We start from the raw sequence: 57,671 nt of genomic DNA on the forward strand, positions 1-57,671 counted from the left end.
GGCGCCCGGCGAGGGGCAGGCCTTCAGGCAGCCCGGGTCCTCGCAGTGCATGCAGCCGTCCTTGCGGATCAGCCACTCCAGGTTGCCGGTCGCTTCGTTCTCGTACTCGGTAAAGCGCATGACGGTCCACGACTGATCCGTCAGATCGGTCGGGTTGTCATAGACGCCGGCCGCACAGGTTCCGATTTCGTCGCGCAGGTCGTTCCACTCCATGCAGGCGGTCTGGCAGGCCTTGCACCCGATGCACTTGGAGACATCGATGAGCTTGGCCACCTCGCCGCTGTGCGTTTCGCGCGCACTGGGAGCAGGCGTCGTCGTCGCCGAGCGACGCTTGATATCGAGAGACATGGTTGATGACATCAGCTGCTCCTTAAACCTTTTCCACCTTCACGAGGAAGGTCTTGGATTCCGGGGTAAGGCTGTTGCCATCGCCCACCGATGCCGTCAGGTTGTTGGCCATGTAGCCCTTGCGGCCCGTCGACGAGAAGCCCCAGTGAATGGGCACGCCCACGTGGTGGATGGTCTTGCCATCGATCTTCATGGGCTTGATGCGCTTGGTCACCACGGCGGCCGCCTTGACGAAGCCGCGCTTGGAGCTGACCTTCACATGCTGGCCCGTCTCGATGCCCAGTTCCTTGGCCAGCGCCTCGCCGATTTCCACGAACTGCTCGGGCTGAACGATGTTGTTCAACTGAACGTGCTTGGTCCAATAGTGGAAGTGCTCGGTCAGGCGGTACGTCGTGCCCACATGCGGGAACTCGCTGGGCGAGCCTGCCGAATCCTTGGCGGAGTCGAAGATGCGGGCGGCCGGGTTGATGACAGCCAGCTTGTTGTCGGGATACATGGGGTTGTATCCCAGCGGGTTGTCGAAGGCCTCGTAGTGGGTGGGGAACGGTCCCTCGTTCATGCCCTTGCGGGCGAAGAAGCGCGCCACGCCCTCGGGGTTCATGATGAACGGATCGGTGGTCTCCGGCGGCATGGTCGGACCCATGTCGGGCACGTCGGCGCCGCCCCAGGCCTTGCCGTTCCAGCGGATCAGCGTGCGCTGGGGATTGAACGGCTGGCCGTTGCGGTCGCACGAGGCACGGTTGTAGAGCACGCGGCGGTTGGCCGGCCAGGCCCAGGCCCAGTTCAGCGTATTGCCTATGCCCGTAGGGTCGCTGTTGTCGCGTCGGGCCATCTGGTTGCCGGACGAGGTCCAGCAGCCAGCCCAGATCCAGCAGCCGCCCATCGTCGTGCCGTCGTCGCGCATCTCGCCGAAGCCGGCGAGCTGCTCGCCGGCCTTGCGGATGAGCTTGGTCGGGTCCTTGGGGTCGAACAGGTCCACCAGCGCGCGGCCGTTGTACTCCTTGGCGATCTCTTCCGAAGTCGGATGATCGGCATGGGCATACGGCCACCACAGCTTGGTGATCGGCTCGGGGAACTTGCCGCCGTCCTTCTCATAGGCCTGCTTCAGGCGCAGGTGCAGGGCCGACATGATGGCGATGTCGGTCTTGGCTTCGCCCGGGGGCTCGGCCGCCTTCCAGTGCCACTGCAGCACGCGCGAGGAACTGACGACGGCGCCGTCTTCCTCGGCAAAGCAGGTCGTGGGCAGGCGGAACACCTCGGTCTGGATGGATGCCGAATCCACGTCGTTGAACTCGCCGTGGTTCTTCCAGAACTCCGACGTTTCGGTGACCAGCGGGTCCATGATCACCAGGAACTTCAGCTTCTTGAGGCCTTCGCGCACATTGTTGCTGTTCGCAAGAGCCGCCAGCGGGTTGAAGCCCTGGGCGATGTAGCCGTTGATCTTGCCCTGCGCCATCATGTCGAACACCTGCAGCATGTCGTACTGCTTGTCCAGCTTGGGCAGGTAGTTGAAGGCCCAGTTGTTCTCGGCCGTGGCCGCCGGTCCCCACCAGGCCTTCATCAGGCTCACGTGGAACTTGGGCGTGTTCGACCAGTAGTTCATCTGGCCCGGGCGCATGGCCTTGGGCGTGCGCGCGTCGATGTACTTCTGGTAGTCCTGCTCGCCTTCGTTGGGCAGCGTCAGATAGCCTGGCAGCGAGGCAGACAGAATCCCCAGGTCCGTCAGGCCCTGGATGTTGGAGTGCCCGCGCAGCGCATTCATGCCGCCGCCGGCCACGCCGATGTTGCCCAGCAGAAGCTGCACCATGGCGCCCGTGCGCAGGATCTGCGCACCCGTGGTGTGCTGTGTCCAGCCCAGTGCGTACAGGATGGTTGCGGCGCGGCCCGGCACTGCCGTCGAGGCCAGCTTCTCGCACACATGCAGGAATTTTTCCTTGGGCGTGCCGCAGGCGCTCTCCACCTTCTCGGGCGTATAGCTGGCGTAGTGGCGCTTGAGCCATTGGTACACGCAGCGCGGATGCTGCAGGCTGGCGTCCACCTTCACGTAGCCGTCGGCGTCGAGTTCATAGTCCCAGCTGGACTTGTCGTACTTGCGGGTCTGCGGGTCGTAGCCCGAGAAGATGCCCTCGTCGAACGCAAACTCCTCCTTCACGATGTACGAGAAGTCGGTGTAGTTCCTCACGTATTCGTGATGGATCTTGTCGTTCGTCAGCAGATAGTTGATCACGCCACCCAGGAACACGATGTCCGAGCCCGACCGGATGGGGGCGTAGAAATCGGCCACGGAGGCGGAGCGGTTGAAGCGCGGATCGACCACCATGAAGTGCGCACCGTTGTGCTCCTTCGCTTCGGTCACCCACTTGAAACCGCAGGGATGTGCTTCAGCGGCATTGCCGCCCATGATCAGGATAACGTCCGCGTTCTTGATGTCGACCCAATGGTTCGTCATCGCTCCACGGCCAAACGTCGGGGCAAGACCTGCCACCGTCGGGCCGTGTCAGACACGTGCTTGGTTATCGAGTGCGAGCAGGCCCCAGGAGCGGGCCACCTTGTGTGTGACGTAGCCGGCTTCGTTGCTGGAGGCCGAGGCGGCCAGCATGCCGGTGGTCAGCCAGCGGTTCACCGTCTGGCCCTTGTCGTTTTGCTCGACGAAGTTCGCGTCGCGGTCGTCCTTGAGCAGCTTGGTGATGCGGGTCAGCGCCTCATCCCAGGACATGCGCTTCCACTCGGTGGAGCCGGGCGCGCGGTACTCGGGATACTTCAGGCGGTGCGGGCTGTGGACGAAGTCCAGCAGCGATGCGCCCTTGGGGCACAGCGTTCCGCGGTTGACGGGGTGGTCGGGATCTCCCTCGACGTGGATCACCGACAGCTTGGCGTTCTTGACGCCATCGCTCAGCGAATACATCAGGATGCCGCAGCCTACCGAACAGTAGGTGCAGGTCTGGCGGGTGACCGTGGTGGCGGCCAGCTTGAACTGGCGCACTTCAGCCAGGGCGGCCGTGGGCGAGAAGCCCATCAACGCCAGGCTGGATCCGGCCAGAGTCGAACCAGTCACTTTCATGAACTGGCGTCTGGAGAATTGGACCATGTGGGGTACCTTCTAATAGAAATTGACGCTTGTAAGCAAATTCTACGAGTGCACCCCGAAAACAATCCGGGAAATAACCCTTAATCCCGAGTCGGCCTGTGCGGCATTCATGCGCGGCCTCCCCGCTGCACCTTGCTGCGCGGGGCTTGCCGGCCCGGTGTCCGGCTGATTCATCAGTTGAATTGATTATCTGGTTTGAAGGCTTCGGATATTTTGTTTTATATCAATCCGGTATTCATTGGCTGGCTGAATGGCATCGATCAATACAGTCTATTGGGTGAATGCGAACCATTTGCGTCGATTGAATTGCCGAATGGGGTTTTTGGCCTCCCCCGGGAGCGGAGGCCGGGGTGGATCAGCGTGCCGGCGGGCCTGGATCGCGCGGGGCATGCTTGAGGCCCAGATCATCCGACGTCTGATATTCAGCATGCGCCAAACCCGTCTTGTTCACCGATGGGTTCACCGATTGGGCCATTTGGCGGCGCCTTTCCTCATCCTGCAGCTGCATGCGCGTGAACATGTCCCAGATTGCCATGAACAGCGCCGCGATCACGGGTCCTATCACAAAACCCGTCAGTCCGAAGAGAGCCATGCCGCCCAGTGTCGAGATCAGCACGATGTAGTCGGGCATCTTGGTGTCCTTGCCCACCAGCAGCGGGCGCAGCACGTTGTCCACCAGTCCGATCACCAGCACGCCGTAGGCGATCAGGATCAGGCCCTTGCCCATGTCACCGGTGGCCAGGAAGTAGATGGCCACCGGTGCCCAGATCAGGCCGGCGCCCACGGCGGGCAGCAGCGACAGGAACGCCATCACCACGCCCCACAGCACGGGTCCCTGGATGCCCAGAATCCAGAAGATCAGCCCGCCCAGCGCGCCCTGGGCGGCCGCCACGGCCAGGTTGCCCTTGACGGTGGCGCGGATCACGGTGGTGAACTTGCTCGACAGCTCGGCCTTGTGATCGGACTGCAGCGGGATGGCCATGCGGATGCGCTGTGTCAGGTCGCGGCCGTCACGCAGCAGGAAGAACAGCAGGTACAGCATCACGCAGAAGCCGACCAGAAACCCGAAGGTGTTCTGGCCTATGCCCAGCGCCTTGGTGGCGGCCAGCTTGGAGGCCTGCATGGCGATGCTGGACAGCTTGTCCTGCAGCTCGGCCAGCGAACCCAGGTGCAACCGCTCCAGCCAGGGTGTGACCCAGGAGGGCAGGGCGTCCATGATCTGTTGCACATAGGTGCCTGCATCCAGGTTGCCGCTGTTGACGCGCTCATAGATCAACGAGGCCTCGCGCACCAGCGAGGCGCCGATCAGCGCCAGCGGCAGGATGGCCACCACCAGGCACAGCAGCAGGGTGGACAGGGCGGCAAGGTTGGTGCGCCGTGGCATGCGCGCCAGCAGGCGCCGGTGCAGCGGCGAAAACAGGATGGCCAGGGCGACGCCCCAGAAGATGGCCCCCATGAACTCCCAGAGCACGGCACCGAAGCCTATGGTTGCCGCAATCAGCAGCAGCATGAAAGTGCGTTTGTGTAGGGGCAGCAGGTTCATCTGGCGGTCCGTTCGGAAGATGCGCCAATGTACGCGACTGCGGGAACTCCCGGAGAGTTCAGGTAATCACTTGGTAACTGCCCTGCTGCGATGTTTGAACGGTGGCACAATGGCGGTCGCAACCAGGCCCTTCCCCAGCCACAGTCGCATCCGCCAATCGGTACAGCCGTGTCGCGGAAGGTTCCACAAACCAGCTAATGCCTCCCTCAGGGAGGCTGAGGTCAGCGCAATATGAGCGATCAGACGTCGGTCTACCAAGCCTACCAAGGCAATACCTACCTCTTCGGCGGCAATGCCCCCTACGTCGAAGAAATGTACGAAAACTACCTGGCCAATCCCGGTAGCGTGCCGGATTCCTGGCGCGAGTACTTTGATGCACTGCAACATGTGCCCGCAGTCGATGGCACCGACGCCAAGGACGTTCCGCACCAGCCCGTCATCAACGCTTTCGCCGAGCGCGCCAAGCAAGGCGGCACCAAGGTGGTCGTGGCCTCCGGCGCCGACTCCGAGCTGGGCCGCAAGCGCACCGCCGTCCAGCAACTGATCGCCGCCTACCGCAATGTCGGCGCACGCTGGGCCGATCTGGACCCCCTCAAGCGCACCGAGCGCCCCGAAATTCCCGAGCTGGAGCCGTCGTTCTACGGCTTCACCGATGCCGACCAGGAAACGGTGTTCAACACGAGCAACACCTTCTTCGGCAAGGAAAGCATGTCCCTGCGCGAGCTGATGAACGCTCTGCGCGAAACCTACTGCGGCACCATCGGCTCCGAGTACATGTATGCCACGGACCAGACGCAAAAGCGCTGGTGGCAGCAAAAGCTGGAAACCAGCCGTACCAAGCCCAGCTTTGATGCCAGCCGGAAAAAGCGCATCCTCGACCGCCTGACGGCTGCCGAAGGCCTGGAACGCTACCTGCACACCAAGTACGTCGGCCAAAAGCGCTTCTCGCTGGAAGGTGGCGAGAGCTTCATCGTCGCCATGGACGAGCTGATCAACGCTGCCGGCCAGAAGGGCGTGCAGGAAGTCGTGATCGGCATGGCCCACCGCGGCCGCCTGAACGTGCTGGTCAACACCCTGGGCAAGATGCCCAAGGACCTGTTCGCCGAGTTCGACCACACTGCCCCCGAGGACCTGCCCGCCGGTGACGTGAAGTACCACCAGGGCTTCAGCTCCGACGTGTCCACCGCAGGCGGCCCCGTCCACCTGTCGCTGGCCTTCAACCCCTCGCACCTGGAAATCGTCAACCCCGTGGTCGAAGGCTCGGTGCGCTCGCGCATGGACCGCCGCGACGACCCGCACGGCAAGCAGGTGCTGCCCGTGCTGGTGCACGGCGATGCAGCCTTCGCCGGCCAGGGCGTGAACCAGGAAACCCTGGCGCTGGCCCAGACCCGTGGCTACACCACGGGCGGCACGGTGCACATCATCATCAACAACCAGATCGGCTTCACCACCTCCGATCCGCGCGACACCCGCTCCACGCTGTACTGCACCGACATCGTCAAGATGATCGAGTCGCCCGTGCTGCACGTCAACGGCGATGATCCGGAAGCCGTGGCGCTGGCCGTGCAGCTGGCCCTGGAGTTCCGCATGGAATTCTCCAAGGACGTGGTCGTGGACATCGTCTGCTTCCGCAAGCTGGGCCACAACGAGCAGGACACCCCCGCGCTGACCCAGCCGCTGATGTACAAGAAGATCGGCGCCCACCCCGGCACCCGCAAGCTGTACGCCGACAAGCTGGCCGCACAGGGCCTGGGCGAATCGCTGGGCGACGACATGGCCAAGGCCTACCGCGCCGCCATGGACGAAGGCCGCCACACCGTGGACCCGGTGCTGACCAACTTCAAGAGCAAGTACGCCGTGGACTGGAGCCCGTTCCTGGGCAAGACCTGGACGGACGCCGGCGACACCGCCATCCCGCTGACGGAATGGAAGCGCCTGGCCGAACGCATCACCACCATCCCCGAGACCGTGACGCCGCACGCGCTGGTCAAGAAGGTCTATGACGACCGCGCAGCCATGGGCCGCGGCGAAGTCAACGTGGACTGGGGCATGGGCGAGCACATGGCCTTCGCATCGCTGGTCGCATCGGGCTACCCCGTGCGCCTGTCGGGCGAGGACTGCGGCCGCGGCACCTTCACGCATCGCCACTCGGTCATCCATGACCAAAAGCGCGAGAAGTGGAGCGAAGGCACCTACATCCCGCTGCAGAACGTGGCCGACAGCCAGGCTCCGTTCACCGTCATCGACTCCATCCTGTCCGAAGAAGCCGTGCTGGGCTTCGAGTACGGCTATGCGTCGAACGACCCCAACACCCTGGTGATCTGGGAAGCCCAGTTCGGCGACTTCGCCAACGGCGCCCAGGTCGTGATCGACCAGTTCATCGCCTCCGGTGAAGTCAAGTGGGGCCGCATCAACGGCCTGACGCTGATGCTGCCGCACGGCTACGAAGGCCAGGGCCCCGAGCACAGCTCGGCCCGCCTGGAGCGCTTCATGCAGCTGGCCGCCGACGCCAACATGCAGATCGTGCAGCCGACCACGGCCAGCCAGATCTTCCACGTGCTGCGCCGCCAGATGGTGCGCCCGCTGCGCAAGCCGCTGGTCATCATGACCCCCAAGTCGCTGCTGCGCAACAAGGACGCCACCTCGCCGCTGTCCGAGTTCACCAGCGGCGGTTTCCAGACCGTGATCCCCGAGCAGGACGAAGCCGTCGTGAAGAACGCGGCCAAGGTCAAGCGCGTGATCGCATGCTCCGGCAAGGTCTACTACGACCTGGTCAAGAAGCGCACCGAGAAGGAAAGCAAGGACGTCGCCATCATCCGCGTCGAGCAGCTGTACCCCTTCCCGCACAAGGCTTTCGCTGCTGAACTGAAGAAGTTCGGCAACGCCACCGACATCGTCTGGTGCCAGGACGAGCCGCAGAACCAGGGCGCCTGGTTCTTCGTGCAGCACTACATCCACGAGAACATGCTCGATGGCCAGAAGCTGGGCTACTCCGGCCGCGCTGCCTCGGCATCGCCCGCCGTGGGTTACGCCCACCTGCACCAGGAGCAGCAAAAGGCCCTGGTGGAAGGCGCGTTCTCCAAGCTCAAGGGTTTTGTCCTGAACAAGTAAGGCAGCCCCCACCCGTTACGTATCAGTACAGAACACTTTTGGAAAGAATCACAAATGGCTATCGTTGAAGTCAAAGTTCCCCAGCTGTCCGAGTCCATCGCTGAGGCCACCATGCTGACCTGGAAGAAGAAGGCCGGCGAAGCGGTTGCAGTCGATGAGATCCTCATCGAGATCGAAACCGACAAGGTCGTGCTCGAAGTGCCCGCGCCCGCCGCTGGCGTGCTGGCCGAGATCGTGCAAGGTGACGGCGCCACCGTGGTGGCCGAGCAACTGATCGCCAAGATCGACACCGAAGGCGTGGCCGGTGTGGCCGCTGCCGCTCCTGCCGCAGCCGCCGCTCCCGCTGCCGCAGCGCCTGCTGCTGCTCCCGCCGCTGCTGCTGCCACTGGCGGCAGCAAGGGCGATGTCGCCATGCCCGCCGCTGCCAAGCTGCTGGCCGAAAACAACCTGTCGGCCGCCGGCGTGGCTGGCTCCGGCAAGGATGGCCGCGTGACCAAGGGTGACGCGCTGGCCGCCATCAAGGGCGGCGTGCAGTCCACCGCTGCCGTCATTCCCACCGGCGTGCCCACCAAGGCGCTGCCCCAGGTGTCGGCTCCGTCCGCCAAGGAAGACCTCAGCGGCCGTCCCGAGCAGCGCGTGCCCATGAGCCGCCTGCGTGCCCGCGTGGCCGAGCGTCTGCTGCAGTCGCAGTCCACCAACGCCATCCTGACCACGTTCAACGAAGTGAACATGGCCCCGGTGATGGATCTGCGCAAGAAGTTCCAGGACGCCTTCACCAAGGAACACGGCACCAAGCTGGGCTTCATGTCCTTCTTCGTCAAGGCGGCCGTGCACGCCCTGAAGAAGTACCCGGTGCTCAACGCATCCGTGGACGGCAACGACATCGTCTACCACGGCTACTTCGACATCGGTATCGCCGTGGGTTCGCCCCGTGGCCTGGTGGTGCCCATCCTGCGCAATGCAGACCAGATGAGCTTCGCCGACATCGAAAAGAAGATTGCCGAATTCGGCAAGAAGGCTGCCGAAGGCAAGCTGGGCATTGAAGAAATGACCGGCGGCACCTTCTCCATCTCCAATGGCGGCACCTTCGGCTCGATGATGTCCACCCCCATCATCAACCCGCCCCAGTCGGCCATCCTGGGCGTGCACGCCACCAAGGACCGTGCCATGGTCGAGAACGGCCAGGTCGTGGTGCGCCCGATGAACTATCTGGCCATGTCCTATGACCACCGCATCATCGACGGCCGCGAAGCCGTGCTGGGCCTGGTGGCCATGAAGGACGCGCTGGAAGATCCTTCGCGCCTGCTGTTCGACCTGTAATTCCACAGGGTTCGACACGACGAAAACCCACCCTTGGCCGCGCGCCCTGCGGTGGGTTTTTTCATGCATCACAGACAAGAGATTCCTGAAATGAGCAAGCAATTCGACGTCATCGTCATCGGCGCGGGCCCTGGCGGCTACATCGCCGCCATCCGTGCCGCGCAACTGGGCTTCAACGTGGCCTGTATCGACGAGTGGAAGAACGCCGCCGGCGGCGCCGCTCCGGGCGGCACCTGCACCAACGTGGGCTGCATTCCCTCCAAGGCCCTGCTGCAGTCGTCCGAGCACTTCGAGCACGCCAACCTGCACTTTGCCGACCATGGCATCTCCACCGGCAAGGTCGAGATGGACGTGGCCAAGATGATCGCCCGCAAGGATGCGGTCGTGAAGCAGAACAACGACGGCATCCTGTACCTGTTCAAGAAGAACAAGGTCACGTTCTTCCACGGCCGTGGCTCCTTCGTCAAGGCCGTCGAAGGCGGCTACGAGATCAAGGTCGCCGGCAAGGAAGAGGAAGTGCTGACGGGCAAGCAGATCGTGGTGGCCACCGGCTCCAACGCCCGCGCTCTGCCCGGCGTGCCCTTTGACGAGGAAAACATCCTCTCCAACGACGGCGCCCTGCGCCTGGGCAAGGCCCCCAAGAAGCTGGCGCTGATCGGCGCCGGCGTGATCGGCCTGGAAATGGGCTCGGTCTGGCGCCGTCTTGGCACCGAAGTCATCGTGCTCGAAGGCATGGACAAGTTCCTGCCCGCCGTGGATGAGCAAATCGCCAAGGAAGCCAAGAAGGCATTCGACAAGCAGGGCCTGAAGATCGAGCTGGGCGTGAAGATCGGCGAAGTCAAGTCCGGCAAGAAGGGCGTGTCCATCGCCTACACCAACGCCAAGGGTGAAGCCCAGGCGCTGGAGGCTGACAAGCTCATCATCTCCATTGGCCGCACGGCCAACACCGCCGGCCTCAATGCCGAGGCGGTGGGCCTGGCCCTGGACGAGCGCGGCTGCATCGTGGTCGATGACGACTGCAAGACCAGCCTGCCCGGCGTCTGGGCCGTGGGCGACGTGGTGCGCGGCCCGATGCTGGCGCACAAGGCCGAGGAAGAGGCCGTGGCCGTGGCCGAGCGCATCGCCGGCCAGCATGGCCATGTGAACTTCGGCACCATTCCCTGGGTGATCTACACCAGCCCCGAAATCGCCTGGGTGGGCCGCACCGAGCAGCAGCTGAAGGAGCAGGGCGTCAAGTACAAGGCCGGCACCTTCCCCTTCCTGGCCAACGGCCGTGCGCGCGCCCTGGGCGACACCACCGGCATGGTCAAGTTCCTGGCCGATGCCGAAACCGACGAGATCCTGGGCGTGCACATGGTCGGCCCCATGGTCTCGGAGCTGATCTCCGAAGCCGTGGTTGCCATGGAGTTCAAGGCATCGAGCGAAGACATCGCCCGCATCTGCCATGCCCACCCCTCGCTGTCCGAAGCCACCAAGGAGGCTGCCCTGGCAGTCGACAAGCGTACGCTGAACTTCTGAGTGCCAGGCTAGCCATCTAGCCAATCCGAGACCTGAAAGCGCTTGCTCTGCAAGCGCTTTCAGCTTCTGAATACATAGCAAATGGTTGATGCTGCATGAGCGTTTCAGTGCGAGAGGCCTACGAGGCCGAACTGGTAGCCAAGGGCTTTCACAGTGATCCTGCGCAACTGCGCGCCGTCGAGGCGCTGCAGCGCTGTGCCGACGACTGGACGGTCTACCGCCAGCGCCGCTCCAACGCCTTCAAGAAGCTCATCAACCATCCCGAGATCCCCCGTGGCGTCTACATGTACGGCGGGGTGGGGCGCGGCAAGAGCTTTCTCATGGACTGCTTCTTCAACGCCGTGCCGCTCAGGCGCAAGGTGCGCCTGCATTTCCATGAATTCATGCGCGAGGTCCACCGTGAACTCGCCGTGCTGCAGGGCACCCAGAACCCGCTGGACGTGCTGGGTGCGCGCATCTCCAAGAAGTACAAGCTGATCTGCTTCGATGAATTCCACGTGGCCGACATCACGGACGCGATGATCCTGCACCGGCTGCTGGTGTCGCTGTTCGCCAACGGCGTGGGCTTTGTCACCACCTCCAACTTCAAGCCCGACGAGCTGTACCCGGGCGGCCTGCACCGCGACCGCATCCTGCCGGCCATCGACCTGCTCAACGAGCGCATGGAAGTCGTCAACGTGGACAACGGCACGGACTACCGCCGCCGCACGCTGGAAAACGCCAGGCTCTACCACACGCCGCTGGGTGCCGAGGCCGATGCGGCCATGACCGAGACCTTCGACAAGCTGGCCGAGGTCAAGGACGAGGACCCGGTGCTGCACATCGAGGCGCGCGAGATCCGTGCGCGCCGCCGCGCCGGTGGCGTGGTCTGGTTCGACTTCCGCGAGCTGTGCGGCGGCCCGCGCTCGCAGAACGACTACCTGGAGATCGCAAGCCAGTTCCACACCGTGCTGCTGTCCGACGTGCCCTATATGCCGGTCAACATGGCGTCGCCCGCGCGGCGCTTCACCTGGCTGGTGGACGTGCTGTACGACCGCAGGGTCAAGCTGGTCATCTCGGCCGCCGTGCCGCCCGAGCAGCTTTACACTGAGGGCCCGCTGGCCCATGAGTTCCCCCGCACCGTCTCGCGCCTGAACGAGATGCAGTCCAAGGAATTCCTGGCGCTGGAGCGCCGCGTGGTGGATACCAGCCTGACCTGAGGCAGGTGGCCGCGCCTGGCGTCGTTTGCCGGACCTGTACATGCTGAAACTGCCCACCTCTGCTTTTGCCCTTGTGAAGAAACTGCCCGTTCCTTTGGGCGCCGCGCTGGCCTGCCTGGCCTTGGCGGGCCCGGCCGTGGCGGCCGATGCCGCGCGGGAGCCTGGCCAGGCGGCCAGGCAGGCCCAGGCCGAACGCAAGGCCGCGCGTGCCGACATCGCAGCCCAGCGCGCCGTCATCGAGCGCCGGCGCACGGCCCTGGAGTCCGAGTGCTACCAGCGCTTTGCCGTGGAAGACTGCCTCAAGCAGGCGCGCGAAGAGGCCCGTGAGCAGGATCGTCCGCTGCGCGAACGCGAGCTTCAGATCAACGACGAGGAGCGCAAGGAGCGCGCCGTCCAGCGCCTGGAAGACATCGAGGCCAAGAAGGCGCAGAAGGCAGCCTCCACCATGGAGGCCAAGGAACGGCCGCCGGCCGTGCAGCGCGATACCCAGGCCCTGCGCGCGCAGCGCGCCCAGGAGGCGCAGCAGCGCGCCGCCCAGCAGGCCAGCCACCAGCGCGAACGGCAGGCCCAGATGGAGCAGCGCCAGTCCGCCCAGGAGCAGGAGCGGCGCGCGGCATCGCGTGCGCAGTTCGAAGCCAAGCAGAAGGAAGCGGCCGAGCGCAAGGCCCGTGCCGCCGAAGCGGCCCGCGAGCGCGGTCCCCAGGCTGCGCCGCTGCCGGCGCCGCCTGCTCCCTGATCCTTTTTTTCTCTGCCACGCGCCAACAGGCCAACCGGGTGGGGGGCTGGCGTGAGGGCCTGGATGCTCCAACCCCGGTTCAAGCCGTCTGGGCCGACTCCAGCGCCTCGAGCTTGAGCACCACCAAGGACAGGTTGTCGCCCCCGCCCTGGGCGCGCACGCGGGCCTTGTCGATGAGGAACTCCGTGGCCTCGCGCGGAGTGAGCGCGTTGAGCACGGTGCCCAGTTCCTCGGCCGTGTAGTAGTGCCAGACGCCATCGCTGCAGGCCATGAGGGTGGTGCCCGGATACACGCGCTCGATCACATGGTGGCTCATGGGCGGTTCGGCCTCGGTGCCCAGGCAGCCCAGCAGGATGTTGGACTTGGGGTGCACGTGGGCCTCGAATTCGGTGAGCTCTCCCCGGTCCACCAGCGACTGCACATAGGAATGGTCCTTGGTGCGGTGGACCATGGTCGCGTCCTGGTAGTGGTAGATGCGCGAATCGCCCGAATGCACCCAGTGGCAGCGGCCCTGGGGCAGCAGGACGAAGGCGGCGATGGTGCTGTGCGGCTCCTGCTCGGCCGAAATGGCGGTCAGACGGATCACCGTGTGCGACTCGCGCACGATGCTCTCCAGCAGCGCTGTGCAGTCCTCCTTGCCCGGCTCGAAGCGCTCGAACAGCTGGCGCGCCGTGAGCATGACCTGGTCGGAGGCCTTGCGCCCGCCGCTGCGCCCGCCCATGCCGTCGGCCAGAACGCCCAGCAGGCAGCCGTGGACATACGGGTGGGCCATGAGCATCACCTGGTCTTGCTGGTATTGCCTGTCACCGCGATGGATGCCTGTGGCGGCTTGGAGTCGGTACGCTGGCTGCATGGTCTCTGGTTTGGTGGGCTCTTGGGGCGGCGGATGGGCACACCAGTGGCATGGCGCATATTATCGGAGCGCTGCCCCCGGTGCCGGCTCGCCCGGCTCCCGTGGCGCTGTCTTTTTCAACAACCGGACCTGTCCTGTGCATTCCCTGACCGCCGCCGTGCAGGCGGCCTTCGCCCCGCAAGGCCTGCTGTCGCGCGCCGAGGCGCAGTTCCTGCCGCGTGAAGGCCAGACCCGCATGGCCCTGGCCGTGGCCCAGGCCATCGAAGAGCGCCAGACCCTGGTCGTGGAGGCCGGCACGGGCGTGGGCAAGACCTATGCCTATCTGGTGCCGGCCCTGCTCAGCGGCCAGCGCGTGCTGGTGTCCACGGCCACGCGTGCGCTGCAGGACCAATTGTTCGCACGGGATCTGCCGCGTCTGGTGGCCGCCCTGGGCATGCCGCTGCGCATGGCGCGCCTCAAGGGGCGCAGCGCCTACCTGTGCCTGGAGCGGCTGGAGCGCGTGCGCCAGGGCCGCACGGCGCCGCAGGACCCGCAGGTGCTGCGCAGCGTGGCCCTGGTCGAGCGCTGGGCGCGCACCACGCGCACAGGTGACCTGGGCGAGCTGCCCGCGCTGGACGAGCGCTCGCCCGCGCTGCCCCTGGTCACCTCCACGCGCGACAACTGCCTGGGCTCGGACTGCCCGCATTGGCAGGACTGCCATGTCAACGTGGCCCGCCGCACCGCGCTGGACGCCGACGTGGTGGTCATCAACCACCATCTGATGTTTGCCGACCTCGACGTGCGCGATTCGGGTGTGGCCCAACTGCTGCCCAGCGCGGGCGTGGTGGTGGTGGACGAGGCCCACCAGCTCAACGACACCGGCGTGCAGTTCGCTGGCCTGAGCCTGTCGGGCCAGCAATTGACGGGCTATGCCCGCGATGTGCTGCGTGCCGGCCAGGAACTGGCACGCGGCATGGCCGACTGGATGATGCTCTCGGCCCGTGTGGAGCAGGCACTGCGCGAGCTGCGCCTGGCCGCAGGCAAGCCCCCTGTGGGCGGACGTCTGTCCTGGCAGGGCGTGACGCCGCAGGGACTGGACGCCCAGAGCTGGCGCACGGCCCTGGTCACGCTGGGGCGCAGCCTGCGGGCGCTGGTGGAGCCGCTGGTGCAATTGCAGGTCAGCGATCCCGAACTGCGCAGGCTGCTCGAGCGCGGCAGCGAACTGCTGCGGCGCCTGGCCACCTTCGCGGCGGCGGCCGTGCAAGACACGGTGCGCTGGCTGGAATTGGGCAGCCAGCAGATGCGCATGCTGGAGTCTCCGCTGACCATTGCACACATCATGCGCACGCGGCTGCTGGGTCCGACGCAAGCGCAAGAGCAAGAGCATCAGGAAGGAAGCGGGCAAGACGCCGAGCCGCAGGAAAACGCACCCACCGCCCCGTACGAGCCGCCAGCGGGCACCGCCTGGATCTTCACCTCTGCCACGCTGGGCGACGACGAGCGGCTGAGTTGGTTCACCGAGCCCTGCGGACTGCGAGAGGCCCAGGTGCTGCGCGTGGACAGCCCCTTCGACTATGCGCGGCAGGCGGCGCTTTATGTGCCGTGGCCTTTTGCCGAGGCAGGAAGCCCGGCCCACAGCGCCGAGGTGGCACGCCTGGCGCTGGATGCGGCCCAGCGCCTGGGCGGCCGCACCCTGGTGCTGACCACCACGCTGCGTGCCCTGCACGCCATAGGCGACACGCTGCAGCAGTCGCTGGGGCTGTTCGGTGAACTCGATGTGCTGGTCCAGGGGCAGGCGCCCAAGCTGACCTTGATCGAGCGCTTTGTTGCAGCGGGCGAAGGCAAGGGCGCCAGCGCGGGGCGCGGCTGCATTCTCGTGGCATCGGCCACTTTCTGGGAAGGGGTGGACCTGCCTGGCGATGCGCTGCAGCTGGTGGTCATCGACAAGCTGCCGTTTCCGCCGCCCGACGATCCGCTGGTCGAGGCGCGTTCGCGCAGTCTGGAATCCGTGGGCCGGCAGGCCTTTGCCGACTACATGCTGCCCGAGGCCGCGATGGCGCTCAAGCAGGGCGCCGGGCGCCTGATCCGGCGCGAGACGGATCGCGGCGTGCTTGTGGTCTGCGATCCCAGATTGACCGCCAAGGGTTATGGGCGGCGGCTGCGCGCTGCGCTGCCGCCCATGCGGACTCTGGAGGACGAGGCGGCCTTTGTTCAGGCCCTGCAGGCGCTGGCGCAGCCTGCGCCGCAGGTCACCACAGTTTCCACCACGACTTCTGCTTTGCCGTGACGTCCTTGTCGGAGTCCTGGCCGTACGAGGCGGTCAGCACGCGCTGCGCATCGTCACGCAGCTGGGTCATGCCCAGTGCATCGTATGAGTTCACCAGGATCTGCATGGCCTCGCGCACGGCGGGCACGCCCTGGTAGTCCTTGACGGCGGTCTGCGCACGTGCGATGGCGGCCACGTAGGCGCCGCGTCCGTAGTAGTAGCGGGCCACGTGGACTTCGTACTGCGCCAGCGAGTTGACGATGTACTGCATGCGCAGCCGCGAGTCTTCGGCGTAGCGCGACTCGGGGAAGCGCGTCACCAGCTCGCGGAATGACTCGAAGGAGTCCTTGGCGGCCTTCTGGTCGCGCTCGGACAGATCCTGGCGCGACAGCCAGGAGAACATGCCCAGGTTGTCATTGAAGTTGACCAGGCCCTTGAGGTACAGGGCGTAGTCGGTGGCGGGGCTGGCCGGGTGCAGCTTCAGGAAACGGTCCAGCGTGGCCGTGGCCTGGACCTTGTCGCCGCTCTTGTACTGGGCATAGGCCTTGTCGAGCTGGGCCTGCTGGGCCAGGGGCGTGCCGGCGGCACGGCCTTCGAGCTTCTCGAACAGCGGAACGGCCTTGTCGAACGCACCGGACGCGGCTTCGTCGCGCGCCTCGGTATAGATGCGGTCCGGGGTCCACTTGGCAGTAGGGTCTTGTTGCGTACTGGAGCAGGCTGTCAGGACGCCTGCGACCAGCACGGCGGGAACGATGGACAGGGGAATACGCTGCATGGTGGACGTTTCTCGGGCAATCGAAGGGCGGTGAGAGGGTTGGCGGGCAGGGACGCGGGCCGCGCTGAGGGGCCGCATGAAGCCTGATTTTCCCGCAACCGGGCCGAGGCATTGTAACGGCCTGCGATGCCCGCCCCGCAGGCGGGGGCGGCGGCAAAGCATGGCCGCGAACGGGTCCCGGCCTTGCGGAGCTTTCTACAATGGCGCCCATATGTTTGTCCATTTGCGCCTGCACACCGAATTTTCCGTCGTGGACGGAACCAACCGCATCAACGCCATCGTCAAGGCCGCCGCCGAGGATGGGCAGGTCGCACTGGCCGTCACAGACTTCAACAACCTGTTTGGCGGCGTCAAGTTCTATCGCGAAGGCCGGGCCAAGGGCGTCAAGCCCGTGCTGGGCGCGGAAATCCAGATCGAGGGCGAAAACGGCGCCGCGATCTCGCGCATCATCGTGCTGGTGCAAAGCCCGCTGGGCTACCACAACCTGTCCGAGCTGCTGGCCCGGGGCTGGACCCGCAATGTGGTCAAGGGCCAGGCCGTGCACACATGGGCCTGGCTGCAGGAGCTGGGCGAAGGCCTGATCGTGCTGGCCGGCGCCCAGGCCGGCCCGGTGGGCCAGGCACTGATGCGCGGTGACGAGGCCGGCGCAGCAGCCGTCGCCCAGCGGCTGGCGAGCATGTTCCCGCACCGCTTCTTCATCGAGCTGCAGCGCGCAGGCCGGCCTGACGACGAAGCCCATGTGCTGGCCGCCGTGCAACTGGCCGATCGCCTGAACCTGCCCGTGGTCGCCACGCACCCCATACAGTTCTTCGGTCCCGACGACTACGAAGCGCACGAGGCGCGCGTGTGCATCGCCGAGGGCGAGATCCTGGCCAACCCCAAGCGTGTGCGCCGCTTCACGCGCGACCAGCATTTCAAGACCGTCGCGCAGATGCAGGCGCTGTTCGCCGACATTCCCAGCGCCATCGCCAACACCGTGGAAATCGCGCGTCGCTGCAGCCTGACGCTGGTGCTGGGCAAGCCGCAGCTGCCCAACTTCCCCGTGCCCGAAGGCATGACCATGGACGAGTTCTTCCGCCAGGAGTCCTTTGCGGGACTGGAGGAACGCCTGGTCCATCTCTATCCCGACCCCGCCAAGCGCGAGGCCCAGCGCGAGCGCTATGTCGAGCGACTGGAGTTCGAGATCGGCACCATCCTCAAGATGGGCTTTCCGGGCTACTTCCTCATCGTGGGTGACTTCATCAAGTGGGCCAAGCTCAACGGCTGTCCCGTGGGTCCGGGCCGCGGATCGGGCGCCGGCTCGCTGGTGGCCTACGTGCTCAAGATCACGGACCTGGACCCGCTGGAATACAACCTGCTGTTCGAGCGTTTCCTCAATCCCGAGCGTGTGTCCATGCCCGACTTCGACGTGGACTTCTGCCAGGCCAACCGCGACCGCGTCATCGACTATGTGAAGCAGCTGTACGGCCGCGACGCCGTCAGCCAGATCGCCACCTTCGGCACCATGGCCGCGCGCGCGGCCATCCGCGACGTGGGCCGCGTGCTGGACATGAGCTACACCTTCTGCGACGGCATCTCCAAGCTCATTCCCAACAAGCCTGGCCTGCACGTCACGCTCAAGTACCCGCCCAATCCGAAGAAGGAGGGCGACAAGTACACCTACGCCATCGAGGCCGAGCCCATGCTGGCCGAGCGCATCGACAAAGAAGAAGACGTCAAGACACTGATTGAAATGGCCCAGAAGCTCGAAGGCATGACACGCAACATTGGCATGCACGCGGGCGGCGTGGTGATTGCCCCGGGCAAGCTGGCCGATTTCTGCCCGCTGTACCAGCAGCCGGGCAGCGACTCGGCCGTGGCCATGTACGACAAGGACGATGTGGAGGCCGTGGGCCTGGTGAAGTTCGACTTTCTGGGCCTGGCCACGCTGACCATCCTGGAGATCGCGCGCGAGTTCATCATCAAGCGCCACAAGGGCCAGGAGAACTTCGCATTCGAGAACATCCCGCTGGACGATGCGCGCACCTACCAGCTGTTTTCCGAGGGCAAGACCGAGGCCGTGTTCCAGTTTGAATCGCGCGGCATGCAGGGCATGCTGCGCGACGCCAAGCCCAGCCGGCTGGAAGACCTGATCGCACTGAACGCCCTGTACCGCCCGGGACCCATGGACCTGATTCCCAGCTTCGTGGCGCGCAAGCACGGCAAGGAAGTGGTGGAGTATCCGCATCCGCTGGTCGAAAAGGTGCTGGCCGAAACCTACGGGATCATGGTCTACCAGGAGCAGGTGATGCAGACCGCCCAGGTGCTGGGCGGCTACTCGCTGGGCGGCGCCGACCTCTTGCGCCGTGCCATGGGCAAGAAGAAGGTCGAGGAAATGGTCATGCACCGCGGGATCTTCCGCGAGGGCGCGGCCAAGCAGGGCATCAGCGAGGAAAAGGCCGACGAGGTCTTCGACCTGATGGAGAAGTTCGCGGGCTACGGCTTCAACAAGTCGCACGCCGCCGCCTACTCGCTGCTGGCCTATCACACGGCCTGGCTGAAGGTGCACTACACGGCCGAGTTCTACTGCGGGAACATGACCGTGGAAATGGACAACACCGACAAGCTCAAGGTGCTGTACGAAGACGCGCTCAAGATGGGCATCAGCTTCGAGCCGCCGGATGTCAACCGCGGCATGTACCGCTTCGAGCCCGTCACCGACAAGGTCATACGCTATGGCCTGGGTGCCATCAAGGGCACGGGCCAGCAGGCCATCGAGGCCATCATCGCGGCCCGTGAAGGCCGCGGCGTGGGCCCGCGCGGCGCCGACAAGGGGCCGTTCAAGAGCCTGGCCGACTTCTGCGTGCGCGTGGACCGCACGCGCCTGAACAAGCGCACGCTGGAAGCCCTGATCAAGGGAGGTGCCTTCGATGCCATCGAACTGAACCGCGCGGCCCTGGTGGCCTCCATCGACCATGCCTTCGAGTTCGCCAACAAGACGCTGGCCAATGCCAACCAGGGCGGGCTGTTCGACATGATGGGCGAGGACGCCGTGGGCTCCAGCACCCAGGAGCCGCCCCTGGCCGATGCCTTGCCCTGGGGCGTGAAGGAGAGGCTGACCCAGGAAAAGACCGCCGTGGGCTTTTACCTGTCGGGCCATCTGTTCGACGAGGTCGAAAAGGAGGTGCGCCGCTTCGTGCGCACGCCGCTGGCCGAGCTGCGCGACAGCCGCGAGCCCCAGACCCTGGCCGGCATCATCAGCGACTTCCGCGCCATCAACGGCCAGCGCGGGCGGCTGGGCCTGTTCAAGATCGATGACGGCTCGGGCGTGATCGAGGCCTCGGTGGACGAGAACACGCTCAATACCTATCGCGATCTGCTCAAGGACGACGAATTCGTCGTCATCACCGGGCGCCTGCAGCTGGACCACTTCAGCGGTGGCCTGCGCATGAAGGCACAGCGGCTGTTCAACCTGGCCGATGCGCGCTGCCGTTTCGCACGCTACCTGCAGGTCAGCGTGGGCGAGAAGATGCCCGACGTGGTCGGCCTGCTGCGCCAGTTCCCCGCCGTGGTGGAGCAGGGCGAGCATGGCGAGCTGCAGCGCGGCATGAAGGTGCGCCTGGGACTGGTCTGCGAGGACGAGCGCGGCTCGGCCAGCTGCGAGCTGGCCCTGGGCGACGGCAGCCGCTTCTATCCCAGCGACGCGGCCCTGGCCGCCTGGTATGCCCAGGCGGGCAGCGCCCAGGTCAAGGTGGTCTACGAATGACGCGCAAGGTGGCGCAGCGCCCGGTGGCGGCAAGCAGGCACTGCTTTGGTGCGTGCTGGCCAGCCCGGGCAGGCGCCGCGCTTGAATTCTTCAGGCACGCCTCGCATATCCCTTCCGGAAAACAGTGGCTCCGATGGCTAGAATGATTTTCATGGCAACCCAACCCCCTTCGACCCCTCCTGCCATTCCCACAGTGCGGCCCGTGTCCGATGACGACGGCGCCGTGGTGCTGGAGCGGCGGCGCCAGCGCGTGCAGCCGCCGCAGATGTACCAGGTCGTGATGCTCAACGATGACTTCACGCCCATGGAATTCGTCATCATCGTCCTGCAGGAACTCTTCGGTAAGGACCGCGAAACGGCCACCCAGATCATGCTCAAGATCCATCTCGACGGCCGCGGCGTCTGCGGCGTGTACTCGCGCGATGTGGCGGCCACCAAGGTCGAGCAGGTGCTGCAGGCCGCCCAGAAAGCGGGCCATCCGTTGCAGGCCATGTTCGAGCCTGTTGAATAAACCCGGGCCGCCCTGATTTATGGTTGCAGTCAATAATCCCCAGCAAGCGAAAAGGAGTCATCAATGATCGCCCAGGAACTGGAAGTCAGCTTGCACATGGCCTTTGTCGAAGCACGCCAGCAGCGCCACGAGTTCATCACCGTGGAACACCTGCTGCTGGCCCTGCTGGACAACCCCAGTGCAGCGGAAGTGCTGCGCGCCTGCTCAGCCAACATCGATGACCTGCGCTCGGCCCTGTCCAACTTCATCAAGGACAACACGCCCCAGGTCGCGGGCACCGACGAAGTGGACACGCAGCCCACGCTGGGTTTCCAGCGTGTGATTCAGCGCGCCATCATGCATGTGCAATCGACCGGCAACGGCAAGAAGGAAGTCACGGGCGCCAACGTGCTCGTGGCCATCTTCGGCGAGAAGGATTCGCACGCCGTCTACTACCTGCACCAGCAGGGCGTGACGCGCCTCGACGTGGTCAATTTCATTGCCCACGGCATCAAGAAGGGCGAACCGCCCGAGCCCGCCAAGGCCGAAAACCCTGCGGAGTCCGAAGAGGGCGCCGGTGGCGAGCGCAACGAAAAGGCCTCGCCCCTGGAGCAGTTCACGCTGAACCTCAACCAGGCGGCCAAGGACGGCAAGATCGATCCGCTGATCGGGCGCGACTACGAGGTCGAGCGCACCATCCAGATCCTGTGCCGCCGCCGCAAGAACAACCCGCTGCTGGTCGGCGAGGCCGGCGTGGGCAAGACCGCGATCGCCGAGGGCCTGGCCTGGCGCATCACCGAAGGCAAGGTGCCCGAGGTGCTGACCGAGGCCGTGGTCTATTCGCTGGACATGGGCGCGCTGCTGGCAGGCACCAAGTACCGTGGCGATTTCGAGCAGCGCCTCAAGGGCGTGCTCAAGTCGCTGAAGGACAAGCCCAACGCCATCCTGTTCATCGACGAGATTCACACGCTGATCGGCGCGGGCGCCGCTTCGGGCGGCACGCTGGACGCGTCCAACCTGCTCAAGCCGGCGCTGTCCAGCGGCCAGCTCAAGTGCATCGGCGCCACCACGTTCACCGAGTACCGCGGCATCTTCGAGAAGGACGCGGCCCTGTCGCGGCGCTTCCAGAAGGTGGATGTGGTCGAGCCCACGGTGGCCGAGACCGTTGACATCCTCAAGGGCCTGAAGTCGCGCTTCGAGGAGCACCACAGCGTGCAGTACGCCGCCGCCGCCCTGCAGGCTGCGGCCGAGTTGTCGGCCAAGTACATCAATGACCGCCACCTGCCCGACAAGGCCATCGACGTGATCGACGAGGCCGGCGCCGCGCAGCGCATCATTCCGGTGGAGCAGCGCAAGCAGACCATCGACAAGGCCGAGATCGAGGCCATCGTGGCCAAGATCGCGCGCATTCCGCCTGCCAACGTGTCCAACGACGACCGCAGCAAGCTGCAGACGCTGGAGCGCGACCTCAAGAGCGTGGTCTTCGGCCAGGACAAGGCGCTGGAAGCGCTGGCCTCCTCGGTCAAGATGGCGCGCTCGGGCCTGGGCAAGCCGGACAAGCCGATCGGCTCCTTCCTGTTCTCGGGCCCCACCGGCGTGGGCAAGACGGAAGCTGCCAAGCAGCTGGCCTACATCCTCGGCGTGGACCTGATCCGCTTCGACATGTCGGAGTACATGGAGCGCCATGCCGTCAGCCGCCTGATCGGCGCGCCTCCGGGCTATGTGGGCTTTGACCAGGGCGGCCTGCTGACCGAGGCCGTGACCAAGAAGCCGCATTCGGTGCTGCTGCTCGACGAAATCGAGAAGGCACATCCGGACATCTTCAACGTGCTGCTGCAGGTCATGGACCACGGCACGCTGACGGACAACAACGGGCGCAAGGCCGACTTCCGCAACGTGATCCTCATCATGACCACGAACGCGGGTGCAGAGACCATCAACAAGGCCTCGATCGGCTTCACCAACCCGCGCCAGGCCGGCGACGAAATGGGCGACATCAAGCGCCTGTTCACGCCGGAGTTCCGCAACCGTCTGGACGCCATCGTCAGCTTCAAGCCGCTGGACGAGCAGGTCATCCTGCGCGTGGTCGACAAGTTCCTGCTGCAGCTGGAGCAGCAACTGGCCGAAAAGCGCGTGGAGGTCACCTTCACCGATGCGCTGCGCAAGCACCTGGCCAGGAAGGGCTTCGATCCGCTCATGGGCGCCCGTCCCATGCAGCGCCTGATCCAGGACACCATCCGGCGCTCGCTGGCCGACGAACTGCTGTTCGGGCAGCTGGTCGACGGTGGCCGCCTGGAAGTGGACTGGGTGGCCGACGCCGACGATGCCGACAAGGGCGAAGTCAAGCTCGACATCACGCCCCAGCCCAAGCAGGACCCGGCTTCCGAGCCGGCCGAGCCCAAAGAGGCCACCGCCGACTGATGTGCATCGCCTGATGCCCATCGCGCAAGCCGACAGCCCCCCGGGCTGCCGGCTTTTTCTTTGATCCGCCCGAAGGAGTCTTTGTGGAGTGGCTTCGTCAGTACCTGACCCATGAGAATGCGCTGCTGCTGCTGTCGGTGACCTGGTCGGTCTATGTGGTGATCGTCGCGGTGTGGATCCTTTTGCAGCGCAGCGCACCCGTGGCCACACTGAGCTGGCTGCTGTCCATGGCGGCGATTCCCGTGGGCGGGCTGGCCATCTACTATTTCTTCGGCCCGCAACGGCTCAAGCGCCAGCGCATCAAGCGGCTGCGCGCGCGCAAGACATCGCGCGTGCGCTCGGGCGTGCAGCGGCTGCGCGAGCGCATGCCCGGCAGTCCCGAGCGCCTGCACCAGGTCGCGCGACTGGTGGCCGCCACCAGCGACTTTCCGGTGAGCACGGCCACCGACCTGCGGCTGCTGGTCGGTGGCGCGGCCACCTTCGACGCCATCATCGACGCGGTGAATGCCGCGCGCCACCACATCCACCTCGAGTACTACATCTTCGAGCCCGACCAGACCGGCACGGCCCTGCGCGACCTGCTCATACAGCGGGCCCGCGCAGGCATACAGGTGCGCCTGCTGGTGGATGCCCTGGGCTCCAAGAAGCTGGGGCGGCGCTTTCTGCAGCCGCTGGAGGATGCGGGCGCCGAGGTCGCGCTGTTCCATGGCACCAAGATCGGCCGGCGGCTGCGCCCGGTCATCAACTTCCGCACCCACCGCAAGATCCTGGTGTGCGACGGCAAGGTGGGCTTCACGGGCGGCGTCAACGTGACCGACGAAGAGAACGCGCGTGTCATGCCCGATGCCTACCACGACGTGCACCTGCGCCTGGAGGGCGCCATCGTCAACTGGCTGCAGACCGTGTTCCTCGAGGACTGGGCCTACGCCCTCGAAAAGGACCCCAAGAGCGAGCCCGCCGACATCGACCTGCTGCTGCCGGACGCACCCGAGGGCCCGCTGCCCGTGCAGGTCATCACCTCCGGCCCCGACAACGGCCTGCAGGCCATCTACCGCGCCCATCTTGCGGCCATCAACGCGGCCGAGGAGCGTGTCTGGCTGACCACGCCGTACTTCGTTCCCACGGAGGCCGCGCTGGCCGCGCTCACCAATGCCTCGCTGCGCGGCGTGGATGTGCAGCTGCTGGTGCCGCGCCGCTCCGATTCGGCCCTGGTCACGGCGGCCGCGCGCTCCTACTACGACGAACTGATCCGCTGCGGCGTGCGCGTCTACGAATACAAGGCGCGCATGCTGCACTCCAAGACGCTGGTGGTGGACGGCAGCATCTCCATCATCGGCACGGCCAACTTCGACTACCGCAGCTTCTTCCTGAACTACGAAGTCTGCGCCATCGCCTACGGGCCCCAGCTCAATGGCGACCTGGCGCGCCAGTTCGAGCTGGACCTGGAGCAGGCGCAGCGCGTGCATTTCAAGCGCGACCTGGGCTTCGCACTGCGCCTGTTCGACTCCGGCGCGCGCCTTTGCTCACCCTTGCTGTGATGTCCGGACGCACTTTTTTCGCAGGCATACTCGCCCGATGGCCCATACCTTCTTCTGGCACGACTACGAGACCTTCGGCGCCCAGCCGCGCTATGACCGGCCCGCGCAATTCGCGGGCATCCGCACCGATGCGGAACTCAATGAAATCGGCGAGCCCGTCATGTGGTACTGCCAGCCGGCAGGCGACTACCTGCCCGATCCGCAGTCCTGCCTGATCACCGGCATCACGCCCCAGCAATGCCTGGAGCAGGGCATGCCCGAGGCCCAGTTCGCCGCCCGCATCGAGGCGGAACTGGCCCAGGCCGGCACCGTGGGCGTGGGCTACAACACCATCCGTTTTGACGACGAGATCACGCGCTTCATGTTCTGGCGCAACCTCATCGACCCCTATGCGCGCGAATGGCAAAACGGCTGCGGGCGCTGGGACCTGCTGGACGTGGTGCGCATGGTCTATGCGCTGCGCCCAGAAGGCATTGTCTGGCCGAAAAAGGAGGATGGATCTCCAAGCTTCAAGCTCGAGGACCTGGCCCGCGCCAACGGCCTGCTGCACGAGAAGGCGCACGATGCCCTGTCCGACGTGCGTGCCACCATCGGGCTGGCCCGGCTGATCCGCAAGGTCCAGCCCAGATTGTTCGACTTCGCCTTCTCGCTGCACAAGAAGGACCGGGTGCTGCAGGAAATGGGCCTGCCGGCCGAGCCGGCGCATGCCAGGCCCTTCCTGCACGTCAGCGGCATGATCCGGCCCGAGAGCGGTTGCATCGCCGTCATGTGGCCGCTGGCCACGCACCCCACCAACAAGAACGAGATCATCTGCTGGGATCTGGCGCAGGACCCGTCCGAGCTGGCCTCCATCGACGTGGACACGCTGCGCCTGCGCCTGTTCTCGCGCGCGGCCGACCTGCCCGAAGGCATGCAGCGCCTGCCCATCAAGAGCATCCACTTCAACAAGTCGCCCATGGTGGTCGGCAGCCTCAAGACGCTGAGCCCGGCCATGGCCGCGCAATGGGGCATCGATGTGGAGCAGTGCATGGGCCATGCGGCCATTGCACGTGACCTGCCCGACATGAGCGCGCTGTGGCGTGCCGTTCACCAGCGCCCTGCGCAGGAAGGGCTGGATGCCGACCAGGACCTGTACGGCGGTTTCGTGGGCAATGAGGACCGGCGCCGCCTGAACCACCTGCGCAGCCTGTCCGCGCAGGAGCTGGCGCTGGACCGCACGGGCTTCGACGATGCCCGCCTGACCGAGCTGCTGTTCCGCTACCGCGCCCGCAATTTCCCCGCCAGCCTGAACCCGGCCGAGCGCCAGCGCTGGCTGCAGCACTGCGCGGCCTGCCTGATCGAAGGAAAGGGCGGCGCACGCACGGCCGAGCAGATGTTTGCCATGGTCGATCAGCTATCGGAAACTGCCGACGAGCGCGGCGAGGAAATCCTGGGGGCGCTGTATGACTATGCCGAGGCGATCATGCCGGAACTTTAGTTCCCCCTGAGCCGCTGCGCGGCTTCTCCCGAGAGGTGCGACACCCTCGCGGCGGGGCGGCCGGCGTAGGCACTTGCTCGGTCTTCCTCGCCTTGGACCGCGTCGGCTTCAGGCGCAGCGCCCATTTGTGCCTTCAGCCAAAGAACTTGTAGCAGACCACGATGGCCGCCACCACGCCGGCCAGTTCGGCGACGAGGGCGCAGGGCACGGCGTGGCGGGCACGCTGTATGCCCACGGCGCCGAAGTAGACGGCCAGGACGTAGAAGGTGGTTTCGGTGCTGCCCTGGATGGTGGCGGCCACCAGGGCGGCGAAGCTGTCCACGCCCTGGGTCTGCATGGTCTCGATCAGCATGGCGCGCGCCGCGCTGCCCGAGAAGGGTTTGACCAGGGCCGTGGGCAGGGCGTCCACGAAGCGGGCGTCCATGCCCATGGCATCGACCACCCAGCGTATGCCCGACAGCGCATACTCCAGCGCGCCCGATGCGCGGAACACGCCCACGGCGCAGAGCATGGCCACCAGGTAGGGCAGCAGGCCCTTGGCCACGTCAAAGCCTTCCTTGGCGCCCTCGATGAAGCTGTCGTAGACCGCGACCTTGCGCCAGGCGCCCAGGGTGACGAACAGCACGATCAGGGCAAACAGCGTCAGGTTGCCCAGCAGCGATGACAGCTGCGCCAGCGCGGCCGCCGACAGCGTGGCCAGAAAGGCCATGAAGCCCGCCAGCGCCAGGCCCAGCGGCAGCAGGTAGCCCAGCACCACGGGGCTCCACAGCGGCAGCCTCTGCACGACGGCCACGGCCAGCAGGCCGACCAGGGTCGAGGCCGAGGTGGCCAGCAAGATCGGCAGAAAGACCAGGGTGGGATCGGGCGCACCCTGCTGCATGCGGTACATGAAGATGGTAACGGGCAGCAAGGTCAGCGACGACGCATTGAGCACCAGGAACAGGATCTGCGCATTGGTGGCGGTGTCGGGCCGGGGATTGAGCTCCTGCAGCGAGCGCATGGCCTTCAGGCCCATGGGCGTGGCCGCGTTGTCCAGTCCCAGCCCGTTGGCCGCGAAGTTCAGCGTGATCAGGCCCAGGGCCGGATGGCCGCGCGGCACCTCGGGCATGAGCCTGGCGAACAACGGGCCCAGCACGCGCGCCAGCCACTCCACCACGCCGGCCTTCTCTGCGATGCGCAGAAAGCCCAGCCACAGCGTCAGCGTGCCGAACAGCAGCACCATGACCTCGACCGACAGCCTGGCCATGGCAAACAGCGCCTGCACCATGGCCGAGAAAATCCCGGCCTGGCCACCGACCAGCCATTGGGCCAGCGCAGCCACGGCCGCCACCAGAAAAAAGCCCAGCCACAAGGCATTCAGCATGGATTCCCGTCCCTCACGAGGCAATTGCAAGCCGCCATTGTGGGGCCAGCCGCAGGGCTTACGGGCCAGGGCGGCAGGGCATTGACAGGGCTCCGTTATCCTCGCGGCCCCGCGGTCCGAGGACCGCACCATTGCTGCAAAGGATTCCATGCCCCAGGTGATAGGACAGGTGAGCGTCGCCGTGCGCGACTATGACGAGGCGCTGCGCTTTTATGTGGGCGCGCTGGGCTTCGTGCTGATCGAGGACACCGCCCTGTCCGAGGGCAAGCGCTGGGTCACCGTGGCCCCCGGTGGCGGCGGTGTGCGCCTGCTGCTGGCCCGCGCCACGAATGAGGAACAGGCCGCGCGCGTGGGCAACCAGGCGGGCGGGCGCGTGTTCCTGTTCCTGCAGACCGACGACTGCCTGCGCGACTTCGAGGCCTACCGCTCGCGCGGCGTGCGCTTTGTGCAGGATCCCCAGCGCAAGCCCCACGGCACCGTGGCCGTGTTCGAAGACCTCTACGGCAATCTGTGGGATCTCATCGAGTTGCATCCGGCGCGCTGAGGGCCGAAGGCGCGCTGCTTCAGCGGCTGGCCACGATGAACAGCCTGGGGAAGGGCAGCAGCACCGTGCCATCGTCCAGCGCGGGGTAGGCCTGGGAGATGGCCTGCAGATACGCTGCGTAGAAGCCGGCCTTTTGCTCCTCGTCCAGCGGCGCGACGAAGGGGCGCAGCGCCGAACCCTTGAACCACTCAACCACCGCGGCATGGCCGCCCGCCAGCGGGTGGAAGTAGGTGGTGCGCCAGACATCGACGTTGCTGCAGTGCGGGCGAAGCAGGGCGTAGTAGAAGTCCGCGCTGTGACGTGCGGGGTGGCGCACATCGCCAATCGTGGCAGCCCATGGGCCGCTGGCGGCCACTTCGCGTGCCAGCCGGTGGGCCGGTTCTTCCAGGTTGTCCGGTGTCTGCACGGCCAGGCTGCCACCGGGGGCCAGGTGGCTGACGAGGCGCGGGTAAAGCTGCTGGTGGTCGGGCAGCCACTGCAGCGAGGCATTGGCCAGGATCACGTCCTGCGGCTGGTCGGGCTGCCAGGTGGCGATGTCGGCCAGGCAGAAGGCCGTGCCCGGCAGCCGCTTGCGTGCGGCATCCAGCATGTCCTCGGAATTGTCCAGTCCCATCATGGTGGCCCCGGGGAAGCGCTGGGCCAGGACCTCGGTGGAGTTGCCGGGGCCGCAGCCCAGGTCCACGGCCAGCCGCACGGCGCGGCCAGGCAGATCGGGAATGGCGGCCACCAGGTCGCGCACGGGGCGGGTGCGTTCCTGCTCGAACGTTGTGTACTGCTTTGCGGACCAGGTCATCGTGTTGCCTTTCAGGTAGGTGTGTTTGTGGGGCGCGAGCGTAAATCCGTCCATTCATGATTGCAAATGCCACAATCGAAGCCTTCCCATACCTTGAAAGTATTGATGTGCCCGAGCTTCGCCAACTGCGCGCCTTTGTCGCCATCGCCGAGGAAGGCCACATCACGCGCGCGGCCGAGCGCCTGGGCATGCAGCAGCCGCCGCTGACGCGATTGCTGCAGGGCCTGGAGCACGAATTGGGCGTGGAGCTGGTGCAGCGCCTGCCGCGCGGCGTGCGGCCCACGGCGGCGGGGCTGGCGCTGCTGGAAGAGGCCAGGGCTCTGCTGGCCCGCTCCGATGGGCTGGCCGAGGTGGTGCGCCGCGCCGCCCGCGGCGAGACGGGCCGGCTGGCCGTGGGTTTCACCAGCTCTGCCGCACTGCATCCCTTCGTGCCCGGCGTGCTGCGCATGTTCCGCCAGCAGGTGCCCGGCGTGGCCGTGGCGCTGGAGGAGGCGGGCACGGGCGAGCTCATGGATGCATTGCTGCAAGAGCGGCTGGACGCGGCCTTTGTGCGCTCGCCCCTGCACGGCAGCCAGGGGCTGCAGGCCGTGCCGATTCTGGAGGAGCCCATGCTGCTGGCCCTGCCGGCAGGGCATGCGCTGGCACGCCCATTGCGCCGGCCCGTGCCTTTGCCGCAGCTCGCCTCGGAGGATTTCGTGCTGTACCGGCGCAGGGTGGGGCAGGGCCTGTACGACGCTATTCTCAAGGCCTGCCTGGAGGCCGGTTTCAGCCCGCGCGTGGTGCAGGAGGCGCCGCGCATGACGGCGACGCTGAGCCTGGTCTCGGCAGGGCTGGGGCTGTCCATCGTGCCGGCCTCCATGCAGCGCCTGCGCAGCGACGGCATTGCCTACCGCACGCTGTCGCAATGCCCGGGGCTGGCCGCTCCGCTGCATCTGGCCACGCGCGTGGGCGATGCGTCTGCGGTGCTGCGCAGGTTCCAGGACCTGGTTGCCACGGCGGCCGTGGCGGAGTCCTGAAGGTGCGGCCTATGGTGACCTGGTTGCTGCGCGTGCGGCAGCGCGAGGACCGCCGCGCTGCCTGACCACGGTGCGCGCGCATTCCACCAGCTTGTGGATCAGCGGCAGGCGTGCCGAAGAGCGCAGCCACATCACACCGAAGCGTCGCGACTGCGATTCCTCGGGCAGGGCCAGCCGCACCACGCCCTGGCCATCGGGCAGGTTCAGGGCCGTGTCGGGCACCAGGGAGACGCCCAGGCCCCTGTCCACCATCATGGCAATCGCCACCAGCGAGCTCAGTTCAAAGCGCTCCTGTGGAGCGATCTGCGCGGCGCGCAGGTAGCGCTCCACCATCTGGCCGCCGCCCAGGCTGCGGTCATAGCGGATCAGCGGCTGGGTGCGCAGCAGCGTGTGCGGGTCCAGGTGCGCCAGCTGGCGCGGCACCAGCAGCACCAGCGGCTCCTCGCGCAGCAGTGTCCAGTCGAAGGTCTTGGCCAGGGCGAACGAGGGGTGCAGGCAGACCGCCGCATCCAGCTCGCCCTGCCGCACGGCCTCGTACAGCTCGCGCGTGGTGGCCGACCGCAGGAACACCTTGGCGTCGGGGCACTTCTTCACGAAGCCGGCCAGGATGTCGGGCAGCAGGCTGTGCAGCGCCGTGTTGATGGTGCCTATGACCAGTTCCCCGGCCGTGCCTTCCTGGCTGACATGGGTCTTGGCATTGGCCAGTTCGCGCAGCAACTGCGGCGCGGATTGGGCCAGGCGGTGGCCGGCCGGGGTGGGCAGCACGGTGCGGCCTGCGCGGGCCAGCAGGGGGGCGTCGAACTCGCGCTCGAGGATGCGGATCTGCTGGGCCACGGCGGCGGCCGTGATATCCAGGCGCCGCGCGGCCTCGGCCATGGAGCCGGTCTCCACCACAAGCAGGAAGCTGTGCAGGTAGCTGGTTTCCATAAACAAAGAATTTGTGTGGTTTGAACAAATATTACCTGTGTTTCTCTTGGCTTTCTGCCGCCCACAATGCGGGCCATGAGAAGCAAACTGTTTGTTCCCGCATCGCGTCCCGAGCTGTTCGCCAAGGCCCTGGCCGGCGAGGCCGACGCGCTGTCCTTCGACCTGGAGGACGCGGTGGCCGAAGCGCGCAAGGACGAGGCGCGCAGCCTGCTGCGCAGCTTCCTGCTCAGCCCTGAAAGCCGGGGCCATGGCAAGACGCTCATCGTGCGCGTCAACGCCATGGATACGCCGCATTTCGGCGCCGACATCGCCGAGATGGTGCGCGACGGCGTGCACCTCATCAACCTGCCCAAGCCCGAGACCGTGCAGCAGGTGCGCGAGGCCGCACAGCGCATTGCCGATGCGGCAGATGCCAACGGCGTGCCCCAGGCGCCTGGCCTGCTGCTCAACATCGAAACACCTCGCGCCCTGCGCTGCGCTGCCGAACTGGCCGGCGCCCACGCCAGCGTGGCCGGCCTGCAGATGGGGCTGGGCGACCTGTTCGAGCCCTTTGGCGTGAACCGGCGCGAGCCCGCCGCCATTGCCCAGGTGCTGCTTGCCGTGCGCATGGCCGCTGCCGAGGCAGGCATCTATGCCTATGACGGCGCCTTTGCCGACATCCGCGACAGCGACGGCTTCAGCGCCGAGGCGCGGCTGTCGCGCGGCCTGGGCTTTCTGGGCAAGACGTGCATACACCCCAGCCAGGTCGCGCTGGCCAATGCGGTCTACCAGCCGACCGAGCAGGAGATTTCCCACTCGCTGAAGGTGGTCCAGGCGGCCCGCGAGGCTGACGCCAATGCGCTGGGCGCCTATGTGGTGGACGGAAAGATGGTGGACAAGCCCTTTGTGCTGCGTGCCCAGGCCATCGTGGCTGCGGCGCATGCACAGGGGCTGCTGGTGGCCTGAATAGGGTTCTGGCATTCCGGTGTACCGGCGTCCTGCATGCCGGGCAACACAACGACAAGAAACAGGACAGGAGACAAAGACATGAGCATTTCGCATTGCCGCACGCGGCGCAGGCTGGTGGCGCTGGCGGCCACGGCAACGGTGGCCACGCTGGCCGGGCTGGCTTCGCCGGGATTGATGGCGCAGGGCGCCTTCCCGTCCAAGGCCATCACCATGGTGGTTCCCTATCCGCCGGGAGGCTCCAACGATGTGTTCGCACGCCAGGTGGCCAAGGAAATGGGCGATCTGCTCAAGCAGACCGTGATCGTGGACAACCGGCCCGGTGCCAGCGGCAACACCGGCACGGCCTCGGTGGCCAAGGCGGCGGCAGACGGCTACACGCTGGTGGCGGTGTCGTCGAGCATGACCACGAATGCCGCGGTGCAGGCCAAGATGCCCTTCGATCCCGTCAAGGACCTGGCGCCCGTGGCCATGTTTGCCAAGGGCCCGCTGGTGGTGGCCGTGAACAACGAATTCCCGGCCAGGACGCCGCAGGATCTGGTGCGCGCCATCAAGGCCAGCCCGGGCCAGTTCAACTACGCCACCTCGGGCACCGGCAGCATCAACCACTTCGCGACCGAGATGATGCGCTCCATGGTGCCGGGCATGGACATCATGCATGTGCCCTACAAGGGCCAGGGTCCGGCCGTGACCGACGTGATCGGCAACCAGGTGCAGATGCTGGTCTCCAGCGGCCCGTCCATCCTGCCCATGGTGCGCAACGGCAAGCTGCGCGCCATCGGCATCACCAGTCTCAAGCCCAGCCCCATTGCGCCGGACCTGACGCCCATGGCAACAGCCATCCCGGGCTACGAATTCGATCTGTGGTGGGGGCTGCTGGCGCCTGCGGGCACGCCAGCCGACATCGTGGACCGCCTCAACCAGGCCGTGAACCAGGTGCTGGCCAAGCCGACCATCCAGGCCAGCTTCCTGCGCGAAGGCGCCATTGCCAACCCCGTGACGCCGCAGCAGTTCGCACAGGTGATCCGCAGCGACGTGGCGCGCTGGAAGCAGCTCGCCAAGGACCGCAATATCCAGGCCGATTGAACCCGGCCTTTGGCGGGAGGTGCCCCAGGCCTTCCCGCTTCCCTATCAGGAGAAACGAATGAGTTTTGTGCCCGGTGAACGCCAGGGGCCGAAAGGCCCGCTCAGCGGCGTGCGCGTGCTGGACCTGAGCGCCTATATCGCGGGACCGTATGGCTGCTCGCTGCTGGCGGACCAGGGCGCTGAGGTGATCAAGGTCGAGCCGCCCGTGGGCGACAACCTGCGCAAGTACCCGTCCACGCTGGAGGCTGAAAGCCGCGCCTTCCTGGGCGTGAACCGCAGCAAGTGGGGCATGGTGCTGGACCTGAAGGACGAGGCCGACCACGCCGTGCTGCTGCGCCTGGTGCGCGAGGCCGATGTGCTGGTCCACAACTTCCGGCCCGGCGTGCCCGAGCGGCTGGGCATCGGTTTTGCGCAGTTGGCCGCCATCAACCCACGCCTCGTCTATTGCAGCGTCACCGGCTACGGCAGCCGGGGTCCGCTCAAGGCCAAGGCGGGTTACGACCAGGTGCTGCAGACCATGACCGGGATGTGCGCCATGCAGGGCAAGGCTGGCGGGCCGCCCGAGATTCTCTACGGCTCCGTGGTGGACTACTACGCCTCGGCCCTGGTGGCGGGCGGCGTGTCGTCGGCGCTGTACGAGCGCGAGAAAAGCGGGCTGGGCCAGCATGTGGGCGTGTCCCTGCTGCGCGCGGCACTGACCATGCAGTCCGCACGCATGGTCTGGGCCGAGGGCGAGCCGCGCGAGGTGGGGCGCGACATGCGCTCCGGCGGCATCACGGGCATCCACCCGACGCGCGAAGGTTATCTCTACATCTCGGCCAATACCGCGCATTTCTGGGAGGCGCTGTGCCGCAAGCTGGGGCTGCCCGAGCTGGCCGGTGACGAGCGCTACGACTCCGTGCGCAAGCGCGCCCAGCACCGCGACGTGCTGGTGCCCCTGCTGCGCCAGGCGTTGGCGGGGCGCAGCGCGCTGGAATGGGAGGCCTTGTTCGGTGAGGAAGTGCCCTGCGCGGCGGCCCGCACGGTGGAAGACATGTTCGACGACCCGCAGGTGCAGGCCGAAGGCATGGTCACCCGTTTCGAGCACCCGACCCTGGGCAGCTACCGGGGCTTTGCCGGCGCCGTGGAGTTCGACCGCACGCCCGGTCCGCCGGCCTTTGCCGCGCCCACGCTAGGCCAGCATACCGAGGCCCTGAAGGCCGCCGCACAAGAGGGCTGTTGATGCAGGCACTGCCCGCTGGCGCCTGCGACGCCCATCTGCACGTCTTCGATCCGCGTTTTGATACGCGTTTTGGGGCCGAGGCTCCGCAGGCCATGCGCGCCCATGCCACGGCTGCCGACTATGCGCGGCTGCGCGGCGCCATGGGGCTTGAGCGGGCCGTCATCGTCCAGCCGCGTGCGCATGGCACGGACAACCGGGCCACGCTGCACGCCATCCAGTCCCTGGGCGCAGCAAGCACGCGCGGCATTGCCGTGGTGCACCCCGATATCACCGACGCACAGCTGCGGGCGCTGCATGACGGCGGCATTCGCGGCATCCGCTTTTCGCTGCACACCGAGCACGATGCAGCCGTGCGGCTGGACATGCTGGAGCCGTTGGCCGAGCGCATTGCCGCGCTGGGCTGGCATGTGCAACTGCACTGGCTGGCCAGCCAGATCGAGGCCCATGCGGCGCTGCTGCAGCGGCTGCCATGCACCCTGGTGTTCGACCACATGGCGCGGCTGGCTGACAGCACTGACGGCGCAGGCGTGCACCAGCCTGCCTTCGGTGTGGTCCGTGGGCTGGTGCAGCAGGGCAGGGCCTGGATCAAGCTCTCGGGCCCGTATCTGAACAGCCGGGCGGGCCTGGCCGCAGGCTATGCCGATTGCGACGCGCTGGCGCAGGCCTGGGTGGCCGAGGCCCCGCAGCGCCTGGTCTGGGGCAGCGACTGGCCCCATGTCACCGAAGCTGCCCATCCGCCGCAGACCCCGATGCTGCTGGCCTTGTTGTCACGCTGGATTTCCGATGCGGCGCTGCGCGCCCGCGTGCTGGTGGACAACGCCGCCGAGCTGTACGGATTCGATTGAGGGCGCGGGGTACGCAAGCCTCGCAGCCCAGGTTTTCACCATGGAGCAACAGGAGACAGAAACGTGAAGAAGATCAAGACATTGCGGCCCGCCATGACGGTGCTGGCCTTGGGGCTGGGCCTGGGACTGGGACTTTTCCAGGGCACGCTGCATGCGGCCGACTATCCGGCCGCGCAGGCCATCACGGTCGTCGTGCCGTTCTCGGCCGGCGGCGGTGCGGACAATGCGGCGCGCATCATCGCCAAGGCGCTGGGCGAGGTCTCGGGTCAGACCGTGGTGGTGGACAACAAGGCCGGCGCCAGCGGCGCCATTGGTGCAGCCCTCGTGGCGCGTGCCAAGGCCGATGGCTATACGGTGCTGTATGACGCATCGTCCTTCGCCATCAACCCCGCGTTGCGCAAGCTGCCCTATGACCCGGCCAAGGACTTCATTGCCGTGTCCCAGGCCATCAGCGTGCCCAACATTCTCGTGGCCGCGCCATCCTCGCCCTACAACAGCCTGGCCGACTTCATGAATGCCGCGCGGCAAAAGCCCGGCAGGCTCACCTATGCCTCCTACGGCCCGGGCAGCCTGGCCCAGATGGCGACGGAACTGCTCAAGGCAGACGCCAAGTTCGATGCCGTCCACGTTCCCTACAAGGGCGGGGCGCCCGCCATCGTCGATGTCATGGGCGGCCAGGTCGATGTGTACTTTGCCAACGCGGCCTCCAGCATCAACTATGTCAAGGGCGGCAAGCTCAAGGCGCTGGCCGTGTCCTCGGCCAAGCGCATGCCGGACCTGCCCGACGTGCCCACGGTGGCGGAAAGCGGCATCAAGGGCTTCGAGGTGACGGAGTGGAACGGCTTCTTCCTGCCCGCAGGCACCGCGCCCGAGACCGTGCAGAAGCTGCAGGACCTGGTGCAAAAGGCCCTGGCCCTGCCGGCCACGCGCGCCAGCCTGGAGAAACTGGGCCTGACGCCCGTGGGCAGCTCCTCCGCAGCCTTCACGGGCTTCGTGGCCGCCGAGCGCAAGCGCTGGGATGCCGTGGTCAAGGCCAACGGCATCACCGTGCAGTGAGCCGCCGCGCGTGACGGGACTCAGGGCGTGGCGGTGACGCGCAGCAACTGCCCGCCCTGGGCGTCCGTCAGCAGGTAAAGCCAGCCGTCCGGTCCCTGGCGCACATCGCGCACGCGCTGGCCCAGGCGCGGCAGCACCTGCTCGCTGGCCGTCACCTTCCCGGACCTGATCGTCAGGCGCTCCAGCCGCTGGAACTTGAGCGAGCCCACGACCAGCGATCCCTTCCATTGCGCCCCATACCTGTCACTGGTCACAAAGGCCATGCCTGAGGGGGCGATCGACGGCACCCAGTAGTGCAGTGGCTGCTCCATGCCCTCCTTGCGCGTGATGCCGGCGCCGATCTTGCCGCCGCCATAGTTCTCGCCGTAGGTGATCACGGGCCAGCCGTAGTTCTTGCCGGGCTCGGGCCGGTTGACCTCGTCGCCGCCCTGCGGGCCGTGCTCATGCATCCACAGGCTGCCATCGGGCGCCAGCGCCGCGCCCTGGGCGTTGCGGTGGCCGTAGCTCCAGATCTCGGGCCAGGCATCCGCGCGGCCGACAAAGGGGTTGTCCCTGGGCACGCTGCCGTCCTTGGCAATGCGCACGATCTTGCCCAGGTGGCTTTGCAGGTTCTGGGCCTCTTCCTTGTAGCGCGAGCGCTCGCCCAGCGCCAGGAACAGCGTGCCATCGCTCTTGCCGTCCACTCTGCGCTCCACGATGCGGCAGCCGAAATGCAATGCGCTCGCGTACCTGGGGCGCTGCGAGAACAGCACTTTCACCTGCTCCAGCCGGCTGGCATCGTCGGACAGCCGGGCGCTGGCCAGCGCCGTGCTGTTCTTGCCGCTGTCGGCGCCGCTGCCGGGCTCGGAGTAGCAGAAGTACAGCTGGCGGTTGCGCGCGAAGTCGCTGTCCAGCACCACGTCCAGCAGGCCGCCCTGGCCTGCGGCCTCCACGGCCGGAAGGCCCGCCAGGGGAGCGCCCAGCCTTCCGTCGCCCTGCACGATGCGCATGCGGCCCGGCCGCTCGGTCACCAGGTAGCGCCCATCCGGCAGGAAAGCCATGGCCCAGGGGTGCTCCAGGCCTTCGGCGACGATTTCTGTGGAGAGGTTGGGGCTGGCGGCCCACAGTGCGCCGGACAGGCCCAGGGTGCTGATGGCGAGGGCGGCGGATAGGGATGGCGGCATGCCGATGCTCCTGTGATGAGGGGACAAGACGGGAAGCCGGATGCACCGCCGTTGACGTCGGCGGCGGTGCAGCGCAGGCAGGGGGCTTCGCACAAGCCAGCATCATGCACGACGCCACCAGAGCCTGCGGCGACCTGTCAACCACTGCGCAAAAAGCCCGCGCAGCCACTTGCGCGGGTGTATAAACAGCGCTCTTTCGGCGCCGGGCCGGGTCTCTGCGGGGGCGGGCGGCGGCGCCTCCTACCCACCAGAGAATCCGCAAGGGAAAAGCAGCCATGGGCGCGCAATGGAAAGCAAAGGGCAAGGCGCTGGTCGCCGACGCCAAGGGAAAGCTGTTTGGCAAGCTTGTCAAGGAAATCATCGTCGCGGCGCGCGCCGGCGCCGATCCGGCAGGCAACTCGCGCCTGCGCATGGCGGTGGAAGCCGCACGCAAGGCCTCCATGCCCAAGGACACGCTCGAGCGTGCCATCAAGAAGGGCTCGGGCGTGGGTGCCGATGCCGTCAACTACGAGCGCGTGGTCTATGAAGGCTACGGCCCCAACCGCGTGCCGGTGATGATCGAGTGCCTGACCGACAACGTGAACCGCACGGCACCCAACATGCGCGTGTGCTTTCGCAAGGGCCAGATGACGGCCGTGGCCTGGGACTTCGACCATGTGGGCATGATCGAAGGCGAGCCCGAAGGCGGCGCCGATGCCGAACTGGCCGCCATCGAGGCCGGTGCACAGGACTTCGAGCCCGGCGAGGAAGAGGGCACGACGCTGTTCATCACCGACCCCACCGACCTCGATACCGTGAGCAAGGCGCTGCCGGCCCAGGGCTTCAAGGTGCTGTCGGCCAAGCTGGGCTACAAGGCCAAGACGCCGGTCAGCATGGCCAGCCTGTCGGCTGAGCAGCAGGAGGAAGTGCAGGACTTCCTGGCCGGCATCGAGAACGACGATGACGTGCAGAACGTCTACGCGGGCCTGGTGGATTGATGACGCTGTCCCCGCTGCCAAGCAAAAAAGCCGCACATCGTGCGGCTTTTTTGTGGGTGCAGGCGCCCAGCGCCCAGCGCCCGGCGGCTCACTTGGTGCCGAAGATTCGGTCGCCCGCGTCGCCCAGGCCCGGCAGGATGTAGCCGTGGGCGTCCAGCTGGCGGTCCACGGCGGCCGTGTAGATGTCCACGTCGGGATGGGCCTTCTGCATGGTGGCCACGCCTTCGGGCGCGGCCAGCAGGCACATGAACTTGATGGACTTCGGGTTCAGCTGCTTCAGGCGCGCCACGGCGGCGGCGGCCGAATTGCCCGTGGCCAGCATGGGATCGACGACCAGCACGTCGCGCTCTTCCATCTCGGAGGGCATCTTGAAGTAGTACTCGACGGGCTGCAGCGTCTCGGGGTCGCGGTACAGGCCGATGTGGCCGATGCGCGCGCCGGGCACGACGTTGAGCATGCCGTCGAGGAAACCGTTGCCGGCGCGCAGGATGGACACCAGCACCAGCTTCTTGCCGTCGATGACCTTGCCGGTCATGGTCTCCAGCGGGGTCTCGATCTCGATGTCCTGCAGCGGCATGTCACGCGTGATCTCGTAGGCCATCAGCGTGGACAGCTCGCCCAGCATGCGGCGGAAGCTGTTGGTGCTGGCTTCCTTGCGGCGCATCAGCGTGAGCTTGTGTTGGACCAGCGGGTGGTCGATCAGGTGCAGAGTACTCATGGTTTTCTTCTGGAAAAAAGGGCGCCGGTATTTTGGGTCCGGCGCCAGGGGTCGGTTCAGTCGTGCAGAAAGCGCGCGTAGCGCGCCAGGTCCACATTGCCGCCGCTGATGAGAATGCCCACGCGTGCGCCCGACAGCGCAACCCCGCCATGCAGGGCGCCCGCCAGCGAGAGCGCACCCGTGGGTTCGACCACGATTTTCTTGCGTTCCGCGTAAAAGCGCATGGCCTGCACCAGATGCTCGTCCGCCACGGCCAGGATATCTTCGACATGCTCGCGGATGATGGCGAATGTGATATCGCCGATGGACTGGGTCTGCGCGCCGTCGGCAATGGTGTGGGGCGTGGGGATCTGCACGATCCGGCCTGCGCGCAGCGACTGGCGGGCATCGTCGCCGGCCTGGGGCTCGACGCCGTAGACCTTGCAGCGCGGGGCGAGCTGTCCGGCTGCCAGCAGGCTGCCCGACAGCAGGCCGCCGCCGCCCAGGCAGACGAACAGGTAGTCCAGATCGGGCACCTCCTCGAACAACTCCTTGGCCGCCGTGCCCTGGCCGGCAATCACGTCGCGGTGGTTGAACGGCGGGATCAGCGTCATGCCGCGCTCGTCGGCCAGGCGCCGGGAGATGGCTTCGCGGTCCTCGGTGAAGCGGTCATAGGTCACCACCTGGGCGCCGTAGGAGCGGGTGGCCGCCATCTTGGAGGCAGGCGCATCCTCGGGCATGACGATGAGCGCGGGCATGTCCAGCATCTGCGCGGCCAGTGCCACGGCCTGGGCATGGTTGCCCGAAGAGAAGGCCAGGGCGCCGCGCTTGCGCTGCTCGGGGGTGAACTGCGACAGCGCGTTGTAGGCGCCGCGTATCTTGAAGGCACCCGTGCGCTGCAGGTTCTCGCACTTGAAGAACAGCTGGGCGCCCAGCAGCTCGTCGGCGGTGCGGCTGCGCAGTATGGGGGTGCGGTGGGCCACGCCCTCCAGCCGGCCGGCTGCGGCGGCAACGTCGTCATAGGTGGGCAGCGAGGGAGGGCTGTTCGTCGTCATGGCGTGCGGTTCCGCAAAGTGGATGGAGGCGGTTTCGATCATAGCCGCATGCGCAGGCTTTCAGCGCCCCGAAATGCGCCAGCCGTTGCATGGCAACGGCTGGGTGCTATGGTGTTTGATGCGGCGCAGTGCCGGTGCGCCAGCGCTTCAGCGCTTCTTGTTGCCCAGGATGCCGCCGAGCACGCCGCGCAGGATTTCCTTGCCCAGCGAATTGCCCATGGTGCGCATGGTGGACTTGGCCATGGTCTGAACCAGGCCGTCGTGCTTGCCTCCGCGCGGGCCTGTGGTGCCGAACAGCAGGTCCTTGAGCCCGTCCATCATGGCGCCGCCGCCTTCGCTGGCGGCGGGTGCGGCTCCGGCAGGGCCTGCCGGCGAGGCCCCGTCGCCGGATGCTGCCGTGCGTCCGCGCAGCACTTCGTAGGCCGATTCGCGGTCCACCGCCTTTTCATAGACACCTGCCACCAGCGATTGCGCCAGCAAGACCTTGCGCTGCTCCTCGCTGATCGGACCGATCTGGCTGCCCGGTGGAATGACATAGGCGCGTTCGGTGATGCCGGGGCGGCCCTTTTCATCGAGGAAGCTCACCAGGGCCTCGCCCACGGCCAGCTCCGTGATGGCGGCCTCGATGTCCAGCCCCGGCTTGGGCCGCATCGTGGTGGCCGTGGCCTTGACGGCCTTCTGGTCGCGCGGCGTGAAGGCGCGCAGCGCGTGCTGCACGCGATTGCCCAGCTGGGCCAGCACGGTGTCGGGCACGTCCATCGGGTTTTGCGTGACGAAATACACGCCCACGCCCTTGGAGCGCACCAGGCGCACCACCAGCTCGATGCGTTCGAGCAGCACCTTGGGCGCATCGTTGAACAGCAGGTGGGCCTCGTCGAAGAAGAAGACCAGCTTGGGCTTGTCGGAGTCGCCGATCTCGGGCAGGCGCTCGAACAGCTCGGACAGCATCCACAGCAGGAAGGTGGAGTACAGGCGCGGCGAATTCATCAGCTTCTCGGCCGCCAGGATGTTGACCACGCCCTTGCCGCCCGCATCGGTCTGCATCAGGTCGTTGATGTCGAGCATGGGCTCGCCAAAGAACTTGTCGCCGCCCTGCGACTCGATGGCCACCAGCCCGCGCTGTATGGCCCCCACGCTGGCGGCACTGATGTTGCCGTACTCGGTGGTGAACTGCTTGGCGTTGTCGCCCACGTGCTGGAGCATGGACCGCAGGTCCTTGAGGTCCAGCAGCAGCAGTCCGTTGTCGTCGGCAATCTTGAAGACCAGGTTGAGCACGCCCATCTGCGTGTCGTTCAGGGCCAGCATGCGCCCGATCAGCAGCGGCCCCATGTCCGAAACCGTGGCGCGCACCGGATGGCCCAGCTCGCCGAACACGTCCCACAGCGTGGTGGGGCAGGCCAGGGGCTGGGGAATCTCGATGCCGCGCTCCTGCAGCGAAGCCGCCATCTTGGCGCCGGTGCTGCCGCTTTGGCTGATGCCCGACAGGTCGCCCTTGATGTCGGCCATGAACACCGGCACGCCGATTTCGGAGAAGCCTTCCGCCATTTTCTGCAGCGTCACGGTCTTTCCGGTGCCCGTGGCGCCGGTGATCAGGCCATGTCGATTGGCCAGTGCGGGCAGCAGCAGGCATTCTGTGGCAGAGTGGCGGGCGATCAGAAGTGGAGCGGCCATTTCGGGTTTCCTCGGGGGAGCATGCGGTCAAAAGTAAAATCCCAGCCGCAAGGTTAAATCAATATCAAAGGACAGCCTGTGGCAGGACACAGTAAATGGGCCAATATCCAGCACCGCAAAGGCCGCCAGGACGAAAAGCGCGGCAAGGTCTGGACTCGCATCATCCGTGAAATCATGGTGGCGGCACGCACGGGAGGGGGCGATCTCAGCGCCAACCCGCGCCTGCGCCTGGCGGTGGAAAAGGCCAAGGCGGCCAACATGCCGGCCGACAACATCAAGCGCAACATCGACAAGGCCACGGGCAATCTCGAAGGCGTGACCTACGAGGAAATCCGCTACGAAGGCTACGGCATTGGCGGCGCGGCGATCATCGTGGACACCATGACCGACAATCGCGTGCGCACTGTGGCGGATGTGCGTCATGCCTTCAGCAAGTACGGTGGCAACATGGGCACGGAGGGTTCCGTGTCCTTCCAGTTCAAGCATGTCGGACAACTGATCTTTGCTCCCGGAAGCGACGAGGACCAGATCATGGAAGTGGCGCTGGAGGCCGGTGCCGAGGACGTGATCACCGATGATGAGGGGGCCATCGAGGTGCTGACCGCACCCGCCGAGTTCGAAACCGTGCGCGACGCGCTGCAGGCCAAGGGCCTGACGCCGGAGGTGGCTGAAGTCACCATGCGCCCGGAAAACACCATCGCCCTGCAAGGCGATGACGCAGCCCGCATGCAAAAGCTGCTGGACATGATCGAAGACCTGGATGACGTACAGGACGTCTACCACAACGCTGAACTATGAAAATTCTTGTGATTGGTGGCGGAGGCCGCGAGCACGCCCTGGCGTGGAAACTGGCTGAATCGCCGAAATCGACCAAGGTCTATGTGGCCCCCGGCAACGGTGGCACGGGCCTGGCCGGCGGCAAGGTGGAGAACCTCAACATCACCGACCCGCAGGCGCTGCGCGAGTGGGCGCAGGCCGAGAAGGTCACGCTGACCGTGGTCGGCCCCGAGGCTCCGCTGGCGGCCGGCGTGGTCGATGAGTTCCGTGCCCATGGCCTGCGCATCTTCGGCCCCTCCAAGGCGGCTGCACAGCTGGAAAGCTCCAAGGCGTTTTCCAAGGACTTCATGGCGCGCCACGGCATCCCCACGGCGCTCTACGAGACTTTCACCGACCCGGTTGCTGCCCACGCCTATGTGGATCGCCTGGGTGCGCCCATCGTGGTCAAGGCCGACGGCCTGGCCGCAGGCAAGGGCGTGGTCGTTGCGACCACGCTGCAGGAAGCCCACGACGCCGTGGACTTCATGCTCGTGGACAACAAGTACGGCGTGGCCCACAACGACGGCGGTGCCCGCGTGGTGATCGAGGAATTCCTCGCCGGCGAGGAAGCCAGCTTCATCGTGCTGTGCGACGGCAAGAACGTCCTGGCCCTGGCGACCAGCCAGGACCACAAGCGCCTGAAGGACGGCGACCAGGGCCCGAACACGGGCGGCATGGGCGCCTACTCGCCCGCGCCCGTGGTCACGGCCGACGTGCATGCCCGCGCCATGCGCGAGATCATCCTGCCGACCATCCGCGGCATGGAAAAGGACGGCATTCCCTACACCGGCTTCCTGTATGCGGGCCTGATGATCGATGCATCCGGCCATCCCAAGACGCTGGAGTTCAACTGCCGCATGGGCGACCCCGAGACCCAGCCCATCATGATGCGTCTCAAGAGCGATCTGGTGGACGTCATGCTGGCGGCCACCGATGCCAAGCTCGACCAGGTCGAGCTGCAATGGGACCGCCGCACGGCGCTGGGCGTGGTCATGGCCGCAGCAGGCTACCCCGAGGACCCGCGCAAGGGCGATGCCATCAGCGGGCTGCCGCAGGACGCCGCCGATGCCATGGTCTTCCATGCCGGCACCCAGCTCAAGGACGGTGTGCCCGTCACCAGCGGTGGCCGCGTACTGTGCGTCACCGTGCTGGCCGACAGCGTCAAGCAGGCCCAGCAAAAGGTCTATGACGTGGCGCGTGGCATCCATTTCGATGGTGCCCAGTACCGCCGCGACATCGGCTTCCGTGCCGTGAAGAACTGAGTCCATGGCAGAGCAATCGACCGGGCAGGCGCTGCCCGTGGCCCTGGTGCGCGAGTACCTGACGGGCCTGCAGGCCCGCATCACGCAGGCGCTGGAACAGGTGGAAGGCGAGGGCGGTGCACGCTTTCTGTCCGACGCCTGGAGCAAGGGCCCCGGCGAGCGCCTGCAGGGCGATGGCATCACCCGCATCATGGAAGGCGGCCGCGTGTTCGAGCGCGCGGGCTGCGGCTTCTCGCATGTGCGCGGGCCGCAGCTGCCGCCCTCGGCCACGCAGCACCGGCCTGAGCTGGCCGGTGCGCCGTTCGAGGCCATGGGCGTGTCCCTGGTCTTCCATCCGCGCAATCCTTTTGTGCCTACGGTGCACATGAATGTGCGAATGATTGCAGCCGGCTCAGGTGCGGCAGGGCAGCCGGGCAACGAACCCACCTGCTGGTTCGGCGGCGGCATGGACCTGACGCCGGTCTACGGCTTCGAGGAAGATGCACAGCACTTTCACCGCGTCTGCCGCGATGCGCTGGCGCCTTTTGGCGACACGCTCTACCCGCGCTTCAAGACCTGGTGCGACGAGTACTTCCGCCTGAAGCACCGCAACGAGCAGCGCGGCATCGGCGGCATCTTCTTCGACGACTTCTCGGAACTGGGCCAGGCGCGCAGTTTCGACATGCTGCGTTCGGTGGGCGATGCCTTTCTGGAGTCCTACCTTCCCATCGTCGAGCGCCGCCAGGCCATGGACTACGGGCAGCAGCAGGTCGATTTCCAGCGCTACCGCCGCGGCCGCTATGTGGAGTTCAACCTGGTCTGGGACCGGGGCACGCACTTCGGCCTGCAGTCCGGCGGGCGTACGGAGTCCATCTTGCTGTCCATGCCACCGCATGCGAGCTGGAGCTACCAGCGCGAGGACGCGCCCGGCACCCCCGAGCGCGCTTTGCTGGAGCAATTCCTGGTGCCCCGCGACTGGCTTTGAGCCCGAGAGCCGCCATCCCGAGCGGCGTGGCGAAATCCGCGCGTGCAAGGGAATAGGCGGCAAAACTATAATTTCAATAGCTTGAGGCGCAGCGTTGGCTGCGTTCTCCACTTTCTTCGGCGCGAAATCTTCCGGCGATCTGTGGGCGAACTCCATGCATTTTGGAGCGCCGCTACAGCCCAGCCCTCTACGGGCCGCACGGCGCTCGCGCTATATTGATCCCATTCCTATTCCATTGATCACCGCCTGATGACCACTTCCACCAAATCGGATTCCGCAGCCAAGCGCGACGTGACCAAGCTGCAACGCGCCATTGTTGACGGCCTTGAAAACGTCAAGGCCCAAGACATCCAGGTCTTCAATACCGAAAAGCTCTCGCCGCTGTTCGAGCGCGTGATCGTGGCTGCGGGCACCTCCAACCGCCAGACCAAGGCGCTGGCCTCCAGCGTGCGCGACGCCGTCAAGCAGGCCGGTTTCCCCGTGCCGCGCCAGGAAGGCGAAGAAAACGGCGAGTGGATCATCGTGGACTGCGGCCAGGCCGTGGTCCATGTCATGCAGCCGGCCATCCGCCAGTACTACCGCCTGGAAGAGATCTGGGGCGAGACGCCTGTACGCCTGAAGCTGGGCGCTCCCAAGCCCACGCGCTCGGCTGCCACCGACAAGGCGGAAGAAAAGGCCAAGAAGGCTGCAACCAAGAAGGCGGCGGCAACCGCTGACAAGCCTGCAGCCAAGAAGGCCGCTTCTGGCGCAGCCTCCGCCGCCGCCAAGAAGCCCGCTGCCAAGAAGGCGGCCCCTGCCAAGGCCGCTGCACCCCGTTCCGCAGCGGCAAAGCCGGCTGCCGCAAAGTCGGCTGCTGTGAAGTCGGCCGCAGCCAAGTCGCCGGCCGGCAAGACGGCGGCGCCCAAGGCCATCAAGACCGTGGTGGTCAACCGCGCCCCCGCCAAGGCCAAGGCCAAGGCTGGCGCCGCTGCCAAGCCTGCCGCCAAGCCGGCAGCCAAGCGCGCTCCCCGCGCCAAGGCCTGAGCGGTTCAGGGCTGACGCTGCATGAAGCTGTTGATCGTGGCCGTGGGCCAGCATGTGCCCGACTGGGCGCAGACAGCCTACGACGACTATGCCAAGCGTTTTCCTCCGGAACTCAAGGTGGAGCTCAAGGCCGTCAAGACGGAGCCACGCGGCTCCAAGACGGTCGAGACCCTGTACGCGGCCGAGCGCAAGCGCATCGAGGCCGCCATTCCGCGCGGCACGCGCATCGTGGTGCTCGATGAGCGCGGCACCAATCTGACCACCAAGGCCCTGGCCCAGCGCCTGCAGGGCTGGCAGCTGGAGGGCGATGACGTGGCCCTCATCATCGGAGGCCCGGACGGTCTGGACCCCGCCTTCAGGCAGGCCGCACACGAGCGCATACGCCTGTCGGACCTGACCCTGCCGCATGCCATGGTGCGGGTGCTCCTTATCGAGCAGCTGTACCGTGCCTGGTCGGTCAACGCCGGCCATCCCTACCACCGGGAATAGCGGCAGCGGCGGTGTCATGCGGATCGGAAGATCTCGTGATACTATGATTTTGATAGCCTTCGGCGCTTTGATACAAAGGGCTGAAGGCATTTCTCATTTTCATCATGCCGCCCTTCATCTACCTAGCCTCCCAAAGCCCCCGCCGCCGCCAACTGCTGGAGCAGCTGGGCGTGGCCCATGAGCTTTTGCTGCCCAATGCGGATGGCGACATCGCCGAAGATGCCGAGGCCATGGAAGCCGAGCTGGCCGGCGAGGCAGCGCGCGACTACGTGCAGCGCGTGACCGCACTCAAGCTCGACGCTGCCGTGGCCCGCCACGCGCGCCGTGCGCTGGCTGCCGCTCCCGTGCTCTGCTCGGACACCACGGTGGCGCTCGACGGCCGCATTCTGGGCAAGCCCGCCGATGCCGACGATGCACGCCGCATGCTGACGGGGCTTGCCGGCCGAGAGCATGAGGTGCTGACGGCCGTGGCCATACAGCATGGCGCGCGGCGCCTGGCTGCGCTGTCGGTCTCCCGGGTTCGCTTTGCTGCCATGAGCGCTCAGCAGATCGATGCCTACGTGGCCTCGGGCGAGCCCATGGGCAAGGCCGGTGCCTATGGCATACAGGGCCGTGCGGCGGCCCATGTGCAGTGGCTGCAAGGCAGCTACTCGGGCATCATGGGCCTGCCGCTGTTCGAGACGGCGGCGCTGTTGCGCGAGCTGGGCTGGGCGCTGTAGGCCAGCTCCCCGACCTGGGCCCCGAGGGGCGTGCAGGCAGGCGCGCACGGCCGACGGCAGCGCGCGGCACGGCAAGATGTCTGCCGGGCCGCTCCGGCCGAGAAATACAAACGACAAAGCACACCACAGGCACAGCATGCAGCAAGACATTCTGATCAATTGGTCGCCACAGGAAACGCGCGTGGCCATCATCGAGAACGGCGCCGTCCAGGAACTGCACATGGAGCGCCCGCTGGAGCGCGGCCTGGTCGGCAACGTGTACCTGGGCAAGGTCTCGCGTGTGCTGCCGGGCATGCAGTCGGCCTTCATCGACATCGGCCTGGAGCGCGCGGCCTTCCTGCACGTGGCCGATGTCTGGCAGCGGCAGGAAGGGGGCGAGGCCCCCATGTTCGCGCGCAAGGACATGCCTGTCGTGCCCATCGAAAAGCAGGTTTTCGAGGGCCAGACCATCATGGTGCAGGTCATCAAGGATCCGATCGGCACCAAGGGCGCGCGCCTGTCCACGCAGATCAGCATTGCGGGACGCCTGCTGGTGCTGCTGCCGCAGGACGACCACATCGGCATCTCGCAGAAAATCCCGCAGGGCGAGCGCGACGCGCTGCGCGCCCGGCTGCAGGGCCTGGTCGGCACCAAGGAGACCGGCGGCGGCGGCGGCTTCATCCTGCGCACCAATGGCGAGGACTCCAGCGACGCCGAGCTGGCCGACGACATCCGCTACCTGCGCAAGACCTGGAGCCGCATCAAGGAGGCCTCGGTGCGCCTGCCGCCCATGTCGCTGCTGCACCAGGACCTGAACCTGCTGCAGCGCGTGCTGCGCGATCTGGTGGGCGAAGGCACGCAGAGCATCCGCATCGACTCCAAGGAGCAGTTCGCCCTGCTCATGACCTTCGGGCAGGAGTACATGCCGGCGGCCGTGCCCAAGCTGCAGCATTACCGCGGCGAGCGGCCCATCTTCGATCTGTTCGCCATCGACGAGGAAATCGCCCGCGCGCTGGGCCGGCGGGTGGACCTCAAGTCGGGCGGCTACCTGATCGTGGACCAGACCGAGGCGCTGACCACGGTGGACGTCAATACCGGCGGCTACGTGGGCGCGCGCAACTTCGACGACACCATCTTCAAGACCAACCTGGAAGCCGCCCACCAGATCGCGCGCCAGCTGCGCCTGCGCAACCTGGGCGGCATCATCATCGTGGATTTCATCGACATGGTGCGCGACGACCACCAGGCCGAGGTGCTGTCCGAATTCAAGCGCCAGCTCGGGCGCGACCGGGTCAAGACCATGGCGGGTGGCTTCTCGCAGCTGGGCCTGGTGGAGATGACGCGCAAGCGCACGCGCGAATCGCTGGCCCACATGCTGTGCGAATCCTGCCCGGTCTGCCAGGGCAAGGGCCATGTGAAGACCGTGCGCAGCGTCTGCTACGAGGTGCTGCGAGAAATCCTGCGCGAGGCGCGCCAGTTCAACCCGCGCGAGTTCCGCATCGTGGCCTCGCCCAAGGTGGTCGAGATGTTCCTGGACGAGGAAAGCCAGCACCTGGCCGGCCTGTCCGACTTCATCAAGAAACCCATCTCGCTGCAGGCCGAGACCGCCATGGCACAGGAGCAGTACGACATCGTGCTGCTGTGAACCGGTATTTATCTTGCCAATTCATTATCAATAGCGATTCGGCATCTTTTGCGCCAATGGGTTCATATGAATCGATTTGCGCGCTGCTATGGATTGTCGATTCCCGATAATTAACTTTGTCTCGGCATTTTTGATACCATTTGTTGCAATCAGTGCCTCAGCAACTGAAAGGGCGACAAATGGGAATCGACTCCACCATTGTGCGTGCTGCCATACACCCGGGAATTGGTGTGGCGCGTATTGGCAATAGCCCGGATGAGTACTATGTCGGCCCCGAGCTGATGCATGTGCCGCCCATGGCGCCGGGCAGCCTGCGTGATGCGCAGGGCGCGCTCAAGCGCCAGGCTGCGCGCTTTCGCATCTACGGCTACAACGCCGCGGGCGAGGTGGTGCGTGAACTCACGGCCGACCAGGACGAAATCGAATGGGAAGTCGAACTGGCCAATACCAAAGCCGCCTGGTATCAATTCCAATTGGCGCTGGACGTGCCTGAAGCCGCAACGGCCGATCCCACGATTTTGCGCAATGCCACGGTGAAGGACCGGAAAAGCCTGGCCATTCGACCGGGAGCCCGCCGAATTGCCAAAGGCTCGGCCCCGGTGGCATTCGATAGCGGTAGTTTCTGCGGCAAGCCGGTTTATCTGGGCGAATTGCGCATTGAAAAGACGGGCCAGCTTCTCGTGCTGGGAGGCCGGGGCGTCTCTGCCTCCGTGGATGGCTCCAAGGCCACCACGTTTGCGAACAACGAGGGCTGGCATGACGATGTGGCCGACGGCCCGGTGCGCGCGAAGGTCGTCGTGGCCGGCGTTTCCGTGCCGGTGGATGCGGCATGGGTCACGGTTGCGCCGCCCAACTACGGCCCGCAGATGAAGTCGGTGCGCACCATGAAGGACCTGATGGAGGATGTGTACATCCACTCGGGCATGGCCGCCTTCCCGCTGCACGTCTCCTTCAGCCGGCACATCCTGCCCATACTCCAGCGCCAGAGCAGCCTGCAGTGGGCGAACAAGGGCTTTGCATCCCAGTTCGGCTGGGGCGGGGCGGCCAGTGCAGATGACGAAGCGTGGATCGCCAGGCTCAACAGCCCGGGCACGACCTGGGCCGAGCTGCGCCAGCAGGTTGCGAATGCCTTCCGCCGTTTTGACCGTGATGGCGCATCTCCCCAGCCCTGGCCCTGGCTGTATGGCGACGCCATGGCCGTGCCGCCGGCCGACACGCCGCGCCAGCATGCGGCGCTGACGGCCACGCAGCTGAGGATGCTGGACCTGTGGGCCGCAGGCCACTTTCTCTCCGACTGGACGCCCGGACAGAAGTACCCGGCCCAGCTGTCCGATGTGCCGCTGCAGGAGCAGCCCACCATGCTCGACCATGCCGCCATGGACGACTGCCTGGCCGATGCCTTTCACCCGGGTTGCGAGATCACCTGGCCCATGCGCCACGCCAGCATGTACCGGGCGCCATTTCGCATCCGCGAGGCGGCCGAGAACCCGCCCGAGCTGCAGCTCTACGGCTCGCGGCTCACCCCCGCCGTGGCGCTGTCCGAGAGCGGGCCGCTGTATGCACAGGTGGCCGGTGACCTCACGCGCTGGATGGCCGTTCCCTGGCAGACCGACACCGCCAGCTGCCGCAGCGGCTACTACGCCGGCTACGGCCCGCGCTACGACCCCTACCTGCCCACGTTCTGGCCGGCCCGCGTGCCCAACCAGGTGCTGACGCAGGAGGCCTATGAAAAGGTCATCGATACCGAACTGCCGCGCGAGCAGCGTGTCGCCGCCTTCAACCGGCGCGAGTCGTGGTTCCGCACCCTGGGCGAGGGAGGCTATGAGAGCGAAATCAACCGCATGATCAGCCACTTCGGTGACATGGGCGTCATCGAGAATCGGCCGGGCCCGCGTGGCGACAAGGACTTCCCGCCGTTGATGCAGGTGGAAAACCGCATCGCCCCGGCGCCGTCGCACATGCTCAAGACTGCCGTGCAACCGGCCGGGCAGGAAGCGCCTCCCCGCATCGAGCCCTTCGACGCAGACAACGAAGAGCAGCTGCGCGCCCTGACGCAGCGCGGCCCGGTGCTGCCGCGCTGAATGGCGGCCATGTCTATGTCTGCGCATGCCATGGCCACCGCGCCGCTGCCGGATGAACTGGATGTGCTCGTCGTGGGCGCGGGACCGGCGGGCGCGGCCGTTGCCGCGCAGCTGGCAGGGCATTGCCGCGTGGCGCTGGTAGGACGCGCCGTGCAGGCTGGGCGGGCCATTGGCGAAACCCTGCCCGCTGCGGCCCGGGTGATTCTGTCCGACCTGGGCGTGTGGGATGCGTTCGCGGCACAGGGCCACCGTCCTGCCTGGTCGCGGCGGTCACTGTGGGGAAGCTCCGAGGTCATCTTTCAGGACGCACTGTTCGACCCGCATGGCGCGGGCTGGCACCTGGACCGCAAGCGCTTCGACGCCATGCTGCTGGAGGCTGCGCGCAGCCGTGGCGTGCCCTGCCTGGTGCCCGCCACGCTGCGCAGCCTGCAGCGCCAGCCACCGGGCGCGCCCATGCGCTGGCGCTGCCTGATCGATAGGGCGCAGGGCGACCCGGCGCACGGCCCGTTGGAGCTGTCCTGCCGCATCGTGGTCGATGCCACGGGCCGCGCGGCCCGGGTGGCCCGGCAGGCGGGTGCCGAGGTCCGCCGCGACGGCCGCCTGGTCTGTTTTCACGCCTGGGTGGAGCCGCCATCGCATGAGCATGCAGGCACCACCATGATCGAGTCGGATGCCGAAGGCTGGTGGTACAGCGCCGATCTGCCCGATGGCAGTTGCGTGATTGCCTGGCAGACCGATATCGACCTGCCCGAAGCCCGCCGCCTGCGCAGCACGGCGGATCTGCTGGACATGGCCGATCGCACGGCCCTGGTGGGCGCGCGCAGCGTGGGCAGCCAGGTGCTGGAGCCGTTGCGGGTGGCCGCCGCCCACGAGCAATGGCTGGATGCAGCCAGCGGGCCGGATTGGCTGGCCGTGGGCGATGCAGGCCTGTCCTTCGATCCCCTGGCATCGCAGGGTCTGCTCAACAGCCTGGTCACGGGCAGCGAGGCCGCCCTGGCCGTGCGCCGCAGCCTGGCGGGCGATGCCGATGCGTTGCCTGCCTGGGATGCGTGGATCCGGTCGATACGCGCCGCGTACCGCAGCCATCACCAGCACTACTATGCGCTGGAGCCGCGCTGGGCGAACGAGACGTTCTGGGCCCGCCGCCAGCGGGCGCCGGAGGCGGGGGCCGGAGCCGACGTTATTGCCGCTCCAGCTTCGCCGTCTGCACGATCGCATTCCAGCGTTGGTACTCGGCCCGCGTGAATTCGCGGAAGGCCTTGGAGTCCAGCAGGCGCACTTCGCCGCCCAGTGCCGTCACCTTGGACTTGAAGTCGGCATGGCCCGCCACCTTGAGCGTGGCATCCTCCAGCCGCTTGACGATGGCGGCCGGCGTGCCCTTGGGTGCCAGCACGCCGTTCCAGGTGCCGGTCACGAAGGTGGGGTAGCCGCTTTCCTTCATGGTCGGCACATCGGGCAGGGCGGGCAGGCGCTGCTCGGAGGTCACTGCCAGGGCCTTGAGCTTGCCCGACTGCACGAAGGGCAGGGCGGGCGTTACGTTCTCGAAGATGAAATCGATCTGGCCGCCCAGCAGGTCGGTCAGGGCCGGCGCGCTGCCCTTGTAGGGCACATGCACCATGTCCAGCTGGGTGGCGCTCTTGAACAGCTCGCCCGACAGGTGGACCGTGGAGCCGCTGCCCGGCGAGCCATAGCTCATGCCGGTCTTTTGCGCGGCGGCGCGTGCCACCAGGTCCTTCACCGTCCTGGCGGGCGTGCGCGTCTCGTTGACGACCAGCACATTGGGAATGGTGGTCACCAGGGCCACGTACTCGAAATCGCCCAGGTTCTTCTCGCTGAGGTTCTTGTACAGGCTCTGGTTGATGGCCTGGGTGCCGGCCGTGCCGAACAGCAGCGTATAGCCATCATTGGCCGCCGAAGCCACGCGGCTGGCGCCGATGGAGCCGTTGGCGCCGGAGATGTTTTCCACGATCACGGGCTGGCCCAGCGATTCGGACAGGCCCTGCGCCACCATGCGCGCCAGCACATCGGTATTGCCGCCAGGAGCGAAGGGCACGACCAGCTTGACCGGCCGGGTGGGATAGGCATCCGCCCAGGCCTGGGGCAGGGGCAGCAGCGTGGCGCCAAGCAGCGCGGCCGCGCGCAGGAATTGCTTGCGTGAAAGGGTACGGGGCATGGGGGATGTCTCCTTGTCGATGTTCTGGTGGCGCAGCGGCTGGGGCCAGCGGCGGATTTTTCAGGCGGGCCAATGCTGGGCGGTGGCTGTCTTGACGTCAATCAATGTTTTGGCAGGACGTCATGCGGCGGGCGAATGACCTGTCCGGCCTTGCTCGGCAAATGAGAAGGATTGCGTTGACATGCGCCCGTCATTGCGCCTGCCATCACGGCGCAAGGCTCCCGGACTCGCCTGTGGCATGGACCGCACCGCTGCTGAATCCGCCTCCGGCGCTGCCGTGCAACTGCCCGCGAACATGCGGCTTTGCGGCGCCTGCGTGGACTTGCGTGGATCTGCGTGGACGTGCACGATGCGCCCCATGGCATGGGCCGGCGCCCGTTACGGCGCCGGGGTTGGGGCGGGCATTGCCGATGTCCATGCCGACGCCAATGCCGATGCAGCTCAGAAATCCGCCTTCAGGCTCACCGTCAGATTGCGCGGCTCGCCCCACCAGCCCTGGTTGTAGAAGCCGATCTGGCTGTAGTACTGGCGGTCCAGCAGGTTGTTGAGCTGCACGCTGGCCGACCAGGTGGGGTCGAGGCGGTAGTGGGCCGAGAGGTTGACCACCAGGTAGCTGCCCTGGCCGACCTGCACGCTCTGGCGCAGCGGGTTGGTCACGTTCTGCCAGATGCGGCTTTGCCAGCGCAGGTTGCCGCCCAGGCTCAGGCCCTGCAGCGCACCCTCGAAGCTGCGCATGGTCGTGAGCTTGACCAGGCTGCGCGGGTGCGTGGTGTTGAAGGCGGCGCCGCTGGCGCTGCGTGCCGTGTAGTGGGTGTAGCTGGCGCCCATGCGCCAGCCCCGGGCCGGCTCGCCGCTGAGTTCCAGATCGATGCCGCGCACCTGGGCGCCCTTGACTCCCCGGTAGGCCTTCTGGTCCGTGGTGCCGTCGATGAATTCGCCCGTGTCCTGCGCCAGATTGTCCTGGCGGGTCTGGAACAGCGCGGCAGAACCCTGCAGCCGGTCCTGCAGCCAGGAGCCCTTGAGGCCCAGCTCGAAGGCCTGGCCGGTGACGGGGTCCAGGATGCTGCCTTGCTTGTCGCGGTAGTTCTGGGGTGTGAAGATTTCCGTGTAGCTCAGGTAGGCCGTGTGCCGGGCATCGATGTCCCACAGCAGGCTGGCGTAGGGCGTGATTTCGTTGCTGTAGCGGTAGTCGCGCAGGCTGCCGAAGTAGTTCTGGCGCGTGGACCAGCGGCTCAGCCGGGCACCGGCCACGGCCGTCCAGCCATCGGCCAGCGAGAAACGCCCCACGGCATAGCCGCCGCTTTGGCGCATGCGGCTGTCGTCGCCGCCGTTGGAGACGTCGGACCAGCCGGGCTCGGCCAGGCTGCCGTTGCGCCAGTCGAGGAAGTTGTCCGTGGCAGGCGGTGTGCCCAGCGGTGCGTAGCGGCGGATGTCGATGTCGTCGCGCACATGGTTCCAGCCCACGGCAATCTCGTGCTGGCGCCCGAACAGCGCGACCGGGCCGCTGGCCGTGAGGTGCAGGCTGTCGCGCGAGCGGTCGCCCCGGTACTTGATGAAGGAGTTGGCCATGCCCAGGCCGGTGCTGGCGTCCGGCGCGCCGCCCCGGTAGACGTAGCGCATGTCGTAGTTGCCGTCGTTGCGGCTGTAGGCGGCGCGCAGCAGCCAGCGGTTGTCCAGCCGGTGCGTCAGGTCCAGCGTGGCCGTGGTGTTCTCCGTGCCGAAATGCGACCAGCGCGTGTTGTTGGACACCGAGCGGTCGAAGGCCGTGCGGCTGCCGTCCGCATAGAACAGCGGAAAGCCGGCGCCCATGCCGGGACTGGTGTTCTTCTGGTATTCGAGGCTGGTGACGAGCCGGGTGGCGGGCGTCAGGGCCGCGCTGACCACGGCGTACAGGCCCTGCCTGCGCTGGCCGAAGTGGCTGACGTAGCTGTCGCTGTCCGATTGCACGGCCACGACGCGGCCATGCACGCGGCCTTCGCGGTCCAGCGGCAGGGACAGATCGGCCTCGGCGCGGCGCAGGTTCCAGCGGCCCAGCGTCAGCGAGGCATGGCCGCCCGCCGTCTCGCGCGGCTGCTTGCGCACGAAGTTCACCGTGGCCGACGGATCGCCCGAGCCATTGAGCAGGCCCGTGGCGCCGCGCACGATTTCCACGCGGTCGTAGAAGGCCGTGTCCATGTCGGTGGCGCCGAAGTTCCACAGGCTGTTGATGGGCGAGGCCAGCCCGTCGAACTGGAAGTTGCTGACGCCGAAGCCGCGCGAGGAAAACTGGTAGCGGTTGCTGTCGCTGCGGCTGACCGACAGGCCGGGCGCGGAGGCCTCCAGCGTCTGCGAGACCGTGAGCTGGCCGGCATCGTCCATGAGCTGGCGCGTGATCACGCTGACCGACTGCGGTGTCTCGCGCGCCGACAGTTGCAGGCCCGTGGCCGTGCCTGTGGAGCCGCTGGTATAGCGGGCCGTGCCTTCGGTGGTGCCGGCATCGGCGGCGGCGCGCACGGTGACGGTGCCCAGTTCGGTGTCGCCTTTCCTGGCAGGGGGCCTGTCCTCGTCGGCGGCCCAGACTGCTGGCGCAGGGGCTGCACAAAGGGCGCAGATCAGCAGGGACAGCGGGGTCCGCGCGCCTTTGGGGTGTCGCGGGGCGGGGTTTTGAATGCGAATGCTCATCATTTCCATGGTCCTGGGCGTGAGCCCGGATTGTGGGAAATGTGCGCCGCCGCCGCCTGTTCCCGGCGACGCCAGTCCTATGGCTTGCGACGCAGGCTGCCTTGGCTGGGCGCGTGGCCGAAGCGCTGGCGAAAGGCCGTGGCGAAATTGCTGGCGTGCTGAAAGCCCACGCAGTCGGCCGCTTCCTGCACGCTCCAGCCCTGTGCCAGCCGCTCGCGCGCCAGCTGCATTCGGCGCTCGCGCAGCCAGCCGAACACGGTCTGGCCGTAGGCGGCCTGGAATTTCTCGCGCAGCGTGGTCGGGCTCATGCAGGCCAGGCGCGCCAGGTCGTCCAGGCTGTACGCCTGGCCCGGCGCTGCATCCATGCACTCGCGCACGCGCTCCAGGCCGCGCCTGTCCCGGGGATGGATGCGCGGCAAGGGCGCAGGCCGCGGCTGCGCATGTGCCTGCAGCGCGCAGGCCAGCACCTGCAGCGCAATGCCTTCGCGGTGCAGCCGGGCCAGGCTGCCGCTCCAGACGCCATCGAGCAGCTGGCGCAGCGAGACGGCCAGGTGCTCGGGCAGCGACCAGGCATGCAGTGGCGGGCCGGACTGCCGCAGGGCATGGTGCAGCAGCTCGGCCAGTTCGGCATCGGCGCAGGCCTCGGGTGCCTCGATGGACAGGTTGAAGCCGCGCACCGTCTGGCCCGCCACATGGGTGGCCTTGAGAATCTCGGTGTCGCCGCACGAGAATGCCGCCGCCGCATGGCGCGTCACGCTCAGTGCACGGCGGGCGCCCGGCAACTGCAGCTCGGCCTGGCCGTCCAGCAGGACCACGGCGGTGAAGCGCCGCGGGTGCTCGGATGTGGATTCATAGCCGTGGTCGATGCGGATGTCGGAGCTGACCAGTTGCAGGCCCGAGGGCAGCTGGTGCTCCTGCACCTGCCCCTCGAAGATGCAATCGCTTTCGGAGACGGCAGAGAGAAAGCGCACGCTGAAACCGTGGCGCTGGCGCATGGCGTCGAGCTGCGCCGTGGTGTAGCGCTGGGAGGAGGTGGGCATGGGTGAGCGGAATAGAAGGCCCGCAGTCGGATTCGAGAATGCTTCTCATTATCCGGGGCTGCAGGCCCGCTCGCCCACAAACCTCAGAGTTTGCGCAGCCGATCCAGTGCCGCGCGCAGCGTGCTGTCCTGCTTGGCAAAGCAAAAGCGCACCACGCGCTGGTCGAAGCCGTCGCCATAGAAGGCCGACAGCGGGATGGCCGCCACGCCGTGTTCCTTGACCAGCCACTGGCAGAACGCGGCTTCGTCCAGGTCCGACACGGCCGAGATGTCGGCGCAGACGAAGTAGGTTCCCGCCGTGGGCAGCAGGCGCAGGCGCGAGCCTTCCAGGCCCTGGCGGAACAGGTCGCGCTTGGCCTGGTAGAAGGCGGGCAGCTGAAGATAGGGCGCGGGGTCGGCCATGTAGCTGGCCAGGCCCGCCTGCATGGGCGTGTTGACGGTGAAGACGTTGAACTGGTGGACCTTGCGGAACTCGGCCGTGAGTGCGGCCGGCGCGGCGACGGTGCCCACCTTCCAGCCCGTGACATGGTAGGTCTTGCCGAAGCTGGAGACGATGAAGGCGCGCGCCGCCAGGCCGGCAAAGCGCGCGGCGCTCTGGTGCTGGCGGCCGTCGTAGACCATGTGCTCGTAGACCTCGTCGCTGATCAGCAGCACGTCGGTGGGCGCCAGCAGCTCCTGCAGCTGCAGCATCTCGGCATCGCTCCAGATGGTGGCGCTGGGGTTGTGCGGGCTGTTGATGATCAAAAGCCGGGTGCGCGGCGTGATGGCGGCGGCAATTTTGGCGAAGTCGGGCTTGAAGCTGCCCGGCGTCAACGGTACGCGCACGGGCACGCCGCCGGCCAGCTCGATGTTGGGCACGTAGCTGTCGTAGCAGGGGTCGAGCACGATGACCTCGTCGCCAGCATGCACGGTGGACAGGATGGCGGTGAGGATGGCCTGCGTGGCGCCGGCCGTGACCGTGATCTCGGTGCCCGCATCGTAGCTGCGGCCGTACAGCGCCTGCATCTTGTCGGCCATGGCCTGGCGCAGCTGGGGCAGGCCGGGCATGGGCGG

44 protein-coding genes (2 of these 44 running past the window's edge) are annotated in these 57,671 nt (G+C 66.6%); 28 read left to right on the forward strand and 16 right to left on the reverse strand.

Going from position 1 to position 57,671, the window contains the following annotated elements:
- From fdxH to AC5I49_RS03145, 3 genes are all read right to left on the reverse strand, one after another.
- On the reverse strand, positions 1-360 hold the 5' portion of the coding sequence (fdxH, locus tag AC5I49_RS03135; protein ID WP_012205325.1) for a formate dehydrogenase subunit beta. 570 nt of this gene lie to the left of the window's left edge; only the first 360 of its 930 coding nucleotides appear in the window; it begins with the start codon at positions 358-360; the stop codon falls past the left edge of the window.
- A gap of 10 nt (positions 361-370) precedes the next feature.
- Positions 371-3,436: a formate dehydrogenase-N subunit alpha gene (fdnG, locus tag AC5I49_RS03140; protein WP_080650104.1), complete on the reverse strand. Its 3,066-nt coding sequence runs from the start codon at positions 3,434-3,436 to the stop codon at positions 371-373.
- A 355-nt stretch (positions 3,437-3,791) separates the two neighbouring features.
- Positions 3,792-4,979 (reverse strand): AI-2E family transporter, encoded by a 1,188-nt coding sequence (locus tag AC5I49_RS03145; protein ID WP_047327725.1) that lies wholly within the window; start codon positions 4,977-4,979, stop codon positions 3,792-3,794.
- Positions 4,980-5,210: 231 nt separating this feature from the next.
- Here AC5I49_RS03145 and AC5I49_RS03150 point away from each other — a divergent pair, with 231 nt between their 5' ends.
- The 5 genes from AC5I49_RS03150 (at position 5,211) to AC5I49_RS03170 (ending at position 12,863) form a co-directional block, all read left to right on the forward strand.
- On the forward strand, positions 5,211-8,090 hold the full coding sequence (locus tag AC5I49_RS03150) for a 2-oxoglutarate dehydrogenase E1 component (protein WP_016446856.1): 2,880 nt from the start codon (positions 5,211-5,213) through the stop codon (positions 8,088-8,090).
- Between the two features lie 54 nt (positions 8,091-8,144).
- Positions 8,145-9,410 (forward strand): 2-oxoglutarate dehydrogenase complex dihydrolipoyllysine-residue succinyltransferase, encoded by a 1,266-nt coding sequence (odhB, locus tag AC5I49_RS03155; protein WP_495788823.1) that lies wholly within the window; start codon positions 8,145-8,147, stop codon positions 9,408-9,410.
- A gap of 90 nt (positions 9,411-9,500) precedes the next feature.
- On the forward strand, positions 9,501-10,928 hold the full coding sequence (lpdA, locus tag AC5I49_RS03160; protein WP_016446858.1) for a dihydrolipoyl dehydrogenase: 1,428 nt from the start codon (positions 9,501-9,503) through the stop codon (positions 10,926-10,928).
- 95 nt (positions 10,929-11,023) lie between these two features.
- Entirely contained in the window at positions 11,024-12,127 is a 1,104-nt protein-coding gene (gene zapE / locus AC5I49_RS03165) for a cell division protein ZapE (RefSeq protein WP_016446859.1), read from the forward strand.
- A gap of 40 nt (positions 12,128-12,167) precedes the next feature.
- Positions 12,168-12,863: a hypothetical protein gene (locus AC5I49_RS03170; RefSeq protein ID WP_016454844.1), complete on the forward strand. Its 696-nt coding sequence runs from the start codon at positions 12,168-12,170 to the stop codon at positions 12,861-12,863.
- 79 nt (positions 12,864-12,942) lie between these two features.
- Here AC5I49_RS03170 and AC5I49_RS03175 read toward each other — a convergent pair whose 3' ends face one another.
- Positions 12,943-13,716, reverse strand: coding sequence for a PP2C family protein-serine/threonine phosphatase (locus AC5I49_RS03175; protein WP_026062214.1), 774 nt, complete (start codon positions 13,714-13,716; stop codon positions 12,943-12,945).
- A gap of 136 nt (positions 13,717-13,852) precedes the next feature.
- Between AC5I49_RS03175 and yoaA the strand changes: the two genes are divergently transcribed.
- Complete coding sequence (yoaA, locus tag AC5I49_RS03180) at positions 13,853-15,982, forward strand: DNA repair helicase YoaA (protein WP_495788824.1); 2,130 nt, start codon at positions 13,853-13,855, stop codon at positions 15,980-15,982.
- Here the strand turns inward: yoaA and AC5I49_RS03185 are convergent.
- Positions 15,945-16,736, reverse strand: coding sequence for an outer membrane protein assembly factor BamD (locus AC5I49_RS03185; RefSeq protein WP_016454842.1), 792 nt, complete (start codon positions 16,734-16,736; stop codon positions 15,945-15,947). The two genes, yoaA and AC5I49_RS03185, sit on opposite strands and share 38 nt — an antisense overlap.
- A 211-nt stretch (positions 16,737-16,947) precedes the next feature.
- Between AC5I49_RS03185 and dnaE the strand changes: the two genes are divergently transcribed.
- The 5 genes from dnaE (at position 16,948) to sbcB (ending at position 26,407) form a co-directional block, all read left to right on the forward strand.
- Complete coding sequence (gene dnaE, locus AC5I49_RS03190; RefSeq protein WP_495788825.1) at positions 16,948-20,481, forward strand: DNA polymerase III subunit alpha; 3,534 nt, start codon at positions 16,948-16,950, stop codon at positions 20,479-20,481.
- 133 nt (positions 20,482-20,614) lie between these two features.
- Complete coding sequence (gene clpS, locus AC5I49_RS03195; protein ID WP_016454840.1) at positions 20,615-20,992, forward strand: ATP-dependent Clp protease adapter ClpS; 378 nt, start codon at positions 20,615-20,617, stop codon at positions 20,990-20,992.
- A 63-nt stretch (positions 20,993-21,055) separates the two neighbouring features.
- The gene (clpA, locus tag AC5I49_RS03200) at positions 21,056-23,392 is read left to right on the forward strand and encodes an ATP-dependent Clp protease ATP-binding subunit ClpA (protein ID WP_017404789.1); all 2,337 of its coding nucleotides are present in this window, start codon (positions 21,056-21,058) and stop codon (positions 23,390-23,392) included.
- Positions 23,393-23,475: 83 nt separating this feature from the next.
- A complete protein-coding gene (gene cls, locus AC5I49_RS03205; protein ID WP_016446867.1) occupies positions 23,476-24,930 on the forward strand; it encodes a cardiolipin synthase in 1,455 nt (484 codons plus the stop codon).
- A 37-nt stretch (positions 24,931-24,967) separates the two neighbouring features.
- A complete protein-coding gene (sbcB, locus tag AC5I49_RS03210; RefSeq protein ID WP_495788826.1) occupies positions 24,968-26,407 on the forward strand; it encodes an exodeoxyribonuclease I in 1,440 nt (479 codons plus the stop codon).
- A gap of 133 nt (positions 26,408-26,540) precedes the next feature.
- On the opposite strand, the gene AC5I49_RS03215 is transcribed toward sbcB, so the two are convergent.
- Positions 26,541-27,770: a nucleoside recognition domain-containing protein gene (locus AC5I49_RS03215; protein WP_495788827.1), complete on the reverse strand. Its 1,230-nt coding sequence runs from the start codon at positions 27,768-27,770 to the stop codon at positions 26,541-26,543.
- A 148-nt stretch (positions 27,771-27,918) separates the two neighbouring features.
- Between AC5I49_RS03215 and AC5I49_RS03220 the strand changes: the two genes are divergently transcribed.
- Positions 27,919-28,314 carry a VOC family protein gene (locus AC5I49_RS03220; protein ID WP_016446871.1) on the forward strand — a complete coding sequence of 132 codons (396 nt, stop codon included), beginning with the start codon at positions 27,919-27,921 and terminating at the stop codon, positions 28,312-28,314.
- A gap of 19 nt (positions 28,315-28,333) precedes the next feature.
- Here AC5I49_RS03220 and tam read toward each other — a convergent pair whose 3' ends face one another.
- Complete coding sequence (tam, locus tag AC5I49_RS03225; RefSeq protein ID WP_461609543.1) at positions 28,334-29,107, reverse strand: trans-aconitate 2-methyltransferase; 774 nt, start codon at positions 29,105-29,107, stop codon at positions 28,334-28,336.
- 107 nt (positions 29,108-29,214) lie between these two features.
- Here tam and AC5I49_RS03230 point away from each other — a divergent pair, with 107 nt between their 5' ends.
- The gene (locus tag AC5I49_RS03230; protein WP_461609544.1) at positions 29,215-30,123 is read left to right on the forward strand and encodes a LysR family transcriptional regulator; all 909 of its coding nucleotides are present in this window, start codon (positions 29,215-29,217) and stop codon (positions 30,121-30,123) included.
- A 9-nt stretch (positions 30,124-30,132) separates the two neighbouring features.
- Here the strand turns inward: AC5I49_RS03230 and AC5I49_RS03235 are convergent, their stop codons facing one another.
- Positions 30,133-31,050: a LysR family transcriptional regulator gene (locus AC5I49_RS03235; protein ID WP_016446874.1), complete on the reverse strand. Its 918-nt coding sequence runs from the start codon at positions 31,048-31,050 to the stop codon at positions 30,133-30,135.
- Between the two features lie 75 nt (positions 31,051-31,125).
- Between AC5I49_RS03235 and AC5I49_RS03240 the strand changes: the two genes are divergently transcribed.
- From AC5I49_RS03240 to AC5I49_RS03260, 5 genes are all read left to right on the forward strand, one after another.
- Positions 31,126-31,995, forward strand: coding sequence for an HpcH/HpaI aldolase/citrate lyase family protein (locus AC5I49_RS03240; RefSeq protein ID WP_016446875.1), 870 nt, complete (start codon positions 31,126-31,128; stop codon positions 31,993-31,995).
- Between the two features lie 81 nt (positions 31,996-32,076).
- Positions 32,077-33,081 carry a tripartite tricarboxylate transporter substrate binding protein gene (locus AC5I49_RS03245; RefSeq protein WP_074923376.1) on the forward strand — a complete coding sequence of 335 codons (1,005 nt, stop codon included), beginning with the start codon at positions 32,077-32,079 and terminating at the stop codon, positions 33,079-33,081.
- 58 nt (positions 33,082-33,139) lie between these two features.
- Positions 33,140-34,303: a CoA transferase gene (locus AC5I49_RS03250; protein ID WP_495788828.1), complete on the forward strand. Its 1,164-nt coding sequence runs from the start codon at positions 33,140-33,142 to the stop codon at positions 34,301-34,303.
- Positions 34,303-35,148 (forward strand): amidohydrolase family protein, encoded by an 846-nt coding sequence (locus AC5I49_RS03255; RefSeq protein ID WP_212645679.1) that lies wholly within the window; start codon positions 34,303-34,305, stop codon positions 35,146-35,148. Before AC5I49_RS03250 ends, AC5I49_RS03255 begins: the two co-directional genes overlap by 1 nt.
- Positions 35,149-35,211: 63 nt before the next feature.
- Complete coding sequence (locus AC5I49_RS03260; protein ID WP_016446879.1) at positions 35,212-36,204, forward strand: tripartite tricarboxylate transporter substrate binding protein; 993 nt, start codon at positions 35,212-35,214, stop codon at positions 36,202-36,204.
- Between the two features lie 20 nt (positions 36,205-36,224).
- Here the strand turns inward: AC5I49_RS03260 and AC5I49_RS03265 are convergent, their stop codons facing one another.
- The gene (locus AC5I49_RS03265; protein ID WP_046239341.1) at positions 36,225-37,367 is read right to left on the reverse strand and encodes a PQQ-dependent sugar dehydrogenase; all 1,143 of its coding nucleotides are present in this window, start codon (positions 37,365-37,367) and stop codon (positions 36,225-36,227) included.
- A 275-nt stretch (positions 37,368-37,642) separates the two neighbouring features.
- On the opposite strand from AC5I49_RS03265, the gene AC5I49_RS03270 reads away from it, so the two are divergent.
- A complete protein-coding gene (locus AC5I49_RS03270) occupies positions 37,643-38,344 on the forward strand; it encodes a YebC/PmpR family DNA-binding transcriptional regulator (RefSeq protein ID WP_016446881.1) in 702 nt (233 codons plus the stop codon).
- Positions 38,345-38,432: 88 nt separating this feature from the next.
- Here AC5I49_RS03270 and upp read toward each other — a convergent pair whose 3' ends face one another.
- From upp to AC5I49_RS03285, 3 genes are all read right to left on the reverse strand, one after another.
- Positions 38,433-39,062, reverse strand: coding sequence for a uracil phosphoribosyltransferase (gene upp / locus AC5I49_RS03275; RefSeq protein WP_012205354.1), 630 nt, complete (start codon positions 39,060-39,062; stop codon positions 38,433-38,435).
- Positions 39,063-39,118: 56 nt separating this feature from the next.
- Entirely contained in the window at positions 39,119-40,096 is a 978-nt protein-coding gene (locus AC5I49_RS03280; RefSeq protein ID WP_034347889.1) for a threo-3-hydroxy-L-aspartate ammonia-lyase, read from the reverse strand.
- 147 nt (positions 40,097-40,243) lie between these two features.
- Positions 40,244-41,767: a helicase HerA-like domain-containing protein gene (locus AC5I49_RS03285; RefSeq protein ID WP_495788829.1), complete on the reverse strand. Its 1,524-nt coding sequence runs from the start codon at positions 41,765-41,767 to the stop codon at positions 40,244-40,246.
- A 78-nt stretch (positions 41,768-41,845) separates the two neighbouring features.
- Between AC5I49_RS03285 and AC5I49_RS03290 the strand changes: the two genes are divergently transcribed.
- The 9 genes from AC5I49_RS03290 to AC5I49_RS03330 all read left to right on the forward strand — a co-directional run bounded on the left by AC5I49_RS03290 (position 41,846) and on the right by AC5I49_RS03330 (position 51,990).
- The gene (locus AC5I49_RS03290; protein WP_012205357.1) at positions 41,846-42,565 is read left to right on the forward strand and encodes a YebC/PmpR family DNA-binding transcriptional regulator; all 720 of its coding nucleotides are present in this window, start codon (positions 41,846-41,848) and stop codon (positions 42,563-42,565) included.
- The gene (gene purD, locus AC5I49_RS03295; protein WP_016453535.1) at positions 42,562-43,845 is read left to right on the forward strand and encodes a phosphoribosylamine--glycine ligase; all 1,284 of its coding nucleotides are present in this window, start codon (positions 42,562-42,564) and stop codon (positions 43,843-43,845) included. Before AC5I49_RS03290 ends, purD begins: the two co-directional genes overlap by 4 nt.
- 4 nt (positions 43,846-43,849) lie before the next feature.
- On the forward strand, positions 43,850-44,809 hold the full coding sequence (hemF, locus tag AC5I49_RS03300; RefSeq protein WP_047218154.1) for an oxygen-dependent coproporphyrinogen oxidase: 960 nt from the start codon (positions 43,850-43,852) through the stop codon (positions 44,807-44,809).
- A gap of 249 nt (positions 44,810-45,058) precedes the next feature.
- Positions 45,059-45,832: a ribosome silencing factor gene (rsfS, locus tag AC5I49_RS03305; protein WP_495788830.1), complete on the forward strand. Its 774-nt coding sequence runs from the start codon at positions 45,059-45,061 to the stop codon at positions 45,830-45,832.
- A 21-nt stretch (positions 45,833-45,853) separates the two neighbouring features.
- Positions 45,854-46,321, forward strand: a complete 468-nt coding sequence (rlmH, locus tag AC5I49_RS03310; RefSeq protein WP_012205361.1) for a 23S rRNA (pseudouridine(1915)-N(3))-methyltransferase RlmH — start codon at positions 45,854-45,856, stop codon at positions 46,319-46,321.
- A gap of 104 nt (positions 46,322-46,425) precedes the next feature.
- On the forward strand, positions 46,426-47,040 hold the full coding sequence (locus AC5I49_RS03315; RefSeq protein ID WP_047218151.1) for a Maf family protein: 615 nt from the start codon (positions 46,426-46,428) through the stop codon (positions 47,038-47,040).
- Positions 47,041-47,176: 136 nt separating this feature from the next.
- A complete protein-coding gene (gene rng, locus AC5I49_RS03320) occupies positions 47,177-48,664 on the forward strand; it encodes a ribonuclease G (protein WP_016453532.1) in 1,488 nt (495 codons plus the stop codon).
- Positions 48,665-48,843: 179 nt separating this feature from the next.
- Complete coding sequence (locus AC5I49_RS03325; RefSeq protein WP_495788831.1) at positions 48,844-50,745, forward strand: LodA/GoxA family CTQ-dependent oxidase; 1,902 nt, start codon at positions 48,844-48,846, stop codon at positions 50,743-50,745.
- A gap of 9 nt (positions 50,746-50,754) precedes the next feature.
- On the forward strand, positions 50,755-51,990 hold the full coding sequence (locus AC5I49_RS03330) for an NAD(P)/FAD-dependent oxidoreductase (RefSeq protein ID WP_495788832.1): 1,236 nt from the start codon (positions 50,755-50,757) through the stop codon (positions 51,988-51,990).
- Here AC5I49_RS03330 and AC5I49_RS03335 read toward each other — a convergent pair.
- The 4 genes from AC5I49_RS03335 to AC5I49_RS03350 form a co-directional block, all read right to left on the reverse strand.
- Positions 51,926-52,918 carry a Bug family tripartite tricarboxylate transporter substrate binding protein gene (locus AC5I49_RS03335; RefSeq protein WP_495788833.1) on the reverse strand — a complete coding sequence of 331 codons (993 nt, stop codon included), beginning with the start codon at positions 52,916-52,918 and terminating at the stop codon, positions 51,926-51,928. The genes AC5I49_RS03330 and AC5I49_RS03335 overlap by 65 nt on opposite strands.
- A gap of 441 nt (positions 52,919-53,359) precedes the next feature.
- The gene (fauA, locus tag AC5I49_RS03340; RefSeq protein WP_495788834.1) at positions 53,360-55,579 is read right to left on the reverse strand and encodes a TonB-dependent alcaligin siderophore receptor FauA; all 2,220 of its coding nucleotides are present in this window, start codon (positions 55,577-55,579) and stop codon (positions 53,360-53,362) included.
- A gap of 77 nt (positions 55,580-55,656) precedes the next feature.
- Positions 55,657-56,619 carry a helix-turn-helix transcriptional regulator gene (locus tag AC5I49_RS03345; RefSeq protein ID WP_495788835.1) on the reverse strand — a complete coding sequence of 321 codons (963 nt, stop codon included), beginning with the start codon at positions 56,617-56,619 and terminating at the stop codon, positions 55,657-55,659.
- 83 nt (positions 56,620-56,702) lie between these two features.
- Positions 56,703-57,671: the 3' portion of a pyridoxal phosphate-dependent aminotransferase gene (locus AC5I49_RS03350; protein WP_310039501.1), read on the reverse strand. The gene runs 198 nt beyond the window's last position; only the last 969 of its 1,167 coding nucleotides appear in the window; its start codon lies beyond the right edge, outside the window; its stop codon occupies positions 56,703-56,705.

The organism is Delftia sp., from assembly GCF_059499305.1.

Excerpts from the sequence above, each read along its gene's own strand:
- AC5I49_RS03145 (WP_047327725.1), bottom strand. The coding sequence starts at position 4,979 with ATGAACCTGCTGCCCCTACACAAACGCACTTTCATGCTGCTGCTGATT.
- AC5I49_RS03150 (WP_016446856.1), top strand. The coding sequence starts at position 5,211 with ATGAGCGATCAGACGTCGGTCTACCAAGCCTACCAAGGCAATACCTAC.
- odhB (WP_495788823.1), top strand. The coding sequence starts at position 8,145 with ATGGCTATCGTTGAAGTCAAAGTTCCCCAGCTGTCCGAGTCCATCGCT.
- lpdA (WP_016446858.1), top strand. The coding sequence starts at position 9,501 with ATGAGCAAGCAATTCGACGTCATCGTCATCGGCGCGGGCCCTGGCGGC.
- zapE (WP_016446859.1), top strand. The coding sequence starts at position 11,024 with ATGAGCGTTTCAGTGCGAGAGGCCTACGAGGCCGAACTGGTAGCCAAG.
- AC5I49_RS03170 (WP_016454844.1), top strand. The coding sequence starts at position 12,168 with ATGCTGAAACTGCCCACCTCTGCTTTTGCCCTTGTGAAGAAACTGCCC.
- AC5I49_RS03175 (WP_026062214.1), bottom strand. The coding sequence starts at position 13,716 with ATGCAGCCAGCGTACCGACTCCAAGCCGCCACAGGCATCCATCGCGGT.
- AC5I49_RS03185 (WP_016454842.1), bottom strand. The coding sequence starts at position 16,736 with ATGCAGCGTATTCCCCTGTCCATCGTTCCCGCCGTGCTGGTCGCAGGC.
- dnaE (WP_495788825.1), top strand. The coding sequence starts at position 16,948 with ATGTTTGTCCATTTGCGCCTGCACACCGAATTTTCCGTCGTGGACGGA.
- clpS (WP_016454840.1), top strand. The coding sequence starts at position 20,615 with ATGGCTAGAATGATTTTCATGGCAACCCAACCCCCTTCGACCCCTCCT.
- clpA (WP_017404789.1), top strand. The coding sequence starts at position 21,056 with ATGATCGCCCAGGAACTGGAAGTCAGCTTGCACATGGCCTTTGTCGAA.
- sbcB (WP_495788826.1), top strand. The coding sequence starts at position 24,968 with ATGGCCCATACCTTCTTCTGGCACGACTACGAGACCTTCGGCGCCCAG.
- AC5I49_RS03215 (WP_495788827.1), bottom strand. The coding sequence starts at position 27,770 with ATGCTGAATGCCTTGTGGCTGGGCTTTTTTCTGGTGGCGGCCGTGGCT.
- AC5I49_RS03220 (WP_016446871.1), top strand. The coding sequence starts at position 27,919 with ATGCCCCAGGTGATAGGACAGGTGAGCGTCGCCGTGCGCGACTATGAC.
- tam (WP_461609543.1), bottom strand. The coding sequence starts at position 29,107 with ATGACCTGGTCCGCAAAGCAGTACACAACGTTCGAGCAGGAACGCACC.
- AC5I49_RS03235 (WP_016446874.1), bottom strand. The coding sequence starts at position 31,050 with ATGGAAACCAGCTACCTGCACAGCTTCCTGCTTGTGGTGGAGACCGGC.
- AC5I49_RS03240 (WP_016446875.1), top strand. The coding sequence starts at position 31,126 with ATGAGAAGCAAACTGTTTGTTCCCGCATCGCGTCCCGAGCTGTTCGCC.
- AC5I49_RS03245 (WP_074923376.1), top strand. The coding sequence starts at position 32,077 with ATGAGCATTTCGCATTGCCGCACGCGGCGCAGGCTGGTGGCGCTGGCG.
- AC5I49_RS03250 (WP_495788828.1), top strand. The coding sequence starts at position 33,140 with ATGAGTTTTGTGCCCGGTGAACGCCAGGGGCCGAAAGGCCCGCTCAGC.
- AC5I49_RS03255 (WP_212645679.1), top strand. The coding sequence starts at position 34,303 with ATGCAGGCACTGCCCGCTGGCGCCTGCGACGCCCATCTGCACGTCTTC.
- AC5I49_RS03265 (WP_046239341.1), bottom strand. The coding sequence starts at position 37,367 with ATGCCGCCATCCCTATCCGCCGCCCTCGCCATCAGCACCCTGGGCCTG.
- AC5I49_RS03270 (WP_016446881.1), top strand. The coding sequence starts at position 37,643 with ATGGGCGCGCAATGGAAAGCAAAGGGCAAGGCGCTGGTCGCCGACGCC.
- upp (WP_012205354.1), bottom strand. The coding sequence starts at position 39,062 with ATGAGTACTCTGCACCTGATCGACCACCCGCTGGTCCAACACAAGCTC.
- AC5I49_RS03280 (WP_034347889.1), bottom strand. The coding sequence starts at position 40,096 with ATGACGACGAACAGCCCTCCCTCGCTGCCCACCTATGACGACGTTGCC.
- AC5I49_RS03285 (WP_495788829.1), bottom strand. The coding sequence starts at position 41,767 with ATGGCCGCTCCACTTCTGATCGCCCGCCACTCTGCCACAGAATGCCTG.
- purD (WP_016453535.1), top strand. The coding sequence starts at position 42,562 with ATGAAAATTCTTGTGATTGGTGGCGGAGGCCGCGAGCACGCCCTGGCG.
- hemF (WP_047218154.1), top strand. The coding sequence starts at position 43,850 with ATGGCAGAGCAATCGACCGGGCAGGCGCTGCCCGTGGCCCTGGTGCGC.
- rsfS (WP_495788830.1), top strand. The coding sequence starts at position 45,059 with ATGACCACTTCCACCAAATCGGATTCCGCAGCCAAGCGCGACGTGACC.
- rlmH (WP_012205361.1), top strand. The coding sequence starts at position 45,854 with ATGAAGCTGTTGATCGTGGCCGTGGGCCAGCATGTGCCCGACTGGGCG.
- AC5I49_RS03315 (WP_047218151.1), top strand. The coding sequence starts at position 46,426 with ATGCCGCCCTTCATCTACCTAGCCTCCCAAAGCCCCCGCCGCCGCCAA.
- rng (WP_016453532.1), top strand. The coding sequence starts at position 47,177 with ATGCAGCAAGACATTCTGATCAATTGGTCGCCACAGGAAACGCGCGTG.
- AC5I49_RS03325 (WP_495788831.1), top strand. The coding sequence starts at position 48,844 with ATGGGAATCGACTCCACCATTGTGCGTGCTGCCATACACCCGGGAATT.
- AC5I49_RS03330 (WP_495788832.1), top strand. The coding sequence starts at position 50,755 with ATGTCTATGTCTGCGCATGCCATGGCCACCGCGCCGCTGCCGGATGAA.
- AC5I49_RS03335 (WP_495788833.1), bottom strand. The coding sequence starts at position 52,918 with ATGCCCCGTACCCTTTCACGCAAGCAATTCCTGCGCGCGGCCGCGCTG.
- fauA (WP_495788834.1), bottom strand. The coding sequence starts at position 55,579 with ATGAGCATTCGCATTCAAAACCCCGCCCCGCGACACCCCAAAGGCGCG.
- AC5I49_RS03345 (WP_495788835.1), bottom strand. The coding sequence starts at position 56,619 with ATGCCCACCTCCTCCCAGCGCTACACCACGGCGCAGCTCGACGCCATG.